Genomic DNA, 56,783 nt, shown 5'->3' with positions numbered 1-56,783 from the left:
CATCAGGGTCTGCAGCTTGCGCGCCACCGCCGGCACGGGATCGAAGAAGGCGCGGGCATCTTCCACCGTCATCTCGAGGATCTCGTGGATGTTCTTGCCCTTGTACTTCACCTCCAGGGTCTCGCGGTTGTAGCGCTTGCCCTTGCAGACGTCGCACGGCACGTAGACGTCCGGCAGGAAGTGCATCTCCACCTTGATGACGCCGTCCCCCTGGCAGGCCTCGCAGCGGCCCCCCTTCACGTTGAAGGAGAAGCGGCCCGGCTGGTAGCCGCGGGAGCGCGCCTCCTGGGTGCCGGAGAGCAGCTCGCGGATCGGGGTGAACAGGCCGGTGTAGGTGGCCGGGTTGGAGCGTGGCGTACGACCGATGGGGCTCTGGTCGATATCCACCACCTTGTCCAGGTGCTCCAGCCCCTCGACGCTGCGATAGGGCGCCGGGGTGGACTCGGTCGCCTTGTTCAGCTCGCGGTGGGCAATGCGGAACAGGGTGTCATTGATCAGGGTCGACTTGCCGGAGCCGGAGACGCCGGTGACGCAGGTCATCACCCCGATGGGCAGGTCCAGGTTGACGTTGCGCAAGTTGTTGCCGCTCGCCCCTTTCAGTTTCAGCCACTTGCCGGTGAGCGGGGTGCGCTCGGCCGGGATGGCGATCTGCTTACGGCCGGAGAGGTAGTCACCGGTCAGCGACTCGGGGTTCGCGATGATCTCCTCCGGCGTGCCCTGGGCGACGATGGCGCCACCGTGCACCCCGGCCCCCGGGCCGATGTCGAGCACGTGGTCGGCGAGGCGAATGGCGTCTTCGTCGTGCTCCACCACGATCACCGTGTTGCCGAGATCCCGCAGGTGAGTCAGGGTCTTGAGCAGCCGCTCGTTGTCCCGCTGGTGCAGGCCGATAGAAGGTTCATCCAGCACATACATGACCCCCACCAGACCGGCGCCGATCTGGCTGGCCAGCCGGATCCGCTGCGCCTCGCCGCCGGAGAGGGTCTCGGCGCTGCGGGACAGGCTCAGGTAGTTGAGACCCACGTTCACCAGGAAGCCGAGGCGCTCGACGATCTCTTTGAGGATCTTCTCGGCGATCTGGGCGCGCTGGCCGGTCAGGTTCATCCCTTCGAAGAAGGCCAGCGCATCGCCGATGGACTGCTCGGCGATGGCCGGCAGGTTGCGGTTGTCCACGAAGACGTGGCGCGCCTCTTCCCGCAGCCGGCTGCCGCCGCAGCTGGTACAGGACTTGTTGGCGATGTACTTGGCCAGCTCTTCGCGCACCGAGTTGGATTCTGTCTCCCGGTAGCGGCGCTCCATGTTGTGGAGGATCCCCTCGAACGGGTGCTTGCGCACCACCACGTCGCCGCGGTCGTTCATGTAGCGGAATTCGATCTCGGTGCGGCCGGAACCCCGCAGGATCACCTCCTGGATCTTGGCCGGCAGATCCTCCCAGGGCGCCTCCAGATCGAACTGGTAGTGTTCGGCCAGGGATTTGAGCATCTGGAAGTAATAGAAGCTGCGCTTGTCCCAGCCGCGGATGGCGCCGCCGGCCAGGCTCTGGCCCGGATCGTGGATCAGCTTGGCAGGGTCGAAGTACTGCTGCACCCCCAGGCCATCGCAGGTGGGGCAGGCGCCGGCCGGGTTGTTGAAGGAGAAGATGCGCGGCTCCAGCTCAGACATGGAGTAGCCGCACTCCGGGCAGGCGAAGTTCGCGGAGAAGGTCATGGGTTCCACACCTTCCTCCCCGTCCATGGGCACCACCAGCACGATGCCGCCGGAGAGGGTCAGGGCCGTCTCGAACGACTCGGCCAGACGCAGGGCCAGATCCTCGCGCACCTTGAAGCGATCCACCACCACCTCGATGGTGTGCTTCTTGTGCAGCTCCAGCGCGGGGGGATCCGAGAGATCGCACACCTCCCCGTCGATACGGGCACGGATGTAGCCCTGGGCGGCCAGGTTCTCCAGCAGCTTGGTGTGCTCCCCCTTGCGGTTGCGCACCACGGGGGCAAGCAACATCAGCTTGGCGCCTTCCGGCTGGGCCAGCACCTGGTCCACCATCTGGCTGATGGTCTGGGCGGCGAGCGGAATGGCGTGGGTCGGACAGCGCGGCTCGCCAACACGGGCGAACAACAGACGCAGGTAGTCGTAAATTTCGGTGATGGTGCCGACGGTAGAGCGCGGGTTGTGGGAGGTGGACTTCTGCTCGATGGAGATGGCCGGAGACAGCCCCTCGATGTGGTCCACGTCCGGCTTCTCCATCAGGGAGAGGAACTGGCGGGCGTAGGCGGAGAGCGACTCCACGTAGCGGCGCTGCCCCTCCGCATAGAGGGTATCGAACGCCAGGGAGGATTTGCCCGAACCGGAGAGGCCGGTGACCACGATCAGCTTGTCACGGGGCAGGATCAGGTTGATGTTCTTGAGGTTGTGGGTGCGGGCACCCCGGATCACGATTTTTTCCATCTTGTTGCGCGCTCGATACGGGAACCAGAGCGGGTCAGTATGGCATAGAGACTACTGGATGAATAGACAGTCTTTCTCGTCCCGCCCCGCCTCTCAGAGATACTCCTTGGCCCAGCTCACCGCCTGCAACCGGTTCTTGACGTTCAGCTTCTTGAACACGTTGTAGAGGTGGGATTTGACGGTGTGCTCGCTCACGAAGAGGTTGTCCGCGATCTCGGTGTTGGAGGCGCCCGTCATCAGATGGCGGACGATCTCCTGCTCGCGGGCCGTCAACAGTGTCTGCTGGCGCAGGGGTTGCCCGTTGCCCTTGCGGTAGTAATCCACCAGGTCGCACAAGAGGTGGCGCGGGATCCAGTACTCCCCCTGCAACACCTTGCGAATGCCGAAGACCAGCCTGTCCAGGCTGTCCTGGCGGAAGAAGAGACCGCTGGTGTGGGGCCACATCAACAGCAGCTCCTTGTCCGTGCTGGTCGGGGCATTGAGCAGCACGGCGCTGGCATCGCCAAAGCGCTGGCAGATGGTCTTGCTCCACAGCTCCTGCTGCGCCGACTTGAGGTAGTCCAGATCGATCAACAGCAGCGGTTGGGTGCCAGTCACGGCGGGATCGGGCAGAGCATCCAGCGCACCCACCAACATGATGGGGAGGTCGAGCTGTTCGCTGAGGTGACGCTGGAAACTGGTGGCTTGTGCGTTATTTTCGGTGATCAGCACTAGGGGATATTCGGGCGTCATCAAGAGAACTTCCTTGCACATTCGGTCGGGGCTTTTCGGCAAGAAGAGTACCAATCCCCCTTCTGGCTGCAGCATTAAAAAAGTATTAGGCGTCGCGGTGGCCCTTTTGAAGCCCGACAATTTTCCAGCCAATACAAATGACTAGCACCCCCCCCCATTTGGGGGGTAGCTAGTGCCTGACTGCACCATAGCAAGCCTTCCCCCTTGATGCAGCACACTCCTGCGTCATCCCCTTGCTGGATTCCCCGGACCTCGGGTAAGTTACTCAGTCTGCGTTGGCGCCCGCAGAGGCAGGAAGGTGTGCGCTCATGCCCGCCAACTGGTACTATGACGGGCAAACGCTGTAGCCGGTTGAATGCCGCTCCTGTCGGCAACCCCGCACAGCCAGGACACTGAATGCAGATGACGCCCATTCGCGGCGCGCATCTCGTTGCAAACAAACGCATTATTGAATGGGCCCAGGCATCTGGCCTGGCCGGTATACATAAGGTGGAAGAGAGATTATGGCCAGTCGAGGCATCAACAAAGTCATTCTGATCGGTAACCTGGGCCAAGACCCGGAAGTGCGCTACATGCCGAGCGGCGGTGCCGTGACTAACATCACCCTGGCCACCTCCGACACCTGGCGCGACAAGCAGACCGGCGAGCAGAAAGAGCGGACCGAGTGGCACCGCGTCGTCTTCATGGGCAAGCTGGCCGAAGTCGCTGGCGAATACCTGAAGAAGGGTTCCCAGGTCTATGTGGAAGGCAAGTTGCAGACCCGCAAGTGGCAGGATCAGAGCGGCCAGGAGCGATACACCACCGAGGTACTGGTAGACAGCTTCACCGGTGTGATGCAGATGCTGGGTGGCCGTCCGCAGGGCGCCGGTCAGGGCATGGGCGGCCAGTCCTCCCAGGGCAACTGGGGCCAGCCGCAACAGGCCGCACCGCAGCAGAACATGCAACGTCCTGCCGCTCCGCAGCAGAACATGCAGCCCCAGGGTGGCTACGGCCGTCCGGCCCAGCAGCCGCAATCCGCACCGCCGGTCTACAACGAACCGCCGATGGATTTCGACGACGATATTCCCTTTTAATGCATATCGGGCCCTGATCATTCAGGGCCTTTTTTTGCCTGTTTCTGACGCACTCATAGCCACGGTCATCATGGTGCTGCGACTATCCGGATCTTACCCTCACGTGTGCATGCGCTTGCGGCTATCATCGAGGCGAGCCGCACCTTCGAGAGCCAGAATGAGTCACCTTAGCCGCCTGTTGTACCTCACTCTGCTGATGTTCACCGTCCCCCTGATGGCACAGCCGCTGCGGGTGGGGGTGAGCTTCGCCATTCCACCCTATGTCATCAGCAAAGAGGACAGAGGCATCGAGCTGGATCTCGTGCGCGAGGCCTTCGCAGACAGCGGCCATGACCTGCAGGTCGTCTATCTCCCCCTGGAGCGAACTTTCCGGATGCTGGAGGAAGGCAAGCTGGACGCCATCATCAGCGTCAAGCCCGGCATGCTGAACAACGCCCACCTCTCCCAGAGGGTGATCACCTTCCACAACCGGGTCTTTACCCTCGATCAGACGGCACTGCACAGCCTGCAGGATCTGCAGACCTTGCGGGTCAGCGCCTTCCAGCGGGCAAAACAGATCCTGGGGGAGGAGTTCGCCGGGATAGTCGGCAGCAATCCCCGTTATGAGGAGGTAGCGAGGCAGGAAGGCCAGGTGCAGAGGTTGCTGCTGGGCCGCGCCGATGCCGTGATCCTGGAGCAGCGGGTCTTCTACTACTACCTGGCCCGGTTGCTCGGGGAGACAGAGAGCGGCGAACGCTACCCCTCGGAGAGCGTCAGGCAACACGACCTCTTCCCTCCTACCCACTACCACTTCGCCTTCAGGGACGTCACACAGCAACAGTGGTTCGACAGGCAGCTCACCCGGATGAAGGCAGACGGACGCTATGAACGCATCTTTGCCCGCTATGGCGCGAGCTCATCGACAGGAAACATAAAAGCCAGCCCATGACGGACTGGCTTGATACTGGCTCCAAAGGAACAACAGTGAGGGGAGCGTTACTTCATCGCGCTGCCATTTTTCAGGTCGGCTTTCTGCCGTTTGGCCTCGCGCTTCTCTTTCAGTGACATCTGCGGTTTTTTCTTGGCATCTTTGCCGTGATGCTGTTCTTTGTTGCTCATCATCAGACTCCAAAAAGGTTACCAGGACAGTTGGAACGAAATTCCAGCATGTCAGCCGAATCGTAAAACCAGTACGCTAGCAGTGACGATCAGTAATCGCACTGACCTCAGCATACCCCCAACCTTCCGTCGGGATCCAGCCTCACAGCGGCAAGGCCAGGCAGGGCCTCCAATAGGCACACTTCAGGGATCAGCAGCCACACATGAGACAAGGAAGGCACTTTTCACATCGGACAGTCGATGAGACGAGTTCCCCTGATGGATGTGTGTTAGGGTGGCCATTCACCTGCCGCAGGATAGCGCCATGAAGAAGCTGGAAATGAAAGATCTGACCGAGACCGAGAAGGCCGAGATCGCCCTCCTGGTGCAGAAGGCCCAGGCCAACGCCGATCACACCCTGACCAACGGGGAGCGCAACAAGATCCGGGAGGCCGGGCGACTGAAGATTGCCGCGGATCGCGCCAAGGCAGCAAAGGATGCCTCAGCACTGGCACGGGAAAAGGCCAAGGAGCGTGCCAGGGAGCAGGTGTTGCCAGACACCTTCAACTGGGCAGACTCAGTCAGCAACAAATTCCGTGGCAGACGATAATGTCAGCATGAAAGCTTGAGGATGAAAACACCATATAAAACATTCATTTCGGTGTTTACCTCCACTCACCCCAACAGGACAGACAAATCGTCCATTTACATTACAAAAACAAGCATAACCAGCCGGAGTGGCCAGTACAGAGAAAACAGAATACCAAGATAAAGATTGCCATGACGGAGTGTGCGTGTTCTAATCGTTTTCGATGGTTCGGTAGTTCAGACCTGATTATGTTAGGCAGTCATCTTAAAGCAGTGATTTGTGCATAGAGTTGTCCCGGATAATTCTTGCCAGATAATTTCCCTCTTTAGTGCTCCCCATACGTATTGCTGACGAAAAATCATGGATTGCCACCCCGAGTGGCGTTTCAATATCACTATTGTAAGGAAATTATCATGTCCAAAATGACTGGTACCGTAAAATTCTTCAACGCCGAGAAAGGCTTCGGTTTCATCTCCCCGGCTGACGGCAGCAAAGACGTGTTCGTTCACTTCTCCGCCATCCAGTCCAACGGTTTCAAAACCCTGGAAGAAGGTCAGCGCGTTGAGTTCACCATCGAGCAAGGCCAGAAAGGCCCGGCTGCTGCGAACGTCGTTCCGCAGTAATTCAAGCCGGAGCACCTTCCCCTCTACGGGCAAGGGCCTCTGCAAGAATTGAAAAAACCCGCTTCGGCGGGTTTTTTGTTGGCTTTTTTCCGGCTGGCCGGCTGGTTGCCCTGCTGCCATCTCGCCACGGGCAACAAAAAGGGCACCCTGGTGGTGCCCCATTTCCTGGTCAGGTTCCTTACAGGGGCAGGCTGATCCTCGCCTCCAGCCCCCCCTCTTGGCGATTGTGCAGGCTGAGCTCCCCGCCGTGCTGATGCACCAGAGTACGGGCGATGGCGAGCCCCAGCCCCACGCTGCCAGACTCGGTGTTGCGGGCCTCGTCGAGGCGCACGAAGGGCTTGAACACCTCCTCCAGCTGGTTCTCGGCGATCCCCGGCCCCTGATCACAGACCAGGATCAGCAATTCGGATTCGGTACGCAGCAGCGACACCTCGGCCCCCCCCGCGTACTTGATGGCGTTGCCGATGAGGTTTTGCAGCACCCGGCGCAGGGTATTGGCCCGACAGGCATACACCTGCTTGCCCTCGGCCAGGCAGGTAACCGGCTGCCCCATGTCGGCGTAGTCGTCGCACAGGCTCTCCAGCAGGCTGACCAGATCCAGCTCCCGGGTCGCCTCCTGCTGCCCCTCCTCCCGCGCAAAGCTCAGGGTCGCCGCCAGCATCTGCTCCATCTGCAGCAGGGTCTGCTGGAATCGCTCCTTGTCCTCCCCGTCCGCCAGAAACTCGCTGCGCAGCCGCAGGCTGGTGATGGGGGTGCGCAGGTCATGGGAGATGGCGGCCAGCATCCGGGTTCTGTCCTGCACGAAGCGATCGAGGCGGGTATGCATGCGGTTGAAGGCCTGAATGGATTCGCGGATCTCGATGGGCCCCTCTTCCCGCAGGGGTTCTATGTCCTCACCACGCCCCAGCCTGTCCGCGTTGGCGGCCAGCTGCTTGAGAGGCAGGGTCGCACGGCGGAACAGCCAGATCATCAGACCGATGACCAGACTCGCCACCAGCAACAGGTTGAGGGTGGTCTGCCAGGACCAGCTCGCCGTCTCCTTGTCCACCAGGGAGCTGAACTGCAGCCAGCCACCGTTGGGCAGCTCGATGGAGCCGTAGAGTCGCATGTCCTGGGGCGGCGGCATGCCGTTTCGCTCCTTCATCATGCGGTTGTGATGCTGCCAGGCCCGGCTGCGCTGGACGTCCTGCTTCAACTCGGCGCTGATCTCCACCGCCAGGGAGGAAGGGTAGCCGAGCTTGGCCCGCACCAGCTTCTCGTAGCGGGGGCTGCGGTTGTCTGGCAGCAGCGGCTCGTCGGAGAGGCGCAACAGCAAAGTCTCGCTGCGGCTCGCCTTGAGGATCTCGTGATAGAGGGAGGGGGGCGAGAGGGAGAGCAGGCGCACCACAGAGATGATGCGCTGCATGGCGTTGCGGCTGTTGACGTAGCCAAGCGCCTCCTCCCTGTCCGAGCGGTAGATCTGGATGCTGAGCAACTGGATCAGCACCAGCCCCGCCAGGGCCACCAGCACGATCTGGCCGGTCAGCCCCTTGGGCAGCAGCCTGGCGAAGACGCGCTTGATCATAGCGCGCTCACTCCTGGGTCACGTCGGCGGCGAACAGGTAACCGCCGCCCCAGATGGTCTTGATGAGCTCGGGATTCTTGGGATCCCGCTCCAGCTTGCGCCGCAGGCGGCTCACCAGGGTGTCGATGGCACGATCGAAGGCCACGGCCTCCCGGCCCCGGGCCAGATCCAGCAGCTGATCCCGGCTCAGCACCCGTTGCGGGCGCTCCAGAAAGACCTTGAGCAGATCGAACTCGGCGGTGGAGAGGCTCATCCCCACCCCTTCCTCGTCCACCAGCTCGCGGCGATTGATGTCGAGCAGCCAGCGGTCGAAGCGCAGATCCCGGGTCAGTGTCTCGGGGACGGGCAGGCTCTCCGCCTGGGTGCGGCGCATCACCGCCTTGATGCGGGCCAGCAGCTCCCGGGGATTGAAGGGCTTGGAGAGGTAGTCGTCTGCCCCCATCTCCAGACCGATGATGCGATCCGTCTCCTCCCCCATGGCGGTGAGCATGATGATGGGCAGGCGAGACTTGACCCTGAGCTCGCGGCACAGGGTAAGACCATCCTCTCCCGGCATCATCAGATCCAGCACCAGCAGATCGAACTCCCGCTCGTCCAGCAGCCGCTTCATCTCCTTGCCATCACGGGCACAACTGACGCGCATGCCGTGCTGTTCCAGAAAGCGCTTGAGCAGATCGCGGATCTCGCTGTGGTCGTCGACCACCAGAATATGAGGGCTGCCTTGGTTCATCACTGTCTCTCCCGTTATCGAGCTGGGGCGATTATACGAAAATCAACCGGGCGGGTTGTGTCAAAGTGTGCCAGAGCGGCAAGATGCCACACTCTGCTACAAAATAGTCCTGTACTGGCAAAGTTCAGACACTTCCACGGTGTTTACTGAGTACCAAGGCGAAACAGCCTGTACCCGTATCAATCCGACAGGAGTTACCCATGAAAAAGCTGACCAAGACCCTGCTGACCGCCACCCTGATCCTCGGCCTGCCGCTTGGCGCCTACGCCGCCAGCGAGGCTGTCTCCACCGCGCAACCGACCCAGGCCATGGCCACCAACTGCTCCATGGACGGTACCGGCATGATGGGCGGCAAGCACCATGGCAGCCGTCACGACAAGATGGCCCGCATGCAGAACATGACCCCGGAGCAGATCCAGGCCCACCTGCAGCAGCGCTACGACAAGATTGAAGATCCGGCCAAGAAGGCCGAGTTCGTGAAGAACCTCTCCCAGCGCGCCGACGGCATGATCAAGCACGCGGAAGTGATGAAGCAGTTCGCCGAAGCGAACCAGTAATTCGAAAGCAGCAAAAAGGGGCCCGCAGGCCCCTTTCTTTATACACGTCGTTCAGACTCAGGCCTTGGTCTTGTCGGCCAGGTTCAGGGTCTTCACTGTCTCCCCTTCGAACTTGATCACCACGTTCTTCTGGGCCACTTCGGACTCCTTCAGCAGGGAGGCGGTGGTCTCGGCCAGCAGCGGAGAGGCCTTGTTCAGGGCGCTCAGGTCGTAGGTCCACACTTCCAGACCTTCTTCGGTCAGGGTGCTGGCCGGCTCGCCCAGCTTCTCCTTGATGGCCTGCTTGTTGGAGCCGCCTTCCTTGATGTCCAGGGCCGTTTTGATCGCCTCGTTGGAGGCGGTGTCCATGGCGCTGCCCGCCATCTCCTTGGCGGTGCTGGTGACGCTGCTGGTCACGGTGTCAGTCAGGGCATCCATCAGGCCGGCGTGGGCAACCAGGGGCAGGGTAGTCAGGGCAATCAGAAGGCACTTCTTCATGAAGATACATCTCGCAGGAATGAAAAGAGCGCGCATGAAACCAGCGGGATGAAATGGCGTCAAGAAAATCCCAAGATCAAGTCGTATCCGGGGGGGTAAACCTGTCCATCGCCTCCGACCAGTGACGCCGGCCTAGCCGCAGAGCTGATCCTTGCCCGCCAGCTTGGCCCGATAGAGGGCCCGGTCCACCCTCGCCATCAGATGATTCAGGGGCTCGTCAGGGTCGGACTCCACCAGTCCGAAGCTCAGGGTGATGGGCTCCACCCCCTGGACCCTGGCGTAGCCCAGTCGCTGTCGCAACTTTTCGGCGACCTTGTGGGCCTCCCCCAGGCGCGTATTGGGCAGCACCAGCATAAACTCGTCCCCGCCCCAGCGGGCCAGCAGATCGATCTCGCGGATGCAGTCCCGGGTCAGGCGCACTATGTCGATCAGGGTCTGGTCGCCGACCCCGTGACCATAGCGATCGTTGATCTGCTTGAAGTCGTCCACGTCCATGGCGATCACGGCGAAGGGCTCCTTGAAGCGCCTGGCGCGCTCATACTCCAGCCTGACGCCGTGCTCCAGCCGATAGCGGCTGGCCGCCCCGGTCAGAGAGTCCGTCTCCGCCAGGCGGCGGTTTTCTTCTACCTGGTGTTGCAGCTCCAGATTGAGCCGCTCCAGCTCGGCGGTGCGCTCCGCCACCAGCTGTTCCAGGGAACGGTTTTGCAGCTCCAGCCGCAGGTAGAGCTCCCGCTGGGCGTGGATGTCCCGGTGCGCCCCTATCATCCTGGCCACGGAACCGTCCGGATTGCGCGCTATGATGCGCCCACAATCCTCAATCCAGATGTAGTCGCCGTTGCGGCAGCGGCAACGGTACTCCACCCGGTAATCAAGCTCGCTTCCGTTCAGATAGGCGTCGAAGCGCGCCATGACCCGCGCCAGATCGTCCGGGTGGATCACGTTCTCCCAGGTCAGGACGGAGTTGTCGAGGGAATGCGGCTCATACCCCAGCATCTGGTACCAGCCGGGATTGCGATAGACGTAGCCGGTGTTGGCATTCCAGTCCCAGATACCATCGCTGACGACCTGCAGAATGCCGTGCACCACGGCCTCGTTGAGATCCGGGATCACGAGCGTGTCATTGTCTTGCAGCATGGGAACCATCCTTGTTCTGCTACGTGGCCACCACGGGTGGGCGGCCCGGTTCCGAATAGTGAATCACGGTAAAAAAGGCAACCTGCCGGCCGGGATCCGTGGTGGCGGTGGAGCCCCTGTGCCCCGCTTATGACAGGGTTATCGGCCCGCCACCATTTGTCTGAATAACAGTAGCAGTCACCCTGCCTCAGGTCTTGGAGGGGAGTCACGCTCCTGCCGCATTTCCTTGCGACCCGGCTTGCACCAATCGGGTGCACACCTTTGGCGCAGCCCTGCCCACATTGGGCACGCCGCTGGCAGCCGCCATGCGGGAATTAATCAAACAATTGAATAATAAGATAAAAATTCTTGGCCCAATATTTGCCACTACCAATACGTGAGTGAACCACCATGGATTGGGGACATTGCATGAAATTGATTACCGCCATCATCAAACCGTTCAAGCTCGACGACGTGCGCGAAGCCATCGCCAATCTCGGCGTCGAGGGGCTGACGGTCTCCGAGGTCAAGGGGTTTGGCCGCCAGAAGGGGCACACCGAACTCTATCGGGGCGCCGAATACCAGGTGGATTTTCTGCCGAAGGTGAAGCTGGAGATCGGCACCCTGGCCGACAACGTCGAGCCGATCATCGAAGCCATCAGCAAGGCCGCCTACACCGGCAAGATAGGTGACGGCAAGATCTTCGTCTACGACCTGCAGGCCGCCGTGCGCATCCGCACCGGCGAGACCGACGCAGACGCCCTTTGATACGACTGGAACTGAGGAATACGACATGGAAGAGTTGATCAAATCCGTTAGCGAGCTGCGCTATGCACTCGACACCTTCTACCTGCTGATCTCCGGCGTGCTGGTCATGTGGATGGCCGCCGGGTTCGCCATGCTGGAGGCCGGCCTGGTCCGCGCCAAGAACACCACCGAGATCCTGACCAAGAACATCCTGCTCTATGCCATCGCCTGCATCATGTTCCTGCTGGTTGGTTACAACATCATGTACGTGGACAACACCGCCGGTGGCTGGCTGCCGAGCTTCGGCAGCCTGATGGGCAGCCAGGCGGACGACGCGGGCCACTCCCTGCACTCCGACTTCTTCTTCCAGGTGGTCTTCGTGGCGACCGCCACCTCCATCATCTCCGGGGCGGTGGCCGAGCGCATGAAGCTCTGGTCCTTCCTGCTGTTCTGCGTGGTGATGACCGGCTTCATCTACCCCATGGAAGGCTTCTGGACCTGGGGCGGCGGCTTCCTGAAAGAGGCGGGCTTCTCCGACTTCGCGGGCTCCGGCATCGTGCACATGGCGGGCGCCGCCGCTGCCCTCGCCGCCGTGCTGCTGCTCGGCCCCCGTCGTGGCAAATATGGCAAGCAGGGCGAGATCTACCCCATCCCCGGCTCCAACCTGCCGCTGGCGACCCTGGGCACCCTGATCCTGTGGATGGGCTGGTTCGGCTTCAACGGCGGCTCCCAGCTCGCGCTCTCCAGCGCCGCTGACGCCACCGCCATCGGCACCGTCTTCGTCAACACCAACGCCGCCGCGGCCGCCGGTGTGGTCGGCGCCCTGCTGGTCAGCAAGCTCACCTGGGGCAAGGCGGATCTCACCATGATCCTCAACGGCGCCCTCGGCGGCCTGGTCGCCATTACCGCCGACCCGGCCTCCCCCAGCCCGCTGTTCGCCAGCCTGATCGGCGCCCTCGCCGGTGCCCTGGTGGTCTACGCCATCGTCGCCTTCGATCGCATGAAGATCGATGATCCGGTCGGTGCCATCTCGGTACACGGGGTGTGCGGCCTGTTCGGCCTGATGGTGGTGCCCTTCTCCAACGAAAGCACCACCTTCGGTGCCCAGCTGCTGGGTGCCGCCGTCATCTTCGGCTGGGTCTTTGTCGCCGCCCTGGTCGTCTGGAGCCTGCTCAAGGCCACCATGGGCCTGCGCGTCAGCGAAGAGGAAGAGCTGATGGGCGTGGACATGCACGAGTGCGGCATCGATGCCTACCCCGAGTTTGTCAGCGTCAAATCCAGCCTCTGACGAGAGGCGTTGAAGGCGGGGCCGAAGGGAAACCTTCGGCCCCGTTTTTTTTGGGCCCTTCAGGCCAGGGGAAATGACGCTGGCGGGCACACCTTGCCGGGGCCAGAGGCACTGGGTGGGATGCCATCGCCCTGTCCGGATCGTCTGGCCTGTCAGGAAAACACGGCAATACGCCGATGAGCCTATTTCCGCCTGAATGCGGAGGTGAATAAGGCCCACCGCGATAATAGGCGATGCCGCTATTTTTCGGGTAATAAGCAGAGTGGTAAAACAGGGGGCGTTAATAATGGCTGCACCCACAAAACTATAAAGAGCGCCTCAATACCTTATTTTATTGCTGGCATGGTCTTGCCGCCGGTCGTCTTCATGGCTGACGCCCATGTCGTTTTTCAACCAGCCGGAGATATCCTCCAGATTGCACTCCCGGGCCAGCCTGGCCTTGCCGGTGAATATATTCATGATCGATTCGATCAGATTGCTTCCTGCCGTTTCCATGATAACCTCGCCTTGATTTCGCCGTTTGATATGGCGTCGAGTGTTATTAATCCGGGCCAGGAAGGCCAACGATGAAAGCTAACCAGACACATAAGCGCAAGTTATACATCGCCCAGATCGGCGCCCTGCACACCTTCGAGGCGGCGGCCCGCCACGGCAGCTACTCCCGCGCCGCCGAGGAGCTCTTCATCACCCAGGCGGCGGTCAGCCAGCAGATCCGGGGGCTGGAGCAGAGTCTGGGGGTCAAGCTGTTTGTCCGCGAGGGGCGCAACATGCGCCTGACCGAGCGGGGCACACGCCTGCTCCCCTGGGTCAGCCAGGGCATGGCGGCGTTCGAACAGGGCATGGCCGCCCTCGAGTGCGAACCCCTGGCAGGGGTGCTGAACGTCACCGTCAACCCCTCCTTCGCCAGCCGCTGGCTGATGCCGAGGCTCTGGCGCTTCGTCGAGCGCCACCCCGAGGTCGAGGTGCGCCTCAACGCCAACCCCCAGGTGCAGCCCATAGGCCGGGGCGGCATGGATCTGGCGATCCGCTACTGCAACCGGGTCGACCCCGAGATGAGCTCCTGCCTGCTGATCCGGGAGTGCGTCTTTCCGGTCTGCTCGCCGGCCCTGGCCGAGCGGCTGCAGCGCATCGAGGATCTCTACGATACCGTCATCGTCTCCGGGCCCGACTACGCCGGAGTCTCGTGGGAGAAGTGGCTGCAGGAGTCGGGCTATCGGCTCGACCTGAGCCGGATCAAGCGCTTCGAGGTCAACAACAACAGCCTGGCGATCGACATGGTGCTCTCCGGTAAGGGGGTGGCCCTGAGCCGCAACGTGCTGGCGGGGGATCTGATCGCCAGCGGCCTGCTGACCCGCCTCTTCACCAGGAGCTATCACCCCGACAACGACTACCACCTGATCTGGGATCCCGACTCCCCCAGACTGGCCCGGATCCGCTGCTTTATCGACTGGCTCAAGGAGGAGGTCGCCCAGGGCCCCGGCTGCCAGCCGGATATACAGGCCGAACCATAAGTCTGAGGCGGTTGGGGAGTGTGGATATCAGACACTCGCATCTCTGGCTTGCCGAAATCCCGGCCAGGGGAGACTCCAATTAGGTGATCGTCGGATTACGCGACCGTCCGATTACGCTTCGCTAATCGAACCTACATATCCCCAATAAACCAATCATCCGAATCAGATCAAAGGAGGCCAAAACTCCCTTCTCCCGATTATTAAAAAAGGAGGAGAAGGGCTGGGGATGAGGGGAAGGAAAAAGAGATCACACGGAAGACATTGGGCTTATCTACCTTCACAACCTATTCGACATCATCCGTAATTGAGGCGACGACCCCATTTAAAGATGGCTCGATTTTTATCCAATCAATACCCATGCTGAGAATTTTTCTCCTGAGAGGAAGTCTTTCCGAATCTGGCAAAATGAATAACCTTGGTTTTAAGCTAAGATTTTTTAAACTCTCAATTGCCATGGGGTGTTCATTAATTTTTCCAATAATACTCTGATCAAGAGATTTCAGACCATCCGTTGGCACAAATATATGATTAGTAAACGAACCAGACTGCGCAAGTATATTCATATTGTCTACCTTTGGTACATGTATCACTTTAATCGCATTGATTAACTTTGCTAAGTCCAACAAGAGCTGAGGGATAATCCATATTGAGATGGATTTACTCTTTACTCTCTTGGTTGCAAAAAAAACGGCAACTAAAGGATTTGTTGTCCAATCAAGTAGGCGTGTAGGCACTCCATAATGTTGAGCTAACGCCAACAACCGATATGATTCATCTCTTGGCCAGCACATATTAAAAAAATTTTTATCAATCATCGGATTTAAAATGCGTTCAGAGTGCGCAATGCAAGCCTCCAAGACATCCCTTTCAACATGTAACCCGAGTCTGTCTGCACCAATAACAAACTTTGAAAATTTATCCACCTCATTAAAGTGAGCCTGCCCAGTACTGATAAAGTCATGATGACTACAACTAACTTGGCTCCGTCTATTTTTCGAATTCATTTCTCTGACAGAGCTAGGCTCAAGCTTCCACCTGCTATCTGCATGCCCTCTGAAAATAAACTTATGATGATACTGAAAATATTCACTTTTTATCAATGGAGATCGATGCCCCAAGGCATCCAGTAAATCATCTGCATTCTTAAAGCGATACTCGATATAAGATTCATGTTCCCTGGGATAAGAACCAAAAATCTCTCCATTATATATTGGTTGCCCCTCATGAAGTCCACTGAAGAGATCTAGTCCTGTTCTTACATCCATTTTCATATAACTACCACCGTAGAATAATATTATTAGGGGTGTAGGAAAAATCAGTAAATCATATTAAAACGGCGGCAACTCCCTTTACCGCCGCCATCAATCACTCCCCCAACCTCTGTGCCAATCCAGAATAACGCTCGGTCTTTTTCCTGACCGCCTGTGCCAGCAGGGCGCGATCACCGTAGAGATCGAGGCGGGCCTTGGCGCGGGTGATGCCGGTGTAGACCAGCTCACGGGTCAGCAATGGGCTGGGGCTGTCGGGCAGTACCAGCACGGTATGGGCAAACTCCGAGCCCTGGGATTTGTGGATGGTCATGGCATAGACGGTTTCGTGGGGCGGCAGCCGGCTGGGCAAGAGGGCCCGCAGGGTGCCGTCCGGCTGCTCGAACCAGACCTTGAGCCGCCCGCTTTCATCGGGCAGGCAGAGCCCCATATCGCCGTTGTAGAGGCCGACCCCGTGATCGTTGCGCACCACCATCACCGGGCGACCGGCATACCAGTCACCATCGCGGGCAATCAGCCCCGCCCGTGACAGGGCCAGTTCGAGCCGCTCGTTGAGCCCCTCGACCCCGAACGGGCCGTCGCGCAGGGCGCAGAGGATCTGGAAGCCGTTGAATGCCTTGAATACAGCGGCGGGCTCCTCCCCCGCGCGGGCCGCCTTCAGATAGCTGCCGTAACCGGCCACCCCCTGGGCAATCAACTCGTCATAGGCCTCCCCCGCCCAGGGGTGCAGGCTGATATCCGTAAAACCCGCGCCCCAGACAGCCTCCACCGCCGCCGCATCGCCGCCGTTGCAGGCGCGCGCCAGCTGGCCGATGCCCGAATGCTGATCGAAGCGCCAGCTCTTGGAGAGCAAACAGAGGCTGTCGCGCACCGGGGCCCCTGCGGGCGAGCCCTGCAAGCGGTAGCCGGTCTGGCGGGAGAGCCACTCTGCCTGCGCCGGGCTGATGCCCTGCGAGGTAAAGCTGCAGATATCGCCGAGCACGGCCCCCGCCTCCACCGAGGCGAGCTGATCCTTGTCGCCGAGCAGGATGAGGCGAGCGTGGCTTGGCAGGGCGTCCAGCAGGCGCGCCATCATGGGCAAATCGACCATGGAGGCCTCATCCACCACCAGCAGGTCGAGGTGCAGCGGGTTGCCTTTGTGGTGGCGGAACTGGCTGCGCCCCGGGATCACCCCGAGCAGCCGGTGCAGGGTGCCCGCCTCGGTGGGGATGGCCTCGACCCACTCGGGGGGCAAGTCCAGCGCCTGCAGGGCAGCGCCGATACTCTCGGTCAGACGCGCCGCCGCCTTGCCCGTGGGGGCCACCAGCCGGATCGCCGGGGCCTTGCCCCCTTGCAGGCCGGTCTCCACCAGAATGGCGAGCAGCTTGGCGACCGTGGTGGTCTTGCCGGTGCCGGGGCCGCCGGAAATGACCGCAAAGGGGCGCGCCGCCGCCGTGGCCGCCGCCAGCTTCTGGCCGTTGCAGCAGAGCGCCTCGGGCACCAGTGCATCCAGTTTGCTCAGGTCGTTTGCAGCCTGGGCGCTGGCCAGCAGGGCCTCGATGGCGGGCCACTCCACTTCGCTTGGGAACACCAGATCCAGGTACTTCTCGATAAAGTGGCGGGCCGAGAAATCCGGGGCGAGGCGGGCCTTGAGCAGGGCCCCGAACACCAGGCCGTAGTCGCGGGCAAAGAGGCGCGACAGGGCCGGGGCAATCTCCGGCCATTCGGCGCGCTCGCTCAAGGCACGAAGATGGCGGGCCACCCCCAGTTCAAAATCGTGATAGCGGGTGAGGTAGAGGCGGCCGTGCCAGAGCCGCAACGGCCAGCGCGGGGCTTCCCCTTCATCCTGTTCGCCGCCAACCAGGGGGCTTGCCGCAAACAGGGCGGGCCAGCTCGCCAGATCCGCCAGATCGGCCAGCAGATCCCGGCCCTGATCCGGATCCAGCCCGAACGGGCGCAAGGATCCGGCCGTCAACATTTCAAGCGGCAGGCAGACATGGCCACGCCCCAGCTCGAAGCAGGCGAGCGCCGCCCCCAGCACCAGCTCGGGGCCGCCGCCAAGGTCTGCCACCAGCTTGGCAAATTGCAGATCCAGCTGGCGGATACGCCCCGCCAGCGCCAGGGCCTTGAGCCGTTCGATCATGACTACGCTCTTCATGCTTCTACCCCGTTATCCGAAACTTGTACGAGGGCGGGCGTAGCCCCCTCGCTAAACAGCCGATCCAGCCCCAGCACCAGTTCGCGGCTGGGGCGAGTATGGAAAATGCCCCCCTGTGGCATGCCGCGCAGGAACAGATAGAAGACGCCGCCAAAGTGCTGGTCGAAGTCGTAGCCTGGCAGGCGCAGGGCGAGCAGCCGGTGCAGCGCCAGGGAGTAGAGCTGGTATTGCAGGTCGTAGCGATGCTCCACCATGGCCTGCTCCAGCGCCGATCGGCTGTAGTCGGCCGGGCTCATGCCGAGGTGGTTGGATTTGTAGTCGAGCAGATACCAGCGCCCCTGCCACTCGAACACCAGGTCGATAAAGCCCTTGAGCATCCCCTGCACGGTGGCGAAGCTGAGCGGCTTGTTGCCCCGCGACAGCGGGTCGTGCTGCTGGCAGAGCGCGGTCAGCGCCTGTGCCGTCACCCGCCCCATGGGCAGGAAGAACTCCAGTTCCACCTGCTTGCGCTCGGGGGCCAGATCCCGCAGCCGTAACGGCTCGCCAAAGCCCGTTTCAAGCGGCGTATCCAGCACTGCCTCCACCTGCTGTTGCAGCACTTGGGCCCAGCTCTCGTCGAAGCCATCCTGCGACAGCAGGGTGGCGATATGCTGTGCCAGCGGCTCGCCGCCCGCGCTTTGAAAGTCGATGGTCTCGAACAGGCTGTGCAGCAAAGTGCCGGGGCGCGCCCCCTTCGGGAAGGTGAAGATGGAGGGCTGGGGCACCTGCACTGGCTCTTCGGCAGCCAGCGCGGCCGCCTCGGTGACCACCTCGTCATCGAAGCCGGGGTTGGCCAGCACCCCCTTGCTGTGACCGTGGCCCTGGGCCGCGAGCCCGGAGTAGGAGCTGATCCACCAGTCCCGCTCAAGGGTGCCGCCAAAGCGGCGCACCTGCGGCTCACCCAGTTGATCCTCTTCTGCCGGAAGCGGGGCCGGGCGGGTGAGCGAGGGCTCACCGACGGCCACTCCGGGCAGATCTTCAGCAAGCGCACTGAGGGCGGTGGCCAGGGTTGCGGCGTCCCCCTCCTCCCCCTTTTGCAACAGGTAGCCGATGGCGGTCTGGTGCAGGTCGGTCTTCTCCGACTTGCCGTTGCCGGAGCGCACCGGCGCCAGCCCCAGCCAGGTGGCGTAGACGCCCCGGGTCAGCGCCACGTAGAGCAGCCGCAGATCCTCGGCGAGGCGCTCCTTGTCGGCCTCCGCCAGAGACTCCTCGGCACCGGTAAGATCGAGGATGGTGCGATTGCCCGCCTCATCGGCCTCGTGATAGAGGGGGGTATCGGCGCTGCGGTGGCTGCAGATAAAGGGGAGGAACACCAGCGGGTACTCCAGCCCCTTGGATTTGTGGATGGTGACGATCTGCACCAGCTTGCGCTCGGACTCCAGGCGAAGTATCTGCTCCGCATCCTGGCCGCTCTGGCGGTTTACCGCCTCCCCCAGCCAGCGCAGCAGGGCGTATTCGCCGTCCAGCTCGCTGCTCACCTGCTGCAAGAGCTCCCCCAGATGGAGGAAGTTGGTCAGCCGCCGCTCCCCGTAGGGGCTCGCCAAAAGCGATGCGGCGAGATTGCGCCGGTGCAGCAGGGCGCGCAGCATGGCCAGCACGCCGCGCTTGTGCCAGACCTTGCGGTACTCCATAAACTCCTGCACCGCGCTCTCCCACACCCGCTCGTCGGAGGCAAGCTCGTCGAGGGCCTTGGCGTCGAGATCGAACAGGCCGGTGGCAAGCGCCGCTCGCAGGCTCCTCTCCTCGCTCGGGTTCTGGCAGGCGTGCAGAATGAGCAGGATCTCCCGCGCCTCCACCTGTTCCAGCACGCTCTCGCGATTCGACAGATACACCGAGGCGATGGCGAGCCGTGCCAGCTCCTGCTGCACCAGCTTGCCCTCGGCGCCGGTGCGCACCAGCACGGCGATATCGCCGGCTTTGACCGGCTCACTGCCGATCAGCGCCTTGCCCTCCCGGGCCAGGGTCAGCAGGCGGTGGATCTCCGCCGCCGTGGCGCGGGCCATCTTGCTCTGGTAGTCCCCCCGGTTGAAGGTGGGCTGGCCGGTGAGTTGCCAGCAGTGCAGCACGGGGGCGGTTTCGCCGTCGAGGCGCAGCGCCTTGCTCTTGCCCTGCGCCGCCACCGGCAGGAAGGGGATATCCGCCTCGTAGATAAAGGGATCCTTGGCTCGCTCGAACAGGCCGTTGACCGCCGCCACCAGGGCGCCGCTGGAGCGCCAGTTGCGCCCCAGGGTGTAGTGGGCGCTCACATTTCGCCGCGCCTGAATGTAGGTGAAGATGTCGGCGCCGCGAAAGCCGTAGATGGCCTGCTTGGGGTCACCGATCATCAGCAGCGCCGTGTCTTTATGGCCGCCATAGAGCCGATGGAAGATACGGTATTGCTGGGGGTCGGTATCCTGGAATTCATCGATCATGGCGACCCGGTAGGTGGCGCGAATGCGCTCGCAGAGCCGCTCGCCAAGGCTGGAACCCAGCGCACCGTCGAGGTCTTTGAGCAGATCGTCGAACGAGAGCTGATGGGCCTGACGCTTGCTGGCCTGCATCCGGCTGCGCACCACCACGGCGGCCCGCTGCAGGATAAGGTCGCGGATGCCGGGGCGGCTCGCCAGCAGCGCGTCGATCTCGCTGAACAGCGGCAGGGTAGGCACCACCCCCCCCTTCTTGAGGTTTTCCTCCAGCACCGTCTGGCCGAAACGCTCCAGCTCCTTGGGAATGGCGTAGCCGCTCGCCTCGTCCTGCGCCCAGGCGGCTATCTTGGCGAGCCACCCCTCGTAGTTCTTGCCGGTGTAGCGGCTGATATGGCCGTCGGTCTGGCGGCGGATCTCGTCCACCTGCGCCAGCCAGGCCGCTTTCACCGCCTCGATACGGGCCATGGCCGCCTGATGGCGGGCGGCCAGGGTCTCGTCCCCCGCCGGTGGGCGCATCTCCAGCTCGCTGTTGTCGAGCCAGCCGTTCATCTCCCGCAACAGGGCGGCGGGGCTTGGCCAGAGCGCGCGCACGGCGCTCGCCAGGGTTTTATCCACCGGATAGAACTCGGCGCGCCAGTAGTCGCTCACCGCCTGCAACCTGAGCTGGCTGTCGTCGGTGAGAAATTCGGTTTCGAAGAGGGCGCCCGACTCGAAGGCGTTCTGTTTCAGCATCCGCTGGCAGAAGCCGTGGATGGTGAAAACCGCCGCCTCGTCCATCTGCCGTTCGGCGGCCAGCAGGCGGCGGGCCGCCAGTTCGTGATCCTCCACCTCGGCTAGCAGCTGGGCCAGCAGGGCATCGCCGCTTTGCCCGCGCATAAAGGCGAGGCGCGCCTCGTGGATGCGGCCGCGGATCCGCCCACGCAGCTCGGCGGTGGCCGCCTCGGTAAAGGTCACCACCAGGATCTCCGTCACCGACAGGGGCCGCTCGTGAGCGCTAGGCTGACCGGCGTCTTCCCCCTCTTCAATGAGCGGACCGTGGCCCAGCAAGAGGCGCAGATAGAGGCCGGCGATGGTGTAGGTCTTGCCGGTGCCGGCAGAGGCCTCGATCAGCCGCTCGCCATGGAGGGGAAAACGCAGGGTATTGAGCGGGTTAGCCATGATTACATCATCTCCATGGTGGTCAGCAGCGGGGTCAGGTGTTCCCGGGCCAGCGCCTGCAGCTGGGCCAGCACCTCGTCATCGAGTTCCGGGAAGCAGCGGGCGACATAGACGTCCTGCCCCTCCCCCGTCACCATGTAGCCGCCGTTGAAACGGGCGAGGGCCGCCTTGTCGGCCGCCTCCGGTTTCTCCGGATCCTTCTCGATCTCCTTGATCCACTCCCAGGCGGTGCTGGGGAAAAACGGCAGCGGCCGCTTCATCCCCTGGGTCCAGAGGGCGACCAGGGCCGCCAGTCTGGGGCGGGCTTCGTCGGCAGGGAGCCTGGGCAGTCGCAGACTCTGCTTGGCGTCGAACAGCAGGGTGTCGCCGGGGGCGTCGCTCAAGGAGAGGCAGAGGTGCTGGATCCAGCCCAGCAGCAGATCCTTGCCGTTGAAGCTGCCGGGTTTGATCACCAGCAAGCGCCCCTGCTGGGTGTCGATCCACCCCTGCAGCTGGCCCTGGGTCAGGGAGATATCGATCTCCACCGCCTGTTTGTCCGCCTCATTGGCCGCCACCCAGGGGCGCAGGCGCGCCGCCAGCTTGCCCATCTCGGCATCCAGATCGTCCAGCAGCAGGCTGCCGAACCAGCCCTGGGGCAGCAGGCCGGAGAGCTGCAGGCGCTGGCGACGCGTGCTCACGCTATCGCTTCGCTCCGGGCTCTCCCCCTCTGCCAGATGGGCATCGAGCAGCAGCGCCTTGAGCTGGTAGTGCTGCAGGCCGTCCAGCTCGAACGGCTCGCTGTCCTCGATCTCGGCTTCGTCCAGCTCGAACCACACCTTGAGGCGGCGGTTGAGGAAATACTTGGCGGGCTGGCGATAGAAGCGCAGCAGCTCCGCCAGCTCCAGCCCCTGCTCTTTCCCCCATTCGGGGGGCAGCGGCAGCTCGCCGCTCTGGAAGTTGGCGGCCCCGCGCTGCGGGCTCAGGGCCGGCAGCCAGTCGGCGGCATAGGTGAAGAGGCCGGAATCCGCCTCTGGATAGAAGTAGCTGCGGCTGTAGGGGGTGAGCGGGTGTTCGACGATCAGGTGTTCGAGCAGCCGCTTGCCTGACGTCTCGTCGTCGAGCGCCTCATCCCCCGCCAGCACGAAGCCCTGACGCACATAGTCGATAAGCTCGGCCAGCAGCACGGAGGGCACCTTCTCGCTGTTGTCCTGGGCGCTGAAACCCTGATAGCTGATATAGAGCCCCTGCTGGGCGCTCAGGAGCGCCTCGAGGAAGAGGTAGCGGTCGTCATCGCGACGGGAGCGATCCCCGCGCCGGCCGGCCACCGCCATCAGGTCGAACCCCATGGGCGGCAGGGTGCGCGGGTAGACGCCGTCGTTCATGCCGAGCAGGCAGACCTGCCGGAAGGGGATGGAGCGCATCGGCATCAGGGTGCAGAAGTTGACCTGACCGGCGAGGAAGCGCTGGCTGGAGCGGGACTCCCCCAGCACGCTGCCGAGGTAATCCTGCAACAGATCCGCGCTGATGGCCTGCTCGAAGCGGGCTTCGCCGAGCTGGGCGAGCCACTCCGCCAGCTGGCTGCGAATAAGCTGCAGCTGGCGCTCTTCATCCTCGTCGGCCAGATAGAAGCGCTCCAGCAGTTCGTTGAGGCAGGCGATCCACTCGGGCAGCGGCTGCGCCTGTTGCAGACGGGGCAAAAATTCCGCCAGGGAGTCGACGAACCAGGCGAGCTTGCCGAGGGCCAGCCCCTGCTGCCCCTCGATATCGGCGTAGGGCAAAATGCCGGCCACCGGTTCGCCATCCCCCATGGCAAAGCCGAGCAGCATGCGGCGCAGGCCGAACAGCCAGCTGTTGCCAGAGAGGCGCGGCAGATCGAAGCGCTCCGGGTAGCCGTCATCCAGCCCCCAGCGGATGCCGGTTTCCTGCACCCAGCGCCGCAGCTGGTTGAATTCGTCGTCATCGAGCTCGAAGCGGCGCAGCACGGCGGGCACTTCGAGGATGGCGAGCAGCTCGCCGGCCCCCAGCCGGGCGTTGGGGAGTCTGAGCAGGGCGAGGAAGCTCTGCAGCAGCGGGCTCTCCTGGCTCGCCGCCCGATCGGACACCGCGAAGGGGATCTGGCCCCGCGCGCCAAACACCGCCTGGATATAGGGGCCGTAGCTGTTCACATCCGGCATCATCACCACCACGTCTTTCGGGGTGAGGGAGGGATCCTGCTCGAACAGCGCCAGCAGCCGGTCGTGCAGCACCTCAAGCTCGCGCATCGGGCCGTGGCAGGCATGGATCTGCAGGGATCCATCGCTCGCGTCGATCGGGCTCTTGTGCTGACTGCTATCCAGCTCGAATGTGCCTGCCCCTCGCTCGGCCAGCTCCAGCACATCCTTCTGGATGGCGCGCAGCAACCTGGCCTGGCCCTGTTCATCCTGATCGTCAATATCGACGAAGGCCTCAATTTGCGGCACCTCCAGCTCCATCAGCTGGTGCAGGTAGTCGCGCCCCAGCTTGCCCATGGAGGCAAGCAGCGGGTTGGCGGGGCCCTGCAGGGTGTCGAGATCGGTGCCGGGTTTGAGCTTGTTTTCGAGGCGCGCCAGGGTCTTGCGATCGAGCAAGTCCCCCCAGTAGTAGCGGCAGGGGTTGGTGACGAAGAGATGCACCTCCACCTCATCCCGGCTGCCGAGGGCCAGCAGCGCCTCCACGTAGCGCGGTGGCAGCGCCGAGATGCCGAACACGAAGACCCGTTGGGGCAGTTTGCCCGGCAGATCCGGGGTGCGCTCCAGCTCGTGGATAAACTCCTCGTAGAGGTTGGCGCGGTGGTAGCCGCTGGGAGCGAGCGCCAGAGTGCGGGCCACCAGCTCACGCCACAGCTCCGGCTGCCAATCCTGACCGCTCACCCCGGCCAGCTCCTGGCTCAATCCCTCTCCCTGTTCCCAGCGAGCGATCCAGTCCGGCCGGTAAACCAGATACTGGTCGAACAGATCCGCCACCTTCTGGCAGAGCTGCCAGAGGCGTACCTGCTCGGGATCCTGCAATGACTCCGCGTCATCCCCACTCCCCAGATAGGCAGCCAGCGGTGCAAAAGCGGGACGGTCGAGCAGGGCGGGCAAGATGGTCATCAGCTGCCAGCTCATGGACCCCTTGTTGTAGGGGCTCTGGCGTGGCACGTCCGCCAGCACCCGGGTGAACATCTCCCAGATAAAGCTCGCGGGCAGGGGAAAGTCGATATTGGCGGCGATGCCGAAGGCCCTGGCCAGCTCCAGCTTGAGCCACTGGGCCATGCCGGGACTCTGCACCAGGATCTGTTCCCGTTCGAAGGGGTGAGAGAGGGGCGCCTGCCGGATGCGGCTCACCAGCAGCTCTTTGAGCAGATCCAGCTGATTGGAGTGGTAGAGGGTGAACATGAGCAACTCCCGCCGATGCAAAGGGGTGAGCGCGGGAAAATTCCAGGGATTCCCGCCACTTCAACAAGAATCGGGATTGTCGGGGATCGGGGGGGAAGATGCAAAAGGCACTTGTTGCCGCCGATCACGTCGTCATCACGAAGGGCAAGGAGGCGCAGGTGGCGGGCATAAAAAAGCCGGTGCTGTTGCACCGGCCAAAAGGCGTTGGAAAACTTGAAACTGCGGGGTTTACCAGTTCTTGCCGAGGCGGGCATCCAGGCTGAAGGCGCCGGCACCAGCTGCCGCCAGGGCCAGGAAACCACCGGCCACGGAGACGTTCTTCATGAACATCAGCATCTGCATCTGTTCGGCCGGCTGATAGTGGAAGATGAAGGCCGCCATCAGGGTGAAACCGGCCATCAGCACGGAGAGGTTGCGGGTAAACAGGCCCAGCATGATGGCGAGGCCACCACCCAGCTCCAGCAGGATCACCAGCGGCAGGATGAAACCGGGCACGCCCATGGCTTCCATATAGCCCTGGGTGCCGGCGTAACCGCCGATCTTGCCCCAGCCCGCCACCACAAACATCAGTGCCAGCAGTACGCGACCCACCAGCAGTGCCACATCTTTCATCTTGTCCATCGTTCGATTCCTTTGCTTACCATCATGGTATTTACAGTGTAAGAGCTAATTGTTAACTCATTAATTTTGCCAAGAATTATCTATCAAGGCAGATCAAACAGCAGGGCTTCACTCCCCCTGGAGGCCGTGAGCACCCAGGTCGGCTCGTCGCGGCTGAGCAGCCCGTCGCCGGGTCGGGCAGCCAGACCGTTGCCAGTCAGCTCCCCTGAAATCATATGCAGGTAACCATGACGTCCTTGCAATGCCCATTCGAGGGATTCCCCCTCGGGGAGCTGCAAGCGCCAGACGCGAGCCTGCTGGCGGATCCTGAAGGATCCTTCCTCGCCATCCGGTGACGCCACCAGCGTCATACCGGGTCTGGTCTCAATCTTCTTCTGTTGATATCCGGGTGTGGTGCCGTGTTCATTCGGCTCGATCCAGATCTGCAACAGGGAGAGCGGCTCGGTCTGCGAGGGGTTGTACTCGCTGTGCCGGATGCCGGACCCTGCGCTCATCAGCTGGAAATCCCCCGCCGGGATCTGCTCGGCATGGCCGAGGCTGTCCCTGTGCTCTATGGTGCCGCTCAGCACGCAGGTGAGGATCTCCATGTTGGCGTGAGGATGGGTCGCGAATCCGCCACCCGGCGCCACCAGATCCTGATTGATGACCCGCAGGGCAGAGTGTCCCATCCACTCCGGGTCATAGTAGTGACCGAAGGAGAAGCTGTGACGGGCGTCCAGCCAGCCGAAGTTGGCCTTGCCCCGTGCTTCTGCGGCTCTCAGTTTCATCATGGTGTTCTCCTCACTGACCAAAGTGGTTCATTAACGCTGGCGACCGTCACCCAGGCCGAAGGGGATGCGGTAGCTGCTGCTTTCGTTGCCCAGGCTCACGGTCAGGTTGCCCTGGGTGCGGCTCGGGATCTTCACCTGCTGGGTGCCCATCAGGTTGGCATGGACAGAAGCCAGCAGATCACCGGACTCGTCGCGCACCTCCAGCATGGGGTTGGCCTTGCCGTCCATCGCAGCGGCGGCGTTCCAGTTGACGAACAGCACGCCCGGCGCGGCGCTGAAGTCGGCCGGTAAGGAAGCCTGGGCTACACCTGCGGTCATCAGGCCTGCAACGGCCAGCATCTTGATTACGTTTTTCATGTTCATTCACTCTCTTGGTTTTTATGTCATTGCCAAGGCCCTGCGGGCCAGAATCAATGCATCCATGCAAGAGATCATTCAAATACTATGTTGTTCTTTTGCTGACATCAGACATCGTGTTTGGGGATGTCTCAGCCCGGAACTACCTTTTATTTGGTCGCTTGGCCTTCCTGCCTAAGCGTTGATTGAATATTAAAGTGACTTCCCCTAAGTTGTTAGCGAGATAATCTGGTAAACATATTCAAAAAAATTGAAGGTTTGATATGGCCAAGGAATCAAACAAGGAGCGGGCGCTGACCCTGGAGGCGATCCGGGTGCTGGATGCCATCGATCGCCGGGGCAGCTTCGCGGCGGCGGCCGACGAGCTGGGCAAGGTGCCCTCGGCACTGAGCTACACGGTGCAGAAGCTGGAAGACGAGCTGGACGCCATGCTGTTCGACCGCAGCGGCCACAGGACCAAGTTCACCCCGGCGGGCCGCATGCTGCTGGAGCGGGGCCGGGTACTGCTGGAGGCGGCCGAACATCTGGTGGGCGAGACCCGGGCCCTCTCCCGGGGCTGGGAGACCGACATCACCATCGCCGTCGATGCCCTGGTCCCGCTGCAGGCGCTCTACCCGCTGGTGGAGCGGCTGGCCGAGCTGACCGATACCCGGCTGCGGCTGCGGGCCGAGGTGCTGGCGGGCAGCTGGGAGTGTCTGGAAGATGGCCGGGCCGATCTGCTCATCTCCTCCCTCAACCCCGACATCATGATGACAGGCGTCAAGCATCAGGTGCTGCAGGAGGAGGTGATGCTCTATGTCGCCCACCCGGATCACCCCCTGCACCAGGAGCCCGAGCCCCTGGCGGACGAGACCCTGCGCCGCTACCGGGCCATCGCGGTGGCCGACACGGCGCTGCGCAAGCCGGTGCTCACCTATCGCCTGCTCGACAAGCAGCCGCGCCTGACCGTCAGCACCATGGGGGAGAAGCGCGATGCCCTGCTGGCGGGGATCGGGGTCGGCACCATGCCGCTGAGCTGGATTGAAGAAGACATCGAGGCGGGACGACTCAAGGTGATCAGCCCCGAGTATCGCCACCAGATCCAGGTCGCGCTGGCCTGGCGGCGCGACACCATGGGCAAGGCCAAGAGCTGGCTGGTACGGGAGATCCCCAAGCTGTTTCCCTGCAAGGGGGAATAAATGGCTGTCGCGTGGGGACGGTGGCGCAGGAAGTACCGAAACTGAGCCCTTGTCTTGACGACGGGCTCAGATTCTAGGAAAAGAAAAAAAGCGGACCTCTTGCGAGTTCCGCTCAATGCCAGGAAAGAATAAAACCTTTCGGTTAAAAAACCCTTAAATTGGAAGCAAACAATCGTTTTCTCAACCAGGAAGGTATTGAATCCGATTCGTGTTGAATTATGTGCTTTGTAATATGCATCACCAGCAAAATGTTGAAAGGTTGAAGGATATGCACCACCAGGTGTCACTTTCTGCCACCTTGCACCATAACTGGTCAGGCCATTTCAGCCATCATCACCGGGTTATTCTCCTCTGGTTTTTCTAGGTATCAAAAATTGAGCCCGATACCGACAAACAACGCATTTTCTGACACGACTAAAAATGCAGATAAAGGAATAGTTGCATGACCTACAGCCAGACCCTGGCCAACCACATTCTCGACACCCTGAAGAAGACCCTGACCGACAAGGGGATCCGCTATCAGACCCTGGCGGAGGCCATGGGTGTGTCCATCGCCACCGTGAAGCGGATGATGAACAAGCCCTCCCTGCCGTTCGACACCCTGCTGGAGATCTGTCACCTGGTGGGACTCTCGTTCGAGGAGCTGCTGGATCGCACCCAGGACGCCCAGAGCCGGCGCGCCGTCTTCACCCAGGAGCAGGACGAGGCGTTTCACAAGGAGCCGGGGCTCTATGCCTTCCTCGCCAACATCTTCTGGCGCGACAAGACCCTGATCGATCTCAAGCGGGAGTACGGCCTGACCGATGCCTCCTGCTATATCTACCTGCGCAAACTGGAGAAGCTCGGCATCCTGCAGCTCGGCATCGACAACAGCTACCACTTCCTCATCAGCGAGCGGATCAGCTTCGAGCAGCACAGCCGCTTCGCCCGCCAGCAAGCGCGCCAGGCGATGTCGGTGCTGGGGGACTATCTGGTGGAGAACATGCACAGGCCCAACAACTACATGGCGCTGTGCCAGCTCCACCTGGACGAAACCGAGGCCATGGCCCTCATCGATCGCATGAAGGAGTACTGGCATCAGGAGCTCAAGCTCAACCGCCCCGCCATCGGCCAGCGGGAAGGGAGCAAGACCTACACCATGTCCCTGCAGCTGGCAGACTGCGGCTACCAGAGCTTCGACGATCTGATCCCCAATATCGACAACTGATCCCGGCGGATCCTGCGGGATCCGCGCCTCTTTCCCCCCGGATTGCCCGCCAGTTCAGGCGATCCCCAGGACCTGCTGAATCCCCGCGCTGCCCGCCCCGTTCACCCACTCACCGTTCATCCACAACCAGGCTCTGCGATGGTTTCTCGAAGGCGGTCGGCAAAGCGCGGGTATCGAGATGAATGCGGATGGCATCCGGACGCCAGTGCTCGATGTCGCAATCCACCAGCCCTCCCCGTTCGTCGTAGTTGATCCGCACCAGCCGCAGCACGGCACTTCCCTGTGCCAGATTGAGGGCGCGGGCTATTTCTCCCCGGGCCGCCGAGGGGGTGATCTCCAGACTCGAGCTGCCCTGGCCTATGCCATAGCGCTCCCGATAGAGCTCGGTGAGGGAACTGGCCAGGGGGGCATTCGCAATGTCGGGGAAGCGGCTGGCCAACAGGTGGTGGCTGACGTGCAGGACGGGACGGCCATCGATAAGGCGCAGGCGGCGGATCTCATAGAGCGGGGTGAAGGGGGCCAGCCCCATGCGATGACACAGGTCACTGCTGGCAAGCTGACCTCCGTGGGCCAGCACCCGGGTCTCGGCGACGCGCTGCTGCTCGCCGATCCACTGGTGAAAGTGGGTGTGGATGGCGGGATCGTAGGTGAGGCGAGGAGGCGCCACGAACCAGCCGCGCCGCTCGGCCCGGTAGATAAGGCCGTCCGCCTCCAGGCTCGAGAGCGCCTCCTTGATGGTGATGCGGGTGGTGGCGAAGCGCTCGCTCAGGGCCCGCTCGGCGGGCAGCTGCTGCCCGGCCGCCAACTGGCCGCTGCCGATGTAGCGCCGCAGGATCCGGCAGATCCGCTCGCACTTGGAGGGGCCACGGCCGTCGGCCATGCCCGGTTCGTTCAATTCCGGCTCTGTCACGCGCTTGTCCCTGTCGTCTGTTCCGTGGTGGCACGGCTGGAGTAGACCAGTGCCCCTTGGCCCCGAGTTGTACTCCGGCCGGATGACAGGGACGTGACAGGGCGATTGTCATCAAATTGCCATCAAAGCGCCCCGTCACCGTCATATTCGCGCTCTAGCATCCCTCTCGAACCTTAACTGACCTAGTCCAGAGGGATGGGATGATGAGAAGCGTGATCGCAAGTGCACTGGCCCTGGTGGCCATCAGCCAACCACTTTTTGCAGCCGAAAATATCGCGGATCTGGAGAAGGCCGCTCGCGGCGAAGGCCAGCTCAGCAGCGTCGGCATGCCCGATAGCTGGGCCAACTGGAAGGATACCTGGCAGCAGCTCGGCAGCATCTACGGCATCAAGCACCAGGATACCGACATGAGCTCGGCTCAGGAGATCGCCAAGTTCGCCGCCGAGAAGGGCAACGCCACCGCCGACATCGGTGACGTGGGCGGCGCCTTCGGCCCGGTCGCGGTCCAGCAGGGCGTCACCCAGCCCTACAAGCCCTCCACCTGGGCCGACATTCCGAACTGGGCCAAGGACGCGGACGGTCACTGGATGCTGGCCTATACCGGCACCATCGCCTTCCTGATCAACAAGGATCTGGTCAAGGCTGCCCCCACCAGCTGGCAATCCCTGCTGGGCGGCGACTACAAGGTGACCCTGGGTGACGTGGGTGTCGCCTCCCAGGCCAACAACGGCGTGCTGGCGGCGGCCTATGCCACCGGCGGCAGCGAGAAGAACCTCAAGCCCGCGCTGGAGCTGTTCGGCAAGCTAGCCCAGCAGGGCCGTCTGTCGCTGAACGACCCCACCATCGCCAACATCGAGAAGGGCGAGGTGGAAGTGGGGGTACTGTGGGACTTCAACGCGCTGAACTACCGCGACCAGATCGACCCCAAGAAATTTGATGTGGTGATCCCGAGCGACGGTTCCGTCATCGCCGGCTACACCACCATCATCAACAAGTGGGCCAAAAACCCCAACGCCGCCAAGCTGGCGCGGGAATACATCCTCTCCGACGCCGGCCAGATCAACCTGGCGCGCGGCTACGCCCGCCCCATCCGCAGCAACGTGACCCTGCCGGATGACGTCAAGGCCAAGCTGCTGCCGGCCGAGCAGTACGCCAATGCCAAGCCGGTGCAGGATCACGCCGCCTGGGAGCAGAGCTCCAAGGCCCTGCCGCGCCAGTGGCAGGAAACCGTCATGATCAACATGCAGTAAGGAGCGGCCAGTGCAACACAAGGTGATAGTGGTACTTGTGGATGGCCTCTCTGCCGAGGTAGCCCATTGCATGGGCTACCTCGCGGGCATGGTGGAGGCGGGACAGGGATTGCAGGCCACCCTGAGCTGCGCCCTGCCCTCCCTCTCCCGGCCCCTCTACGAGTGCATCCTGACCGGAACGACGCCGGTGGAGAGCGGCATCACCCACAACGGGGTGAGCCGTCTCAGTCGGCAGGAGTCCATCTTCCATCTGGCCCGGGCGGGCGGCAAACGCACCGCGGCGGCGGCCTATCACTGGGTGAGCGAGCTCTACAACCAGAGCCCCTGGCAAGCGGCCCGCGATCGCTTCACCCATGACGAGCGACTGCCCATCCAGCACGGCTGCTTCTACTGGGATGACGGCTACCCCGACAGCCACCTGCTGATGGATGGCGAGTGGCTGCGCAGCCAGTACGACCCCGATTTTCTCCTGATCCACCCGATGGGGGTGGATGACGCGGGCCACAGGTTCGGCCTCGACTCCCGCCAGTACCGCAATCAGGCGCGCCGCATGGATAGCCTGCTGGCCGACCTGCTGCCCCAGTGGCTGGCACAGGGTTATCAGGTGGTGATCACCTCGGATCACGGCATGAACAACGACCTTAGCCACGGCGGCACCCTGACCGAGGAGCGCCGGGTGCCGCTCTGGCTGTTTGGCGATGCGTTCGTGGCCCAGTGGCCGGCCGGTCCCGCCATGCAGCAGACCCAGCTCTGCGCCCTGATGGCCGACCTGCTGGGAGTTTCCCACGACAAGCCGGGCGGCCCGCCGCTGCTCAAGGCCGGCAACCTGCCGGAGGTACACTGATGATGCCCGCCACCACCGAGATCCTCGCGGATCAACCGGCCGTCACCCGGCGCCGGGCTCGCCGTCACTGGCTGCCCGCCCTGGTGCTGCTGCCGTTCGTTCTCCTGATGATCCTGTTCCAGCTCGCCCCCATGGTGTGGGTGCTGGTGGGCAGTTTTCAGACCCCGGATGGCTGGGGCCTCGACCATTACCGGGAGATTTTTAGCTCCCCCTTCTACCTGCAATCGTTCGGCAACTCCTTGCGCATCGCCGGTATCGCCAGCCTGGCGGGGCTTGCCATCGGCACCCTCGGGGCGGCCGCGCTGCGCCACAGCGGCGAACGGGTGAAACGGCTGCTGCTGGCCTTTGTCACCATGACCGGCAACTTCAGCGGGGTGCCGCTCGCCTTCGCCTTCATCATCATTCTCGGCATCAATGGCGCCGTGACCCTGCTGCTCAAATCCTCGGGCCTCATCGACGGCTTCAACCTCTACTCCGGCACCGGTCTCATCCTCATCTACACCTACTTCCAGATCCCGCTCGCCCTGCTGCTGCTCTACCCGGCGTTCGATGCGCTGCAGGATGAGTGGCCCCAGGCAGCCGCGTTGCTGGGGGCGAGCAAGGGGCAGTATGTGTGGCACGTGGCGCTGCCGGTGCTCACCCCCGCCCTGCTCGGCACCCTGATCATCCTGTTCGCCAACGCGGTGGGGGCCTATGCCTCCGCCTATGCCCTCACCACCGGCAACTTCAACCTGGTGACCATCCGGGTGGCGAGCCTGGTCTCCGGCGACATCTTCCTCGAGCCCAACATGGCGGCGGCGCTGGCGGTGATCCTGATGGTGCTGCTGGGAGTGGTGACAGCCGCCAACCAGTGGCTGCTGAAAAAGAGCTACGTGAACAAGGGGCAATCCCATGCATGAGTTGAAACCTGGCTGGCCGCGCTGGGTGCTGGGGGCCCTGGTGGCCACCCTGCTGTTGCCGCTGCTGGCCACCTTTCTCTACTCCATCTCCACCCGCTGGGGGGCCACCCTGCTGCCTGACGGCTTTACCCTCGACTGGTATCTCCAGCTCTGGGGCGACCCGCGCTTTCTCGCGGCGTTTGGCCGAAGCCTCCTGGTCTGCTTCGCCACCCTGCTGCTGGGGACCCTGGTGCTGGTGCCCACCGTGCTGGTGGTGGCCTACTACTTCCCAAAGCTGGATCCCTGGATGAACCTCTTGATCCTGCTCCCCTTCGCGGTGCCGCCTGTGGTCTCCTCGGTGGGGCTGCTGCAGATCTACGCCGATGGCGTCCTGCCCATTATCGGCACGCCGTGGATCCTGATCGGTACCTGGTTCACCGTGGTGCTCCCCTTCATGTACCGGGCGCTGGCCAACAGCCTGCAGGGGGTGCCGCTGAAAGATCTGATGGATGCCGCCCACCTGCTCGGCGCCAGCAGCGGCCGCGCCTTCCTGCTGGTGGTGATCCCCTGCCTGCGCAAGGGGCTGCTGGCGGCGCTGTTTTTGTCGCTCTCCTTCCTGCTCGGGGAGTTCGTGTTCGCCAACATGCTGGTGGGCACCCGTTACGAGACCCTGCAGGTCTACCTCTACAACATGCGTTCGACCTCGGGCCACTTCACCAGCGCACTGGTGATGAGCTACTTCCTGCTGACCCTGCTGCTCACCTGGGCGGCGAACAGATTTCATCGGTGAATCAAGATGTTCCATCTAGAAGTGAATCAACTGCACAAATCCTACGGTGACACCAAGGTGTTCGAGGGGATCGAATTCGGCATCCGCAAGGGGGAGCTGGTGACCCTGCTCGGCCCCTCCGGCTGCGGCAAGTCTACCCTGCTGCGGGCGCTGGCCGGGCTCACCCCGGTGGATGGCGGTCAGGTGCGGGTGGCCGGTGAGGAGATCACCTGGCAGGCACCCCAGAAGCGGGGCATCGGCATGGTGTTCCAGAGCTATGCGTTGTTTCCCAACATGACGGTGCGGGACAACGTCGCCTTCGGCCTCAAGATGAAGCCCCAGCCGGGGCGGGATCTGGCGGCCAGCGTGCAGGAGGCGCTGGCGCTGGTGGAGCTGACCGGCTTCGAGCGCCGCTATCCGGCCGAGCTCTCCGGTGGCCAGCGCCAGCGGGTGGCCCTGGCCCGGGCCCTGGTGGTACAACCACGGATCCTGCTGCTGGACGAGCCGCTCTCGGCGCTGGATGCCCGCATCCGCCGCAGCCTGCGCCAGCAGATCCGCGGGATCCAGCAGCGCCTCGAGCTCACCACCATCTTCGTCACCCACGATCAGGAGGAGGCGCTCACCCTGTCGGACCGGATCTTCCTGATGAACAAGGGATCCATCGTCCAGAGCGGCACACCGGAGGAGATCTACACCCGCCCCGCCGATGCCTTCGTGGCGGGCTTTATCGGCCACTACAACCTGCTGAGCGCCGAGCAGGGCAAGTCCCTGTTCGGCCCCCGTTCTCGCCACAAGCTGGCCCTGCGGCCCGAGTCCATCGCCCTGCTGCCGGCCGGCACCCGGTGCGAGGATCCCTGCCTGCCCGGCGTCATCGCCCACCAGCAGTTGCTCGGCAACGTCATCCGCTACCAGGTGACCTGCGAGGCGGGGATGCTCACGGTGGACTGCCTCAACCGCTCGGCCCGGGATCTGCTGCCGGTGGGCACTGCCGTGACCCTGGCGGTGGCCCGGGATCAACTCTGTGAGGTAGCATAACGCCATGAATCCCATTCTTTTTTCGACCGGCATGCCGAGGCAGGCCATCACCGCAAGGAGCCCCCATGACGCTGGCACTGTTTGATCTGGACGAGACCCTGATAGCGGGAGATTCCGCCAGCCTCTGGCTGGAGTACATGGTGGCCCAGGGGCTGGCCCCGGTGGACATGGTGGCAGAGGAGCAGGCCATGATGTCCCTCTACCATCAGGGCAAGATGGACATGCACCAGTACATGGCCTTCACCCTGCAGCCCCTGGCGGGCAAGACACGCCAGTGGCTCGACTCGCTCTGCCACCACTTCGCCGAGCAGGTGCTGCGCGATCGGCTCTACCCCGAGGGGCTGGCGCGCATCGAGTGGCACAGGGAGCAGGGACACACCCTGGTGCTCATCTCCGCCTCGGGGGAACATCTGGTGTCCCCCATGGCCCGGATGTTGGGAATGGATCACTGCGTCGCCATCCTGCTGGACGAGGAAGAGGGGCGGCTGACCGGCCAGACCCGCGGCACCCTGAGCTTCCGGGAGGGCAAGGTGGCTCGCGTCAACCAGCTGTTTGCGGACCTGGCCAACCCCTGGCAGGAGAGTTTCGGCTACAGCGACTCCCACAACGATCTGCCCCTGCTGCGGGCGGTGTCTCACCCCCATGCGGTCAACCCGGCCCCCGCCCTGCGCCAGTGTGCCTCGGAGCTCGGCTGGCCCCTGCTCCACTGGTCGACAGAAGCCTGAGCCCGGAATGCAGAAGAGGCCCTCAGGCCTCTTCCTTGCGCAACCCCCTGTCATCCGGGGGCGAACCCTCCTGGCCTGCCGGAATGCTTGCCCCGACATAGATGCGGTTCTTGCCATCCCGCTTGGCGCGGTAGACCTCGGCATCGACGCTGGCGAGCAGCGCCTTGGCATCGAGACCGGGGGCACTCGCCACCAGGCCACCGCTGAAGGTGATCCCGAGCCCGGGTTCGCGCCAGTCCAGTGCCGCCACCCCCTTACGAAACTGCTCCAGCAGCATCTGGCAGAAGTGCACGTCCGGGTTGGCAAACAGCACCACCAGCTCCTCGCCGCCATAGCGGCAGACCCAGCCATGGTCCCCCAGCAGCCGGGTACCAAAACTCGCTACCCGCTTGAGCACCACATCCCCGGTCTGGTGACCATAGGTGTCGTTGACCCCCTTGAAGTCATCGAGATCGATCATGGCCAGGCAGAAGACGTGTTGTTCCAGCAGTAGCCGGTTCAGGCGCTCGTCGAAGAAACGGCGGTTGTAGAGGCCGGTCAGCTTGTCCAGATTCGCCTGCTGGCGCGCCTCGTGGTAATCCTTGCTCACCTCGGCCAGCTCGGCATAGACGTGTCTTAGCTCGCGCATCCCCCCGTGGGGAGCCTCCTCGGGCCTTGTCCTGCTGGCGCGGATCATGGTGGAGATCTCGTCCAGCATGCGCCTGAAATAGCGGGACCAGAACAGCGCCAGCACCACATAGAGCACGCTGGCCAGCACGATGACCCCCAGCACGTTGAGCAAGGCACTCTTCACCACCGCCTGGATGCTGGAGGCAGGCAACACGCTGATCAGCACCCAGTTGCGCTCCGGCAGCCGGCTGTAGGCCACAAACTGCTGCGAGCTCTGATCCAGGAAGAGCCCATCCTCCTGGCTGAAGCGGGAGAGCCAATCCGGGTGGGTCATGGACTTGAGCAGGTGGGACGGGTCGGGATGGGCCAGCACCTTGCCGGACTGATTGACGATCATCTGGTAGCCGCGGCTCCCCTGCCGGTTCAACTGGGCCGAGAAGGGGGCCAGGATGGCATCGACCGCGAGGACCCCGCGTACCTTGCCCTCCTTGTCGGTCAGGGCGCGCGCCAGGGCGATCACCAGATTGCCGTTGGTGTAGTCGTAATAGGGCTCGGTCCAGACTATTTTGCCCACGTGCTGGCTAGCCAGCTGATACCAGGGACGCACTCTGGGATCGAAGTTGGCATCCGCCTGCCACTCGGGGTAGATCAGCATCTGACGCTCGGCGGTGCCGACATAGATGTAGACCAGGTCGGCCATGACGCCCTTGTAGAGCCGCCACTCCTTCAGATAGGTCTCGGTGTTCTTCAGGTGGGGACCGCTGATGTCCTCCACCTTCATCTGGTCGTAGATGAGGGTGAACTGGCGCTCCATCTCGTGCAGATAGGGCTCGATGAAGACGTGGCGCAACTGGTGGTTGGTGGCGAGCAGGCGCTGTTGCAGCTCCTTCTGCAGGCTGCGCTCCATGTGCAGGTAATAGATGGCGCCCAGCATCAGCACGGGGATGAAGAGCACCAACAGGCCCAGACGCATACGGGCGACCAGGGACCAGGTCTTTCTGGAAACTGCCTGTTTCGCCAACCCTGACTCCCCTATACCCTGACGTCGTGTAGTGTCAGAATATCAGCCCCGCCTGATGGCGTCCAAAGGGAAGCGTGCCATGTGGCCAACGAGAAGGAACTGGCTTGGATGTTGAACCCGGACCTGCTGACCGCGCTCCATTACTGCGCCGTGATCACCCTGACCGGTGCCATCACTTCGCAATACTTCCTGTTCCGGCGCGGCATGTCCATCGACCAGGTGCGCAAGCTGCTGCTGGCGGACAGCCTGGCCGCGCTGGCCTTGCTGCTCATCTTCATCACCGGCGTGCTGCTGGTGCTCGCCCACCCGCAGCCTCCCTCCACCCTGTTCGCCAATCCCGGCTACCGCACCAAGCTGCTGCTCTTCTTCACCATGGCCATCAGCTTCGGCTACCCCAGCCGGCTGTTCCATCGCTGGCGCCGCTCCCTGCGCCAGGGACGAGCCCCCATCGTCTCTACCCAGCAGCAGCTCTGGGTGATCTGGATCCTGAGGGGCAACCTGCTGATGCTCGCCCTGCTGCCTCTGCTCGCCAAACTGGCCGGCCGCTGAGCCAGCCTCCCTGGCCATGCCCGTGCCGATGCAAATCGCTGGCGACAAACGCCCCCGCACACGGGTATCGTACTGACGGGGCCAGAGTGCCCGCGACTGTTTCTCAGGGATGATTTCGTATGCGTTCAAACATGATGTTACTGATGGCCGCCGCCATCTGGGGGCTGGGCTTCGTCGCCCAGCGTCTGGGGATGGATCACATGGGGCCCTTCACCTTCAACGGCCTGCGCTTTCTGCTCGGCGCCTTCTCCCTGCTGCCCCTGCTGTGGTGGCTCAAGTCACGCCAGCCCAGGCAGCCAGCCGGGCAACCGTCAGGGGATAGACGCCAGCTGCTGATCGGGGGCCTGCTGGCCGGGGGAGTGCTCTTCTCCGCCGCCTCCCTGCAACAGGTGGGGCTGCTCTACACCACGGCCGCCAAGGCGGGCTTCATCACCGGCCTCTACATCATTCTGGTGCCCGTCATCGGCCTGGCCCTGCGCCACAAGACGGGAGCCAACACCTGGATCGGCGCCCTCATCGCCATGGCCGGGCTCTACTACCTCAGCGTCACCGAGGAGTTCACCATCGGCTACGGCGATCTGCTGCAGGTGGTGGGCGCCCTGTTCTGGGCCGTGCATCTGCTGGTGCTGGATCACTACTCCAACCGGGTCGCCCCCATTCGCCTCGCCGGGGTACAGTTCGTGGTGTGCGGCCTGCTCAGCCTGATCACGGCGTTCGCCATCGAGACCCCGACCCTCTCCGGTGCCGTCGCCGGCTGGCAGGCGCTGCTCTACGCGGGCCTGGTCTCCGTCGGCATCGGCTACACCCTGCAGGTGGTCGGTCAGCGGGGCGCCCATCCGGCCCATGCCGCCATCATCCTCAGCCTGGAAACGGTGTTCGCCGCCATCGGCGGTGTCCTGCTGCTGGGGGAACATCTGGACGAGCGGGCCATCGTCGGTTGCGCCCTGATGCTGGCGGGCATGCTCATCTCCCAGATCCGCCTGCGCTGGTGGTGGAAATCCCGCCGGGACAAGGTGCCCAGCCAGTGAATGCAAAGAGGAGCCGATATGGCTCCTCTTTCGTCTTTACGAACCCCGGTATGCGTCGCCACTCAGCCTTGCACGCTGGAGCAGAAGCTCACGTCGTCCCGTAGCGGATCGTTGCTCACGCTGTGGTAGAGCTCGAAGCAGGGGCCGTCGCCAAAGGCCAGCCCGGCAGAGACGATGTCGCCGATGTGCTCCTGCCAGCGCGGCCCGTACTGGCTGCGATCCGTGATGAGGTAGCGGGACTGGGCGTAGCGCCCGGCGGGAATGCCCTGGGTCTCCACCTCCCCCGTTCCCTGAGTGCCTGCCGGCACCGTGATGCCGATATCGGTGCGGCACTGGGCCGGTGGCGTCACCTCGGGGTTGTCGTGGTAGATGAAGATCCACTCCCCGTCCGCCAGGCCGCGGGTGGCCGCCCACTGGTGCAGCCGGCCACAGACCGCGTCATACCCCTCCCCGTAAGGTCCCGTCACCCGGATGTAGGCCAGGGTACGCGCGTCCATTTCAACCGTCTTCATGATGTTGCTCCTTGCTGATGAGTGGCCTTCAGCATAGGGGTCCGGCTCGAAGCGCGCGTGTCCCTCCTTGCGCTCCAGGTGTCCATTCTTGCTCTCCTGGCGGCGAAACGCCCCCGGGGTGCAGCCATAGTGGCGACGAAACGCCTTGGCGAAGGCCTGGGAGCTGCCGAGCCCCGCCCCCAGGGCGATGGCGGTGATGCTGGCGTCGGTATAGCGCAGCTGCCAGGCGGCTCGCTGCATGCGCAGGCGGCGGCACATCTCGCCAGGGGCCTCGCCGGTGACGGCGGTGAAGACCCGGTGGAAGTGGTAGAGGGAGAGACAGGCTCGCGCGGCCAGCGCCTCGATGGAGAGGTCCGGATCCTGCTCCAGCGCCCGCACCACCGGCAGCAGGCGGCGACGATAATCGATCATGGGCGCAGCCTGGCCATGTAGAGGGTGTCCATCAGCTGGCCGTGGCGCATGCCGTATTCCCGAGCGATCCCCTCCTGCACGAACCCAGCCTTGCGATAGAGGGCCTGAGCCGCCTCGTTGTCACTCCAGACGGTGAGCTCGAGGCGGGTCAACCCGAGCCAGTTATCCGCCAGATCGATGGCGGCCGCCATCAGGGCACTGCCCACGCCACGCCCGGCCCAGTCGTCGCGCACCGCCATGCCGAGGCCCGCCACGTGGCGCCGGCGCGGGTTGGGCTCTTGCCACAGGGTCAGATTACCCACCACCAGGCCATCGGACTCGGCCACCAGCACGGTGACGCCGTCTCGCGGTTCGAGCCGCTGCTGCCAGTGATGCAGCGAGGCGAAGGGGAGTTGCAGGGTGCCGGCCTGGGCCTGGGGCATGGCGTAAAGATCGCGCAGGGCGGGGGCATCCTCGGGACCGGCGCGGCGAACAATAATGGACATGAGACCTCCTTGGCTATGACCCATCTTGCCGCAAAATCTGCTCCCGTCGCCATACCCATCAGCGAAACCAATCAAAGGGTTAGGAACACTCCATTGGAGCCGGACGCGCCACTCCCCTAGTCTGACCGCACGCCAACAAGGAGATCCACCATGACCGACAAGACCCTGCACAGCGCCAACGGCGCCCCCGTCGTCGACAACAACAACAGCCTCACCGCCGGCCCGCGCGGCCCCGTCCTGCTGCAGGATGTCTGGTTGCTGGAGAAACTCGCCCACTTCGATCGCGAGCGCATCCCGGAGCGGGTGGTGCACGCCAAGGGCTCGGGCGCCTACGGCACCTTCACCGTGACCCACGACATCAGCCAGTTCAGCAAGGCCGACCTGTTCAACGCCGTCGGCAAGCAGACGCCGGTGTTCCTGCGTTTCTCCACCGTAGCCGGCGAGAAGGGGGCCGCCGATGCCGAGCGTGACGTGCGCGGCTTCGCCCTCAAGTTCTACACCGAGCAGGGCAACTGGGATCTGGTGGGCAACAACACCCCTGTCTTCTTCATCCGCGATCCGCTGAAATTCCCCGACTTCATCCACACCCAGAAGCGGGATCCGCGCACCAACCTGCGCAGCGCCACCGCCGCCTGGGACTTCTGGTCCCGCCACCCGGAATCCCTGCACCAGGTCACCATGCTGTTCAGCGACCGCGGCATCCCCAGGAGCCTGCGCGAGATGAACGGCTACGGCAGCCACACCTTCAGCTTCATCAACGACGCCAACGAGCGCTTCTGGGTCAAGTTCCACTTCAAGACCGAGCAGGGCCACAGCTTCTTCACCGATGAGGAGGCCGCCACCGCCGTCGGCCAGGATAGAGAGACCAGCCAGGCCGACCTCTACAACGCCATCGAGCGCGGCGACTTCCCGCGCTGGAAGGTCTATGTGCAGGTGATGCCGGAGGCCGAGGCCCACACCAGCAAGGTGCACCCGTTCGACCTCACCAAGGTGTGGCCCCACGGCGACTACCCGCTGATCCCGGTCGGCGTGCTGGAGCTCAACCAGAACCCGGACAACTACTTCGCCCACGTGGAGCAGGCCGCCTTCACCCCGGCCAACGTGGTGCCCGGCATCGGCTTCTCGCCGGATCGCATGCTGCAAGGGCGGCTGTTCTCCTACGGCGATACCCAGCGCTACCGCCTCGGGGTCAACCACGGCCTGCTGCCGGTCAACGCCCCGCGCTGCCCGTTCCACACCGCGCACCGCGATGGCGCCATGCGCAGCGATGGCAACGGCGGCACCAGCCCCAACTACCAGCCGAACCGTTTCGGCACCCAGACCCCGAGCGGTCAGCACGAACCGGCCCTGAGCCTGGAAGGTGCGGCGCTGCACTACGACTTCCGCGACTACGACGCTGACTACTACAGCCAGCCGGGGGCGCTGTTCCGCCTGATGGACGAGGGGCAACGCGCACGCCTTGCCTCCAACCTGGCCCGCTCCCTGGTCAACGTGCAGGACGACGCCATCGTCGCGGCCCAGCTCAGCCACTTCGAGCAGGCCGACCCCGAGTACGCCCGGCGAGTCGAGCTGGCCCTGGCCGCCTTGCAGCGCTGATGCCTGCCCGGCAGACAAAAAACAAACGGGGGCCATGGGCCCCCGTTGTCATCGTGCTGCACGGAAAACAAACACGGAGCCAATGGCTCCGTGTTTCAATGCGTTATCAATCCCTGACGGAACGCGCCTCGCGCGCCTCGCGCTCCCTTGCCAACAGGCGTTTGTACCACCAGCTGCTGCGACGACGTTGTGCATTGGAAGAGCGACGAGCCATTGCCTAGATCCCAGTCAAGAGAAGAAAGAGCCGCATTATGCGATAGAGATCACGCCCGTGTCTGTAGCTGGATCAAGAAAAGGCTCACTGGCCGACGCGGATCGTCGTCTTGTTGCTCGACTCCTGCCCGGGGGGTTGCAGCACGGCGGGTTCGCGCCAGGCCAGGGGGCCATTGCTCTCCAGCGCGTTCTGCGGGCCGCACTCCAGCCAGAGATCCCCCTGCTGGATCCGGGCGCCGAGGGAGTATTTCTGATCCTGATACCAGCAGACTCGCTCCGGCAGCGATCCCAGGGGCAGCACCAGATCCGCCCCCACCGAGTGGCGGGACTGTGCCTGTACCCTGGCCGGATCCGCCAGGGCGCCGGTCGCCCCCACCAGGACAAGCAGAGAGAAGACGAATTTAATCATGACAAGCGACCCGTGATGAGAAGAACCCTATCCATAGAGGCGACCACTGTCGTCGCCCACTTGACCAAAAAATGACAGCTCATCTGGCATTCCGGGGGCAATATGGTAGCCTGCCTGCGCCCGCTGGCTACACCCATGGAGCTGGCGAACCAGTTCAGGTGATGTTGTCGGAATGGGACAACACATTACCTTATTAATCAAATAATTACTTGGATATGTTGTCGATGCGTATCATGCCGTTGCTCAAGGCCGCCTGCCTGAGCCTGATGTTGTCCGCCTGCGTTGCCCCCCTGCTGATGATGAGCCCCACCAGCCAGCTGATGTGGGCCCTGCTCAAGCCGCTGGTGGGTTTCGATCCGAACGAAACCAGCCTGTTCGAGCAGCCGATGATCAAGGACAGAATGACCGCCATGCTGGGGCCCAACTACGACACCACCATGCAGCTGCTCAAGACCGCCAACGAGCTGCAGCAGGAGGGACCGCTGTTCTACGTGGTCTCCCGCTACGCTCCCATTCCCGACGTGGCCAAGCAGGCCGGCATGGTGTGGAACGCCGACACCAACCAGCTCGCCGTCATGCTGCAAAAAGGGGACGGGGCGACCCAGGTGTTCGGTGAGAACCTGATGGCGAGCACCCCGGTCTGGCCCAGCACCATGCAGGATTGGCAATCCCAGACCAACCCCACCGCCACTGCCCTCAGCGGGGTCGGGCAAGCCATGACCGGATCCGGCACCTCATTGCTGGGCGGCATGATGGGCAGCCTGCAGCAGAGCGCGAGCAAGACCCTGGCCGACTCCACCAGCAAGATGATCGGCGGCGCCGCCACCTCGGCACAGCAACAGGCCCAGAAGGCCGTCACCGACAGCGCCCAGCAGGCGGTCAGCAGCGTCGCCACCTCGGCGCAGCAGCAGGCCCAGAAGACCGTCACCGACAGCGCCCAGCAGGCGGTCAGCAGCGTCGCCACCTCGGCGCAGCAACAGGCCGAGAAGGCCGTGACCAGCAGCGCCCAGCAGGTGGTCAGCAGCGCCGCCACCTCGGCGCAGCAACAAGCCCAGAAGGCCGTCACCGGCAGCGCCCAGCAGGTGGTCAGCAGCGCCACCGCGACACAGCAACAGGCCCAGAAGGCCGTCACCGGCAGCGCCCAGCAGGCGGTGAGCAGCGCCGCCACCGCAGCGCAGCAGCAGACCCAGAAGGCCGTCACCGGCAGTGTCCAGCAGGCGATCAGCAGCGCCACCGCGACAGAGCAACAGGCCGGGAAGGCTGTGGCCGCCGCCGCCCAGCAGGCAGTCAGCGGCGCCACCAAGACGCAGCAACAGCTCAAGAAGGCGGAGGAAGAGGCTGACACCCTGAGCGATCAGGCCAGGGCCGATGCCGAAGCCGAACTGGAAAAGCTGCTCAACTGAACGAGGGCGAGCGACGCCACCACGCAAACAGGCCACCCCGGGGTGGCCTGTCGTCTATCTGCGAAGGGGCAAAAACCTTAGAAGTGGCGGTCCTGCTCGGTGGGCTTGGCCACCTTGTCCTCGCTGTGCTCGATGGCGGTACGGATAAGGTCGACACCCGCCCGGATGATGAGCACCCCCATGTTGACCAGCTTGACGCAGACCCACATGAAGGTGATGAGCAGGATAAGCTTGAGCACCGTCTGGAATGCCTCCAGGAAGTTTTGCTCCAGCTGGGCGGTGAGGCCGTTGGCACTGCTCATCAGCCAGTTGTAGACCTCGCGCACGAAGGGTATGCGGCTCGGCATCTCCAGCACGTCCAGCGCTGCAGGCAGCGCCTGGAAGATGACGATGCTGCCAAACAGTATCAGGATGACGCCGATGGCGATCCCCAGGAAGAAACCGAACTGTCGCATGAAGGGCCTCAAGATGTGGTGATTGAAAGGAACAACAACCGCCAATACTAGGGACTGCCCGGGCAGACGGCAATCTTTGTGCCCCAGATTGCGCCAACCCCTTCCTGCATGAGGCCCTTCATCGGGAAGTCATTGCCCAGATATCTGATTTCTGTGACCCTTGTCCCCACTCCTCTCCCATGGACCCATCATGACCCGATCCGCCTTGCTCCTGATCCTGCTGTTTGGCGCGCTCTGTGTCCCCCTGCGCGCCGCCGAGCCGCCCCCTTCGGCGGCCGCCTGCGTGGTACGCCACCAGCAGTCGCTGCTGCTGGTGCAGGACAGTCTCTCCTCCCGCTACAGCCTGAGCGGGGGCTACATAGATGCGGGGGAAACCCCGGCCCAGGCGGCCCTGCGGGAGCTGTTCGAGGAGACGGGATTGCGGGGGCGCGTCACCGGCGAGCTGGGGCGCTGGCAGCGGGCGCAGGTGTTCGCCTGCCAGACCCTCTCCCCCATCCAGGCACAGGCCGGGACGGGGTTCGTCTCCCTGCTCCAGGCACCGAACCTCGGCGGCGAGATCCAGAACGCCAGGCTGATGGAGGCGGACAGGCTGCCCCATGACGAACGTCGTTTCCCGGCGCAACTCGACTGGCTGGCACCGAAGCTGGCCGGAGTGCCCGAGAGCCCGGTGCAGTGGATGGCGGACTTCAGCAACGGCGCCAGCGCCCTGCACCGCGCCGAGCTGCCGCTGATCCAGCGCCTGCAAGCCTGGCTGGGGGCGGACGCAAACTGGCTCCTGGTTGGCAATCTGCTGGGCTCCGCCCCCTTCCAGCTGGCGCTGCTGCCCTTCCTGATCCCCTTGCTGGGCTGGCAGGGGCTGCGCCGACTGCTGTTTGCCATAGTACTGCTCACCCTGCTGGTGCACCTGTTCAAGGCCGGCCTCGGCTGGCCAAGGCCCTTCCACCTGCAACCCGAGCTGGCCCGCCAGAGTGCCCAGGGGTTTGGCATGCCCAGCGGGCACACCGCCTCGACCCTGCTGTTCTGGGGACTGCTGCTGACCACCCTGACCTCCCTCAAGACCTGGCAGGGCGCCGCACTGGCCCTGTTGCTGGCCATGCTGGCTGGCCTGGCCCGGGTCTGGCTCGGGGTGCACTTCCTCTCGGACGTCCTGGCAGGCCTGGGGCTTGGCACCCTGCTGCTGGCGCTGCGCGCCCCCCTCACCACGCTGGCGGGGCAACACCTCTCCTGGTGGGGCCTGCTGCTGATCTGCACCCTGGCGGGCTGGCTGACCCAGTCCACCGCCCTGGCCGGGCTTGCCATGTTCACCCTGGGGCTTGCATCGGGTAATCTGCTACAACTCGAACGGCACCCGGTTCCCGCCATCCGCACCACCCTGCTGGCACTGGGGGGCGGGCTGCTCATCGGGGGAGGCCTGCTGCTGGTGCCCCTGCTCACCAGCAGCTCCCTGCTGATCCTGGCCGGGAGAGGGTTACTCTATGGCTGCCTGGGGTTCTGGCTGAGTGCTGGGCTCTGGTGGCTGCTGTCCATCGCCCATACCGGCTCCTCCCGGAGCCCCACCCCCACAAAGGGAACGTCATGAATATGAAGAAAGTGGATTTGGCCAAGATCACCCTGGGCTTGCTGTTCCTCAGCCTGCTCATCATCTCGTGTTTCATGGTGCTGCGCCCCTTCCTGCCCGCCCTGGTGTGGGCCACCATGATCACCATCGCCACCTGGCCGCTGATGCAGATGGCCCAGCGCCTGCTCTGGGGCAAGCGCGCCCTGGCGGCCCTGCTGATGAGCGGCATCCTGCTGCTGATGTTCGTCATCCCGCTCTTCATGACGCTGGCCAACGTGGCAGAGAAGGCTCCCATGCTGATCGAATTCGGCACCGAGCTGAGCCACTCCCCGCCCCCCGAGCTGCTCTGGTTGCAGCAGGTCCCCCTGGTCGGCACCAAGCTGTATGAGTTCTGGCAACAGATCCTGGCGAGCGGCGGCCAGGTGCTGTTCGCCAAGCTGGCCCCCTACTTCGGCCAGACCGCCCGCTGGCTGGCGGCCCAGGCGGGCAACCTCGGCCTGCTGTTCGTCCACTTCCTGCTGACCGTGGCCATCTGCGGCCTGCTCTACCATTCGGGTGAAAAGGCTGCGGATGGCATCCGCCGCTTCGCCCATCGCCTGGCTGGCCAGCGCGGCGACAATGCCGTGGTGCTCGCCTCCCAGGCCATCCGCGCCGTCGCCATGGGGGTGGTGGTGACCGCCCTGGTGCAATCCTCGGTTGCCGGACTCGGCCTGCTGATTGCCGGCATTCCCTACACCATGATCCTGGTGGTACTGATGTTCCTGCTCATCGTCGCCCAGATCGGCCCCTTCCCGGTGCTGCTGACCAGCATCGGCTACCTCTACTGGAGCGGGGACACCACCTGGGGCACCTTCCTGCTGGTCTGGTCCGTGCTGGCGGGCACCATGGACAACTTCCTGCGCCCCTTCCTCATCAAGCGCGGGGCCGATCTGCCCCTCATCCTCATCCTGGTGGGCGTCATCGGCGGCCTGCTGGCCCTCGGCATCATCGGCCTCTTCATCGGCCCCGTGGTGCTGGCAGTGGGCTACACCCTGCTGGATGCCTGGATCAAGGAGGAAGAGACCTCTCCAACCATCGCCGCCCCTGTCCCGCCCAAGGCGGACTGACCCCTCATCCAGGACGCCGCCGAGGGGCGGCGTCCCTGCCCTCTTCCCGCATCCGGCCGCGCCAGAACCAAAGTTCGAAGCAGTGCGCCAAAATACGAACCAGGGTTCGAATCCTCCCCCCGCCTCCCCTGTCCTCTCCCCGGGTCGCCCGCCACAATGCAGGCTCCATTCAAGAGGAGAACAAGATGAGCACATTGAGAGCAAGACGCGCCCTGATCACCGGTGGTGCCAGCGGCATCGGGCTGGCCATTGCCGAGGCTCTGGCCAGCCAGGGAGTGGAACTGATCCTGGCTTCCCGTCGCCAGGGCTTGCTGGAGCAGGAGGCAGCCAGACTGGAGGCGCGATACGGGGTGAGAGTCATGGTGCTCGCGCTGGATGTGTGCGACGGCGCGCAGGTTCGGGACGGATACGCCCAGATCCGGGAGCGACTCGGCCCCGTCGATCTGCTCATCAACAACAGCGGGGTCGGCAGCGACCACCTGGTACAGGATCTGCCGGAGTCGGAATGGGACAGGGTGATGGACACCTGCGCCAAGGGCACCTTCCTGATGACCCGGGCCTGCCTGCCGGACATGCTGGCCAACCGCCACGGCACCATCATCAACATCGCCTCCCAGGCCGCCAGACACGGTTATGCCAGGGCCAGTGTCTACTGCGCCGCCAAGTTTGCCGTGCTGGGGTTCGCCAGGGCACTGCGGGAAGAGGTGCAGCACCAGGGCATCCGGGTCCACACCCTCTGCCCGGGCCTGGTTCAGGTACCGCCCCCGGCCTGTCCCGACGAGCGCAAGCCTGGCTGGCTGCAGGTGGAGGATCTGGCCGAGGCCGTGCTCTACACCCTGCGCCAGGGGGCCCATGTCCAGCTCGACGAGATCGGCATGACGGGGATCTGACGAGATATGCCAAGAGTGGGGAAGCGACACTCTGAGATGGGTCACTGAATCGGGCCGGCAAGGGTGCTTAAATGACCCCTTTCCCCTTGCCGGACAGCCCAGTGACCATGTCATCCTCCCCCCTTCCCCTCTCGTCCTGGCCGGAACACCTGCAGACCTCCTGGCTGCGCTGCGCCCACCAGACCAGCGCCACCCTCTGGCATCCGCCGCACTGTGCCAGGGGGCAGACCCTGCAGAGCCTGCGCCAGCGCAAGCGGGACCTGCTCACCACGGGCGAGATGGCCCTGGAGGATCTCTACGAATTCATGGAAGGACGCCCCTGCGCCCTGCTGCTGACCGACGAGAGCGGCTGCCTGCTGGCCCGCACCGGCCACGGTGAGACGCTGAAGGCGCTCGATGCCCTCGGCTTTGGCCCCGGTGCCTTCTTCAGCGAGGGGCGCATCGGTACCAACGCCATCAACCTGGCGGCGCTGGAGGGGCTCCCCCTCTGCGTCAGCGGTCCCCAGCACTTCAACCAGACCCTGCACCCCTGGCACTGCTGCGCCAGCCCGGTCTACAACTGCGATGGTCGCCAGGTGGCCGTGGTGGCCCTGCTCTGCCGGGTGGAAGAGGCGGCGGCGGGGGATCTGGCGCTCACCGTCAGCGCCGGTCGCGAGCTGGCCCACCTGCTGCAGATGGAGCGCCTGATGCAGGAGTCCCAGCACCACCTGAGCGAGCTCTACGCCCTGCTGGACGGCATGGATGACGGCGTGCTGGCCTGGGATCCCCAGGGCAGGCTGCGCTACCTCAACGGGCTCGCGGCCAGGCGGTTGCGCCTCGATCCGGATGTCTGTCTCGGCCAGCCCCTCGATCACCACCTGCTGCTGCCCCGGCGACTGCGGCTCGCCATCGAGGCCATGACCCCCCTGAGCCACGTGGAGGTGACCCTGGAGAGAACGGGGGAGCAGGCGGGCGAGTTCATCGATGCACTGGTGAGCCTCAAGCCGCTGCCCGGACCGGACGGGGTCGGCTTCATCGCCCTGCTTCACCCCACCGACAGGCTGCGCGCCATCCATCGCCTGCGCCAGACGGTACCCGAGCTCTCGGCCCTGGTGGGAGAGTCGAGCGCCATGCGCAAGCTGCTGCGCCATGCCCGCCAGGCGGCCCGGGGGCAGGGCCCCATCCTGCTGCGGGGAGAGGAGGAGGTGGGCAAGGCCCAGCTCGCGGAGGCCATCCACTTCGGTAGCGAGCGGGCCGCCGGCCCCCTCGTTACCCTGAACTGCCAGGCGTTGCCAGACGAGCGGATGGCACTGGAGCTGATGGGCTCCGACGAAGTCGGGCAGGAGCGGGCCGGCAAGTTCGAACTGGCCCACGGCGGCACGCTGGTGCTGGAGCAGGTGGAGTGTCTGCCCATGCCCATGCAGGCGGCCCTGCTGCAACTGCTCAAGACGGGCCGCATCCAGCGCTTCGACTCGGCCCGCATCCTGCCGCTCAAGGTGAGGATCATCGCGACCAGCAGCGCGCCGCTGGAGCAAAGGGTGCAGGAGGGGCACTTCGGTCGTCAGCTGCTCTATGCGCTGCAGGGGGGCGAGCTGTGGCTGCCGAGCCTGAGGGAGCGCGCCGCCGACCTGCCCGGCCTCATCGCCCAGCAACTGGTGGCCCAGGGGCGCGAGCCGGGACGCCGCTTCAGCCCGGCGGCCCTCGATTGCCTGCTGGCCTACCCCTGGCCCGGCAACCTGGGGGAGCTGCGCAGCGCCATCGAGTACGCCCTGCTCCACAGCGGTGACGAGGCTATCTCGCCACAGGCGCTGCCGGCGGCCATCTGCCACGGCCATCCCCCCGTGTCGACGGATGCCATGGGGCAGCCTCTGCTCTCCCTGGCAGAGCTGGAGCGTCAGGCCATCTTGCGCTGCGCCCACGCCAGCAAGGGGCAGGTCAGCCTGATGGCGCGCCAGCTCGGGATCAGCCGCACCACACTGTGGCGACGCCTGAAACGGCTCGACATGGATCTGGCCGACTACCAGAGCTGAGGCATGCAGACCCAGAAAACACAACGGGCCCCGTCATGACGGAGCCCGTTGTGTTGAGTCAGCCACTCAGTCGCCGAAGCGCGCCTCGGCCAGTTCTTTAAAGCTGGTCAGGGCAGCCTCGGCATCCTCCCCCCTGGCCAGCAGGATCAAGCGATCACCCTGACGCACGTCCAGCATGGTGAGCCGGGTCAGGCTGCGGGGATTAGCCTCTTTCTCCCCCTTTTGCAATTTCAACTCGGCGGTGAAGGGCTTGAGGGCGGCCACCAGGCGGGCGGCGGGGCGCACGTGCAGACCGTGGGGGTTCTCCACCACCACCTCGCAGCGCTGCCAGCCATCGTCAGGAGTGGAAGCAACCTCGACGGCCTCAGGTTCGGTTTTGCCCGGCAGCATCGCCTGTTTCGGGCCCAGGGCGCCGAGGGCCTCGGTGGCTACCTCATCCAGCGTCAGACCAGAACCGGCCGCCACCACGGCGGCCAGGGTGCCCTCCACCAACGGGGCCGGGCAGAGCCGCACCCGGGCACTTAGCTCGGGGGGCAGCAGTTCGAGGGCGGTCTCGGCGCTTAGGAGAGCACTACCCAAGTCCATCAGCACCAGCACGCCGCTGCCGTCATCCGCCTCTTCAATCGCACTCATCACGGCGATGGCGTCGGTGCCGATGGGATGGTCGGGGTCATCGACTCCGGCCGCCAGCAGCAGTCTTGCCGGGCTGCCCAGCTGGTCGGCCAGGGCTTTCAAGCCGGCCGCAAGATGGGCGCTGTGAGAGACCACTACGATTCCGATCATGTTTACAACCTCGCTCTGTCACGCAGGGCGGTCAGCAGCAGCAGGGTCGAGGTGGCCCCGGCATCCTGATGGCCAATGCTGCGCTCGCCAAGATAGCTGGCGCGCCCCTTGCGGGCCTGCATCTGGATGGTGGCCTCGGTGCCGGCTGCGGCGGCCGCGACCGCCTTGTCGAGCGCCTCGGGCAGCGGCAAGCCTTGCTGCTCCGCCTGCTGCAGGGCAGCCAGGGCGGGCCACCAGGCGTCGCACATGGTCTTGTCACCTGGCTCGGCGCGGCCGCGGGAGACGATCCCCTCCACCCCGTCGCTCAACATCTTGCAAAGCTGGCTCAGGTTCAGGCTCTGGCAGGCATCGCTGCTGGCCGCGGCACGGATAAAGAAGGTGCCGTAGAGGGGGCCGCTGGCGCCCCCCACGGAGGAGAGCAGGGTCATGCCGGTGGTTTTCAGCACCTGGCCGATGTCCTTGTCCGCCACAGCTGGCAGCTTTTCGGCCACCTTGGCAAAGCCGCGCTGCATGTTGAGGCCGTGATCCCCATCGCCGATGTCGGTATCAAGCGCGGTCAGGTAGTCACGCTGATCGGTGAAGATGTGCTCGCAGTCGAGCAGCCAGTTGACGATTTGATGCTTGCTTAACATGGACATTCCTTAGCAGCCGCGACGCAGGGCGGGGGTGTTAACGGGGGCATCCCACAGGGTCATCAGCTCATCATCCACCTTGAGCAGGGTGATGGAGATGCCGGTCATGTCGAGAGAGGTGCAGTAGGGACCGATCAGGTTGCGCACCAGATGAATGCCCGCCTCTTCACACAGGGCGGCGAGCCGGCCATAGACGCCGTAGAGCTCGGAGATGGGGGTTCCCCCCAGGCTGTTGACCAGCGCGATGACCCGGTCGCCCTTGTTGAGCGGCTCGATAAAGGTGTGCTCCTCCTGCCAGCTGCCACTGGCGCGATCCCAGTGACGCAGGGTGCGGCCATAGGGGCGGTTGTCGGTCAGCTCCTTGAACATGTCATCCACCAGGCCGTTGAGGTCGGTGAAGGGGCGGCGCTCGATGCCTGGCTCGCCATGGATGCCGACCCCGAATTCCACTTCGTTGTCTGCCAGGGTGAAGGAGGGTTTGCCGGCGGCCGGCACTGTGCAGGCATGCATGGCCACCCCAATGGTGCGGCTCTGATTGTTGACGCGGCGAGCCAGTGCCTCGCAGCGCGCCAGGTCATAGCCCGCCTCGGCGGCGGCACCTACCAGTTTTTCACACAGCACTGTGGTGGCGACGCCGCGGCGGCCCGCGGTGTAGAGACTGTCTTTGACCGCCACGTCGTCATCGATGAGGGCGAAGCCCACCTTGACCCCGTCACCGTGCAGCAGTTCGACAGCGGTCTCGAAGTTGAGCACATCGCCGGTGTAGTTCTTCACTAGAAACAACACGCCGGCGCCACCGTCGACCGCCTGGCCGCACTCGTACATCTGATCCGGGGTGGGAGAGGTAAAGATCTCGCCGGGACAGGCTCCATCCAGCATGCCCTTGCCCACCAGACCGCCGTGCATCGGCTCGTGGCCGCTGCCACCGCCGGAGACCAGCGCCACCTTGCCCGCCACGGGGGCATCGGCGCGGGTGATGTAGTGGGGTTCGATACGTACCTTGAGCTCGGGGTGGGCAGCCGCCATCCCCATCAGTTGTTCACGGACCACGGCATCGACGGCATTGATCAGTTTCTTCATGGCTCACTCCTTGACTTGCCACCACACGGGCTGGCAGATGGTTGATGGGGCCAGTCTAGCGGCAGAAGAGGAGATAAAAATGACAGGCGCTTTGGTTCGAATTTGAAACGAAAAAGCGGGGCGGCACGTTTCAATCTGAAACGATAAGCGTGGCAACGAGGCAGAACTGTTAGCCACCTCACACCCATGAAAAAGGGCCCCCACAGGAGCCCTCTTCGAAAACCGGGGGTATTAGATGGCCCAGCCACCGGCGTAGAAGATCACCAGAGCCACGGCGATGATGACGGTGCCGATGTTGAGCTTTTTCCACTCGGCGGCAAACAGGCGGCCGATCACCAGTGCTACGAAGCCCAGCATGATGCCGGTGACGATGTTGCAGGTCAGCACGATGAAGACGGCGCACAGCATGCCGGAGAGGGCATCTACCGAGTCGTTGAAATCCAGCTTGGTGACGTTGCCCAGCATCAGCAGACCCACGTACATCAGGGCCGGTGCGGTGGCGTAGGCCGGTACCAGATAGCTCAGCGGGGAGAGGAAGATCATCAACAGGAACAGCACGCCGACCAGAGTCGCGGTCAGACCGGTCTTGCCACCGGCGGCAGTCCCTGCAGCGGATTCGATGTAGACGGCAGCCGGTGCACCACCAACGGCGCCTGCCACCATGCTGCTGACGGAGTCGGCAGTCAGGGCCTTGCCGCCGCTGATGATGTGGCCGCGCTCGTTGATGAGACCGGCCTGGCCAGCCACAGCACGGATGGTGCCGGTGGCGTCAAACACGGCGGTCATCACCAGTGCCAGCACGGTCGGAATGACAACTGGGTTGAGAGCGCCCAGCACATCCATGCTGCCCACCAGGGAACCCTTCTCACCGGTCAGGCTCGGCATGGCGAAGAAGCCCTGCCAGGTCACTTTCGGGTCGAAGATGAGGCCCAGCACGGAGATGGCGATGATCACCATCAGGATACCGCCCGGTACCTTGCGACGCTCCAGACCGAAGATGGCGGCCAGACCCAGCACCGTCATGACGACGGGGAAGGCGGTCACTTCACCAAGTTGTACCGGCAGACCGGCTCCTTCGTTCTTAATCACCATGCCGACGCCGTTGGTGGCGATCAGCAGCAGGAACAGGCCGATACCGATGCCGGTGCCGTGGGCGATGCCGGAGGGGAGGTTATCCAGGATCCACTGGCGCACGCCGGTGACGCTGATCAGGGTGAACAGCACCCCCATCAGGAAGATGGCGCCCAGCGCCACCGGGATGCTCAGCCCCTGCCCCAGTACCAGGCTGAAGGCGGTGAAGGCGGTCAGGGAGATGGCGCAACCGATGGCCATCGGCAGCTTGGCCCACAGACCCATCAACAGGGAGCCGAAGGCGGCGATCAGACAGGTGGCCACAAAGACAGGCCCCTGCTCAAAGCCGGCGGCCCCCAGCATGTTCGGCACCACTATGATGCTGTAGACCATAGCCAGGAAGGTGGTCAGCCCCGCGACCAGTTCCTGGCGCACGGTACTGCCACGCTGGGTGATGGAAAAATAGGAGTCCAGAAATCCGCCGTTGCCGGTACGGGCCGTCATTTCTTGCGTTGCCATAACTCATCCTGAAAGTGTGAAGGAAATCGTTTGCGTAATGGCGCGCAAAATAGCAAGAATTTGGCGAAATTACAGCGGATCAGCCACCTTTTTCCCGAACTTTTCCATTTGCAGCCTCAATGGAGACCACAACTTGTGTGCCGAGGTCTCACCATCAGCCTCTACACTCTTAACTAATCACCCGCCCATCCACCGGAGAGCAGCCCATGCACACAGGCAATCTGTTTGGCAAGACCCCCTCCCCCCTGCCCAATGAAGTGTTCACGGACCTGGTCAGCACCAACCACTTTCGCATCGAACGCATCCTCTCTCTGGGGCATCAGACCCCTTCTGGGGAGTGGTTCGATCAGGATGAACACGAATGGGTACTGCTGGTACAGGGGGAGGCCATCCTGGTCTTCATCACACCGGATACCGGGGAACAGGAGCGTGCACATCTGGGGCCAGGGGACTACATCAATATCCCCGCCCACCTTCAGCACAGGGTGGAGTGGACCCATCCTACCGAAGCCACCGTCTGGCTCTGCATCTACTACTAGCGGGGCACTCCCAGTCGGGAAGGAGCAGGACATGGAATCGAAAAGAAAAGAAAAAAGCCCAGTCTTTCGACTGGGCTTCTTGTTTGTAACAGAACTGCCGGGGAGCCGGGCGCTTCGCGATTAAAAATATCAGATAGTAAAAAGGCCTTCCCGTCAGGGAAGGCCTTTCAATTTAGTGGCGGAGCGGACGGGACTCGAACCCGCGACCCCCGGCGTGACAGGCCGGTATTCTAACCGACTGAACTACCGCTCCGCATTCGGTTAGCTTGCGCTAAATCTTTTGCCGCTTCTTCTGAGGTGTCATCCTCGCAGCCAGTAACGTGATTTTGCACATCACTGTTTAATTGGGTGCCTGGCAGTGTCCTACTCTCGCATGGCGAATGCCACACTACCATCGGCGCTACAGCGTTTCACTTCTGAGTTCGGCATGGGGTCAGGTGGTTCCACTGCGCTATTGCCGCCAGGCAAATTCTTCAATCTGAGAAAGCTGATGTAAGTAGTTTCGTATTCGTTACAAGGCTCGAAACACTTCTTGGGTGTTGTATGGTTAAGCCTCACGGGTAATTAGTATGGGTTAGCTCAACACGTCGCCGCGCTTACACACCCCACCTATCAACGTTGTGGTCTCCAACGGCCCTTTAGGACCCTCAAGGGGTCAGGGATGACTCATCTCAGGGCTCGCTTCCCGCTTAGATGCTTTCAGCGGTTATCGATTCCGAACTTAGCTACCGGGCAGTGCCACTGGCGTGACAACCCGAACACCAGAGGTTCGTTCACTCCGGTCCTCTCGTACTAGGAGCAACTCCCTTCAATCATCCAACGCCCACGGCAGATAGGGACCGAACTGTCTCACGACGTTCTGAACCCAGCTCGCGTACCACTTTAAATGGCGAACAGCCATACCCTTGGGACCGACTTCAGCCCCAGGATGTGATGAGCCGACATCGAGGTGCCAAACACCGCCGTCGATATGAACTCTTGGGCGGTATCAGCCTGTTATCCCCGGAGTACCTTTTATCCGTTGAGCGATGGCCCTTCCATTCAGAACCACCGGATCACTATGACCTACTTTCGTACCTGCTCGACCTGTCCGTCTCGCAGTTAAGCTGGCTTATGCCATTGCACTAACCTCCTGATGTCCGACCAGGATTAGCCAACCTTCGTGCTCCTCCGTTACTCTTTGGGAGGAGACCGCCCCAGTCAAACTACCCACCAGGCACTGTCCGCGAGCCCGATTCAGGGCCCTGCGTTAGAACATCAAACATACAAGGGTGGTATTTCAAGGACGGCTCCAGCGCAACTGGCGTCACGCCTTCAAAGCCTCCCACCTATCCTACACATGTAGGTTCAATGTTCAGTGCCAAGCTGTAGTAAAGGTTCACGGGGTCTTTCCGTCTAGCCGCGGGTACACCGCATCTTCACGGCGAATTCGATTTCACTGAGTCTCGGGTGGAGACAGCATGGCCATGGTTACACCATTCGTGCAGGTCGGAACTTACCCGACAAGGAATTTCGCTACCTTAGGACCGTTATAGTTACGGCCGCCGTTTACCGGGGCTTCGATCAAGAGCTTCGCTTGCGCTAACCCCATCAATTAACCTTCCGGCACCGGGCAGGTGTCACACCCTATACGTCCACTTTCGTGTTTGCAGAGTGCTGTGTTTTTGATAAACAGTCCCAGCCATCTGGTCACTGCGACTCCCGTCAGCTCCATCCGCAAGGGACTTCACCAACAAGAGCGTACCTTCTCCCGAAGTTACGGTACTATTTTGCCTAGTTCCTTCACCCGAGTTCTCTCAAGCGCCTTGGTATTCTCTACCCGACCACCTGTGTCGGTTTGGGGTACGATGACTTGTAATCTGAAGCTTAGAGGCTTTTCCTGGAAGCAGGGCATCAATGGCTTCCACACCGTAGTGTGTTCGTCTCGTGTCTCAGTGTTGTGTCTCCGGATTTGCCTAGAAACACCACCTACGCACTTTCACCAGGACAACCGTCGCCTGGCCCACCTAGCCTTCTCCGTCCCCCCATCGCAATTACAAGTCGTGCAGGAATATTAACCTGCTTCCCATCGACTACGCCTTTCGGCCTCGCCTTAGGGGTCGACTCACCCTGCCCCGATTAACGTTGGACAGGAACCCTTGGTCTTCCGGCGAGGAGGCTTTTCACCCCCTTTATCGTTACTTACGTCAGCATTCGCACTTCTGATATCTCCAGCATACCTCTCGATACACCTTCGCAGACTTACAGAACGCTCCCCTACCACTCACGCTTAGCGTGAATCCGCGGCTTCGGTGCCTGGTTTGAGCCCCGTTACATCTTCCGCGCAGGCCGACTCGACTAGTGAGCTATTACGCTTTCTTTAAATGATGGCTGCTTCTAAGCCAACATCCTAGCTGTCTGAGCCTTCCCACATCGTTTCCCACTTAACCAGAACTTTGGGACCTTAGCCGGCGGTCT

The 56,783-nt window shown here is 63.2% G+C and carries 50 protein-coding genes, 1 tRNA gene and 2 rRNA genes (2 of these 53 cut by a window edge); 25 read left to right on the top strand and 28 right to left on the bottom strand.

Going from position 1 to position 56,783, the window contains the following annotated elements; translation table 11 throughout:
* A protein-coding gene (uvrA, locus tag I6L45_RS08120) for an excinuclease ABC subunit UvrA (protein ID WP_216983917.1) crosses the window boundary here: on the bottom strand, positions 1–2,442 show its 5' portion. 387 nt of this gene lie to the left of the window's left edge; the window shows 2,442 of its 2,829 coding nt (coding positions 1–2,442); the start codon lies at positions 2,440–2,442; its stop codon lies beyond the left edge, outside the window.
* A 93-nt stretch (positions 2,443–2,535) separates the two neighbouring features.
* The gene (locus tag I6L45_RS08115) at positions 2,536–3,174 is read right to left on the bottom strand and encodes a LuxR C-terminal-related transcriptional regulator (protein WP_081843839.1); all 639 of its coding nucleotides are present in this window, start codon (positions 3,172–3,174) and stop codon (positions 2,536–2,538) included.
* A gap of 503 nt (positions 3,175–3,677) precedes the next feature.
* Between I6L45_RS08115 and I6L45_RS08110 the strand changes: the two genes are divergently transcribed.
* Together I6L45_RS08110 and I6L45_RS08105 are read left to right on the top strand one after the other, a co-directional pair.
* Positions 3,678–4,247: a single-stranded DNA-binding protein gene (locus I6L45_RS08110; RefSeq protein WP_043808882.1), complete on the top strand. Its 570-nt coding sequence runs from the start codon at positions 3,678–3,680 to the stop codon at positions 4,245–4,247.
* 157 nt (positions 4,248–4,404) lie between these two features.
* The gene (locus I6L45_RS08105; protein WP_216983916.1) at positions 4,405–5,175 is read left to right on the top strand and encodes an ABC transporter substrate-binding protein; all 771 of its coding nucleotides are present in this window, start codon (positions 4,405–4,407) and stop codon (positions 5,173–5,175) included.
* Positions 5,176–5,222: 47 nt separating this feature from the next.
* On the opposite strand, the gene I6L45_RS20130 is transcribed toward I6L45_RS08105, so the two are convergent.
* Positions 5,223–5,345, bottom strand: a complete 123-nt coding sequence (locus I6L45_RS20130; protein ID WP_081843838.1) for a hypothetical protein — start codon at positions 5,343–5,345, stop codon at positions 5,223–5,225.
* A 304-nt stretch (positions 5,346–5,649) separates the two neighbouring features.
* On the opposite strand from I6L45_RS20130, the gene yjbD reads away from it, so the two are divergent.
* Together yjbD and I6L45_RS08095 are read left to right on the top strand one after the other, a co-directional pair.
* Positions 5,650–5,934, top strand: a complete 285-nt coding sequence (gene yjbD, locus I6L45_RS08100; protein ID WP_043762593.1) for a DUF3811 domain-containing protein — start codon at positions 5,650–5,652, stop codon at positions 5,932–5,934.
* Positions 5,935–6,326: 392 nt separating this feature from the next.
* Entirely contained in the window at positions 6,327–6,536 is a 210-nt protein-coding gene (locus I6L45_RS08095) for a cold shock domain-containing protein (protein ID WP_010675897.1), read from the top strand.
* Positions 6,537–6,714: 178 nt separating this feature from the next.
* Here I6L45_RS08095 and I6L45_RS08090 read toward each other — a convergent pair whose 3' ends face one another.
* Positions 6,715–8,100, bottom strand: coding sequence for an ATP-binding protein (locus tag I6L45_RS08090; RefSeq protein ID WP_216983915.1), 1,386 nt, complete (start codon positions 8,098–8,100; stop codon positions 6,715–6,717).
* 7 nt (positions 8,101–8,107) lie between these two features.
* On the bottom strand, positions 8,108–8,830 hold the full coding sequence (locus tag I6L45_RS08085) for a response regulator (protein WP_043762590.1): 723 nt from the start codon (positions 8,828–8,830) through the stop codon (positions 8,108–8,110).
* 200 nt (positions 8,831–9,030) lie between these two features.
* Between I6L45_RS08085 and I6L45_RS08080 the strand changes: the two genes are divergently transcribed.
* Positions 9,031–9,387, top strand: coding sequence for a hypothetical protein (locus I6L45_RS08080; protein ID WP_216983914.1), 357 nt, complete (start codon positions 9,031–9,033; stop codon positions 9,385–9,387).
* A 57-nt stretch (positions 9,388–9,444) separates the two neighbouring features.
* Here I6L45_RS08080 and I6L45_RS08075 read toward each other — a convergent pair whose 3' ends face one another.
* Entirely contained in the window at positions 9,445–9,864 is a 420-nt protein-coding gene (locus I6L45_RS08075) for a hypothetical protein (RefSeq protein ID WP_216983913.1), read from the bottom strand.
* Between the two features lie 132 nt (positions 9,865–9,996).
* A complete protein-coding gene (locus tag I6L45_RS08070) occupies positions 9,997–10,998 on the bottom strand; it encodes a sensor domain-containing diguanylate cyclase (protein WP_216983912.1) in 1,002 nt (333 codons plus the stop codon).
* 408 nt (positions 10,999–11,406) lie between these two features.
* On the opposite strand from I6L45_RS08070, the gene glnK reads away from it, so the two are divergent.
* A complete protein-coding gene (glnK, locus tag I6L45_RS08065; protein WP_134697147.1) occupies positions 11,407–11,745 on the top strand; it encodes a P-II family nitrogen regulator in 339 nt (112 codons plus the stop codon).
* A 25-nt stretch (positions 11,746–11,770) separates the two neighbouring features.
* Entirely contained in the window at positions 11,771–13,012 is a 1,242-nt protein-coding gene (locus I6L45_RS08060) for an ammonium transporter (RefSeq protein WP_043762584.1), read from the top strand.
* Between the two features lie 318 nt (positions 13,013–13,330).
* On the opposite strand, the gene I6L45_RS08055 is transcribed toward I6L45_RS08060, so the two are convergent.
* Positions 13,331–13,507, bottom strand: coding sequence for a hypothetical protein (locus I6L45_RS08055; protein WP_216983911.1), 177 nt, complete (start codon positions 13,505–13,507; stop codon positions 13,331–13,333).
* A 71-nt stretch (positions 13,508–13,578) separates the two neighbouring features.
* On the opposite strand from I6L45_RS08055, the gene I6L45_RS08050 reads away from it, so the two are divergent.
* Entirely contained in the window at positions 13,579–14,523 is a 945-nt protein-coding gene (locus I6L45_RS08050; RefSeq protein ID WP_216983910.1) for a LysR substrate-binding domain-containing protein, read from the top strand.
* A 284-nt stretch (positions 14,524–14,807) separates the two neighbouring features.
* Here I6L45_RS08050 and I6L45_RS08045 read toward each other — a convergent pair whose 3' ends face one another.
* From I6L45_RS08045 to I6L45_RS08015, 7 genes are all read right to left on the bottom strand, one after another.
* Positions 14,808–15,794 carry an FRG domain-containing protein gene (locus tag I6L45_RS08045; RefSeq protein WP_216983909.1) on the bottom strand — a complete coding sequence of 329 codons (987 nt, stop codon included), beginning with the start codon at positions 15,792–15,794 and terminating at the stop codon, positions 14,808–14,810.
* 94 nt (positions 15,795–15,888) lie between these two features.
* On the bottom strand, positions 15,889–17,928 hold the full coding sequence (gene recD, locus I6L45_RS08040; protein ID WP_216983908.1) for an exodeoxyribonuclease V subunit alpha: 2,040 nt from the start codon (positions 17,926–17,928) through the stop codon (positions 15,889–15,891).
* Complete coding sequence (recB, locus tag I6L45_RS08035) at positions 17,925–21,530, bottom strand: exodeoxyribonuclease V subunit beta (protein ID WP_216983907.1); 3,606 nt, start codon at positions 21,528–21,530, stop codon at positions 17,925–17,927. Before recB ends, recD begins: the two co-directional genes overlap by 4 nt.
* 2 nt (positions 21,531–21,532) lie before the next feature.
* Complete coding sequence (recC, locus tag I6L45_RS08030) at positions 21,533–24,904, bottom strand: exodeoxyribonuclease V subunit gamma (protein ID WP_216983906.1); 3,372 nt, start codon at positions 24,902–24,904, stop codon at positions 21,533–21,535.
* Between the two features lie 228 nt (positions 24,905–25,132).
* Complete coding sequence (locus I6L45_RS08025; protein WP_216983905.1) at positions 25,133–25,525, bottom strand: DoxX family protein; 393 nt, start codon at positions 25,523–25,525, stop codon at positions 25,133–25,135.
* Positions 25,526–25,608: 83 nt separating this feature from the next.
* Positions 25,609–26,295: a pirin family protein gene (locus tag I6L45_RS08020; protein WP_216983904.1), complete on the bottom strand. Its 687-nt coding sequence runs from the start codon at positions 26,293–26,295 to the stop codon at positions 25,609–25,611.
* A gap of 30 nt (positions 26,296–26,325) precedes the next feature.
* On the bottom strand, positions 26,326–26,658 hold the full coding sequence (locus I6L45_RS08015; protein WP_216983903.1) for a hypothetical protein: 333 nt from the start codon (positions 26,656–26,658) through the stop codon (positions 26,326–26,328).
* A 257-nt stretch (positions 26,659–26,915) separates the two neighbouring features.
* Here I6L45_RS08015 and I6L45_RS08010 point away from each other — a divergent pair, with 257 nt between their 5' ends.
* A complete protein-coding gene (locus I6L45_RS08010) occupies positions 26,916–27,830 on the top strand; it encodes a LysR family transcriptional regulator (RefSeq protein ID WP_043762570.1) in 915 nt (304 codons plus the stop codon).
* A 442-nt stretch (positions 27,831–28,272) separates the two neighbouring features.
* Positions 28,273–29,037 (top strand): helix-turn-helix transcriptional regulator, encoded by a 765-nt coding sequence (locus tag I6L45_RS08005; protein WP_216983902.1) that lies wholly within the window; start codon positions 28,273–28,275, stop codon positions 29,035–29,037.
* A 109-nt stretch (positions 29,038–29,146) separates the two neighbouring features.
* Here the strand turns inward: I6L45_RS08005 and I6L45_RS08000 are convergent, their stop codons facing one another.
* Positions 29,147–29,917: a UTRA domain-containing protein gene (locus I6L45_RS08000; RefSeq protein WP_216984190.1), complete on the bottom strand. Its 771-nt coding sequence runs from the start codon at positions 29,915–29,917 to the stop codon at positions 29,147–29,149.
* Positions 29,918–30,150: 233 nt separating this feature from the next.
* Between I6L45_RS08000 and I6L45_RS07995 the strand changes: the two genes are divergently transcribed.
* From I6L45_RS07995 to I6L45_RS07970, 6 genes are all read left to right on the top strand, one after another.
* On the top strand, positions 30,151–31,197 hold the full coding sequence (locus I6L45_RS07995; RefSeq protein WP_210549736.1) for an ABC transporter substrate-binding protein: 1,047 nt from the start codon (positions 30,151–30,153) through the stop codon (positions 31,195–31,197).
* A gap of 10 nt (positions 31,198–31,207) precedes the next feature.
* The gene (locus tag I6L45_RS07990; protein WP_216983901.1) at positions 31,208–32,041 is read left to right on the top strand and encodes an alkaline phosphatase family protein; all 834 of its coding nucleotides are present in this window, start codon (positions 31,208–31,210) and stop codon (positions 32,039–32,041) included.
* Positions 32,041–32,940 (top strand): ABC transporter permease subunit, encoded by a 900-nt coding sequence (locus I6L45_RS07985; RefSeq protein ID WP_216983900.1) that lies wholly within the window; start codon positions 32,041–32,043, stop codon positions 32,938–32,940. Before I6L45_RS07990 ends, I6L45_RS07985 begins: the two co-directional genes overlap by 1 nt.
* The gene (locus I6L45_RS07980) at positions 32,933–33,709 is read left to right on the top strand and encodes an ABC transporter permease (RefSeq protein ID WP_216983899.1); all 777 of its coding nucleotides are present in this window, start codon (positions 32,933–32,935) and stop codon (positions 33,707–33,709) included. Before I6L45_RS07985 ends, I6L45_RS07980 begins: the two co-directional genes overlap by 8 nt.
* 6 nt (positions 33,710–33,715) lie before the next feature.
* Positions 33,716–34,723, top strand: a complete 1,008-nt coding sequence (locus tag I6L45_RS07975) for an ABC transporter ATP-binding protein (protein ID WP_216983898.1) — start codon at positions 33,716–33,718, stop codon at positions 34,721–34,723.
* Between the two features lie 65 nt (positions 34,724–34,788).
* On the top strand, positions 34,789–35,448 hold the full coding sequence (locus I6L45_RS07970; protein ID WP_216983897.1) for an HAD family phosphatase: 660 nt from the start codon (positions 34,789–34,791) through the stop codon (positions 35,446–35,448).
* 22 nt (positions 35,449–35,470) lie between these two features.
* Here the strand turns inward: I6L45_RS07970 and I6L45_RS07965 are convergent, their stop codons facing one another.
* The gene (locus I6L45_RS07965) at positions 35,471–37,078 is read right to left on the bottom strand and encodes a sensor domain-containing diguanylate cyclase (protein ID WP_216983896.1); all 1,608 of its coding nucleotides are present in this window, start codon (positions 37,076–37,078) and stop codon (positions 35,471–35,473) included.
* A 108-nt stretch (positions 37,079–37,186) separates the two neighbouring features.
* Between I6L45_RS07965 and I6L45_RS07960 the strand changes: the two genes are divergently transcribed.
* Together I6L45_RS07960 and I6L45_RS07955 are read left to right on the top strand one after the other, a co-directional pair.
* The gene (locus I6L45_RS07960) at positions 37,187–37,627 is read left to right on the top strand and encodes a DUF2214 family protein (protein WP_210549729.1); all 441 of its coding nucleotides are present in this window, start codon (positions 37,187–37,189) and stop codon (positions 37,625–37,627) included.
* Positions 37,628–37,746: 119 nt separating this feature from the next.
* Positions 37,747–38,655, top strand: a complete 909-nt coding sequence (locus tag I6L45_RS07955; RefSeq protein WP_043762549.1) for a DMT family transporter — start codon at positions 37,747–37,749, stop codon at positions 38,653–38,655.
* A gap of 62 nt (positions 38,656–38,717) precedes the next feature.
* Here I6L45_RS07955 and I6L45_RS07950 read toward each other — a convergent pair whose 3' ends face one another.
* Positions 38,718–39,578 (bottom strand): GyrI-like domain-containing protein, encoded by an 861-nt coding sequence (locus I6L45_RS07950; protein ID WP_043762546.1) that lies wholly within the window; start codon positions 39,576–39,578, stop codon positions 38,718–38,720.
* Positions 39,575–40,063, bottom strand: a complete 489-nt coding sequence (locus tag I6L45_RS07945) for a GNAT family N-acetyltransferase (protein WP_043762543.1) — start codon at positions 40,061–40,063, stop codon at positions 39,575–39,577. The genes I6L45_RS07950 and I6L45_RS07945 overlap by 4 nt, the downstream gene beginning before the upstream one ends.
* Before the next feature lie 150 nt (positions 40,064–40,213).
* Between I6L45_RS07945 and I6L45_RS07940 the strand changes: the two genes are divergently transcribed.
* On the top strand, positions 40,214–41,659 hold the full coding sequence (locus I6L45_RS07940; protein ID WP_216983895.1) for a catalase: 1,446 nt from the start codon (positions 40,214–40,216) through the stop codon (positions 41,657–41,659).
* Between the two features lie 298 nt (positions 41,660–41,957).
* Here I6L45_RS07940 and I6L45_RS07935 read toward each other — a convergent pair whose 3' ends face one another.
* The gene (locus tag I6L45_RS07935) at positions 41,958–42,281 is read right to left on the bottom strand and encodes a YnjH family protein (protein WP_043762540.1); all 324 of its coding nucleotides are present in this window, start codon (positions 42,279–42,281) and stop codon (positions 41,958–41,960) included.
* A gap of 224 nt (positions 42,282–42,505) precedes the next feature.
* Here I6L45_RS07935 and I6L45_RS07930 point away from each other — a divergent pair, with 224 nt between their 5' ends.
* The gene (locus I6L45_RS07930; protein ID WP_216983894.1) at positions 42,506–43,684 is read left to right on the top strand and encodes a hypothetical protein; all 1,179 of its coding nucleotides are present in this window, start codon (positions 42,506–42,508) and stop codon (positions 43,682–43,684) included.
* Positions 43,685–43,761: 77 nt separating this feature from the next.
* Here I6L45_RS07930 and I6L45_RS07925 read toward each other — a convergent pair whose 3' ends face one another.
* On the bottom strand, positions 43,762–44,139 hold the full coding sequence (locus I6L45_RS07925) for a hypothetical protein (protein ID WP_043762537.1): 378 nt from the start codon (positions 44,137–44,139) through the stop codon (positions 43,762–43,764).
* A 190-nt stretch (positions 44,140–44,329) separates the two neighbouring features.
* On the opposite strand from I6L45_RS07925, the gene I6L45_RS07920 reads away from it, so the two are divergent.
* The 4 genes from I6L45_RS07920 (at position 44,330) to dhaR (ending at position 49,702) form a co-directional block, all read left to right on the top strand.
* Positions 44,330–45,718, top strand: a complete 1,389-nt coding sequence (locus I6L45_RS07920) for a phosphatase PAP2 family protein (protein WP_216983893.1) — start codon at positions 44,330–44,332, stop codon at positions 45,716–45,718.
* Complete coding sequence (gene ydiK / locus I6L45_RS07915; RefSeq protein WP_216983892.1) at positions 45,715–46,803, top strand: AI-2E family transporter YdiK; 1,089 nt, start codon at positions 45,715–45,717, stop codon at positions 46,801–46,803. Before I6L45_RS07920 ends, ydiK begins: the two co-directional genes overlap by 4 nt.
* A 185-nt stretch (positions 46,804–46,988) precedes the next feature.
* Positions 46,989–47,693, top strand: coding sequence for an SDR family oxidoreductase (locus I6L45_RS07910; RefSeq protein WP_216983891.1), 705 nt, complete (start codon positions 46,989–46,991; stop codon positions 47,691–47,693).
* 107 nt (positions 47,694–47,800) lie between these two features.
* A complete protein-coding gene (gene dhaR / locus I6L45_RS07905) occupies positions 47,801–49,702 on the top strand; it encodes a dihydroxyacetone kinase operon transcriptional regulator DhaR (RefSeq protein WP_254204389.1) in 1,902 nt (633 codons plus the stop codon).
* A gap of 66 nt (positions 49,703–49,768) precedes the next feature.
* On the opposite strand, the gene dhaM is transcribed toward dhaR, so the two are convergent.
* The 4 genes from dhaM to I6L45_RS07885 all read right to left on the bottom strand — a co-directional run bounded on the left by dhaM (position 49,769) and on the right by I6L45_RS07885 (position 53,787).
* The gene (gene dhaM, locus I6L45_RS07900; protein WP_216983889.1) at positions 49,769–50,485 is read right to left on the bottom strand and encodes a dihydroxyacetone kinase phosphoryl donor subunit DhaM; all 717 of its coding nucleotides are present in this window, start codon (positions 50,483–50,485) and stop codon (positions 49,769–49,771) included.
* 2 nt (positions 50,486–50,487) lie between these two features.
* Positions 50,488–51,117 carry a dihydroxyacetone kinase subunit DhaL gene (dhaL, locus tag I6L45_RS07895; RefSeq protein ID WP_216983888.1) on the bottom strand — a complete coding sequence of 210 codons (630 nt, stop codon included), beginning with the start codon at positions 51,115–51,117 and terminating at the stop codon, positions 50,488–50,490.
* Between the two features lie 9 nt (positions 51,118–51,126).
* Complete coding sequence (gene dhaK, locus I6L45_RS07890) at positions 51,127–52,197, bottom strand: dihydroxyacetone kinase subunit DhaK (protein ID WP_216983887.1); 1,071 nt, start codon at positions 52,195–52,197, stop codon at positions 51,127–51,129.
* Positions 52,198–52,428: 231 nt separating this feature from the next.
* Complete coding sequence (locus I6L45_RS07885; protein WP_043762524.1) at positions 52,429–53,787, bottom strand: NCS2 family permease; 1,359 nt, start codon at positions 53,785–53,787, stop codon at positions 52,429–52,431.
* A 206-nt stretch (positions 53,788–53,993) separates the two neighbouring features.
* Between I6L45_RS07885 and I6L45_RS07880 the strand changes: the two genes are divergently transcribed.
* A complete protein-coding gene (locus I6L45_RS07880; protein WP_216983886.1) occupies positions 53,994–54,326 on the top strand; it encodes a cupin domain-containing protein in 333 nt (110 codons plus the stop codon).
* A gap of 176 nt (positions 54,327–54,502) precedes the next feature.
* On the opposite strand, the gene I6L45_RS07875 is transcribed toward I6L45_RS07880, so the two are convergent.
* From I6L45_RS07875 to I6L45_RS07865, 3 genes are all read right to left on the bottom strand, one after another.
* Positions 54,503–54,579, bottom strand: a tRNA-Asp gene (locus I6L45_RS07875).
* Between the two features lie 97 nt (positions 54,580–54,676).
* Positions 54,677–54,791: ribosomal RNA gene (rrf, locus tag I6L45_RS07870) — 5S ribosomal RNA — on the bottom strand.
* Positions 54,792–54,869: 78 nt separating this feature from the next.
* Positions 54,870–56,783: ribosomal RNA gene (locus I6L45_RS07865) — 23S ribosomal RNA — on the bottom strand; it runs 975 nt beyond the window's last position.

The organism is Aeromonas sp. FDAARGOS 1415, from assembly GCF_019048365.1.
GTDB classification, from domain to species: domain Bacteria; phylum Pseudomonadota; class Gammaproteobacteria; order Enterobacterales; family Aeromonadaceae; genus Aeromonas; species Aeromonas taiwanensis.
Note: the sequence above shows the minus strand (reverse complement) of the source record. Positions and strands in the feature narration are given on the sequence as shown.

Coding starts and splice junctions, on each gene's coding strand:
- I6L45_RS08115 (WP_081843839.1), bottom strand. CDS start 3,174: ATGACGCCCGAATATCCCCTAGTGCTGATCACCGAAAATAACGCACAA.
- I6L45_RS08110 (WP_043808882.1), top strand. CDS start 3,678: ATGGCCAGTCGAGGCATCAACAAAGTCATTCTGATCGGTAACCTGGGC.
- I6L45_RS08105 (WP_216983916.1), top strand. CDS start 4,405: ATGAGTCACCTTAGCCGCCTGTTGTACCTCACTCTGCTGATGTTCACC.
- I6L45_RS20130 (WP_081843838.1), bottom strand. CDS start 5,345: ATGAGCAACAAAGAACAGCATCACGGCAAAGATGCCAAGAAAAAACCG.
- yjbD (WP_043762593.1), top strand. CDS start 5,650: ATGAAGAAGCTGGAAATGAAAGATCTGACCGAGACCGAGAAGGCCGAG.
- I6L45_RS08095 (WP_010675897.1), top strand. CDS start 6,327: ATGTCCAAAATGACTGGTACCGTAAAATTCTTCAACGCCGAGAAAGGC.
- I6L45_RS08090 (WP_216983915.1), bottom strand. CDS start 8,100: ATGATCAAGCGCGTCTTCGCCAGGCTGCTGCCCAAGGGGCTGACCGGC.
- I6L45_RS08085 (WP_043762590.1), bottom strand. CDS start 8,830: ATGAACCAAGGCAGCCCTCATATTCTGGTGGTCGACGACCACAGCGAG.
- I6L45_RS08080 (WP_216983914.1), top strand. CDS start 9,031: ATGAAAAAGCTGACCAAGACCCTGCTGACCGCCACCCTGATCCTCGGC.
- I6L45_RS08075 (WP_216983913.1), bottom strand. CDS start 9,864: ATGAAGAAGTGCCTTCTGATTGCCCTGACTACCCTGCCCCTGGTTGCC.
- I6L45_RS08070 (WP_216983912.1), bottom strand. CDS start 10,998: ATGCTGCAAGACAATGACACGCTCGTGATCCCGGATCTCAACGAGGCC.
- glnK (WP_134697147.1), top strand. CDS start 11,407: ATGAAATTGATTACCGCCATCATCAAACCGTTCAAGCTCGACGACGTG.
- I6L45_RS08060 (WP_043762584.1), top strand. CDS start 11,771: ATGGAAGAGTTGATCAAATCCGTTAGCGAGCTGCGCTATGCACTCGAC.
- I6L45_RS08055 (WP_216983911.1), bottom strand. CDS start 13,507: ATGGAAACGGCAGGAAGCAATCTGATCGAATCGATCATGAATATATTC.
- I6L45_RS08050 (WP_216983910.1), top strand. CDS start 13,579: ATGAAAGCTAACCAGACACATAAGCGCAAGTTATACATCGCCCAGATC.
- I6L45_RS08045 (WP_216983909.1), bottom strand. CDS start 15,794: ATGAAAATGGATGTAAGAACAGGACTAGATCTCTTCAGTGGACTTCAT.
- recD (WP_216983908.1), bottom strand. CDS start 17,928: ATGAAGAGCGTAGTCATGATCGAACGGCTCAAGGCCCTGGCGCTGGCG.
- recB (WP_216983907.1), bottom strand. CDS start 21,530: ATGGCTAACCCGCTCAATACCCTGCGTTTTCCCCTCCATGGCGAGCGG.
- recC (WP_216983906.1), bottom strand. CDS start 24,904: ATGTTCACCCTCTACCACTCCAATCAGCTGGATCTGCTCAAAGAGCTG.
- I6L45_RS08025 (WP_216983905.1), bottom strand. CDS start 25,525: ATGGACAAGATGAAAGATGTGGCACTGCTGGTGGGTCGCGTACTGCTG.
- I6L45_RS08020 (WP_216983904.1), bottom strand. CDS start 26,295: ATGATGAAACTGAGAGCCGCAGAAGCACGGGGCAAGGCCAACTTCGGC.
- I6L45_RS08015 (WP_216983903.1), bottom strand. CDS start 26,658: ATGAACATGAAAAACGTAATCAAGATGCTGGCCGTTGCAGGCCTGATG.
- I6L45_RS08010 (WP_043762570.1), top strand. CDS start 26,916: ATGGCCAAGGAATCAAACAAGGAGCGGGCGCTGACCCTGGAGGCGATC.
- I6L45_RS08005 (WP_216983902.1), top strand. CDS start 28,273: ATGACCTACAGCCAGACCCTGGCCAACCACATTCTCGACACCCTGAAG.
- I6L45_RS08000 (WP_216984190.1), bottom strand. CDS start 29,917: ATGGCCGACGGCCGTGGCCCCTCCAAGTGCGAGCGGATCTGCCGGATC.
- I6L45_RS07995 (WP_210549736.1), top strand. CDS start 30,151: ATGAGAAGCGTGATCGCAAGTGCACTGGCCCTGGTGGCCATCAGCCAA.
- I6L45_RS07985 (WP_216983900.1), top strand. CDS start 32,041: ATGATGCCCGCCACCACCGAGATCCTCGCGGATCAACCGGCCGTCACC.
- I6L45_RS07980 (WP_216983899.1), top strand. CDS start 32,933: ATGCATGAGTTGAAACCTGGCTGGCCGCGCTGGGTGCTGGGGGCCCTG.
- I6L45_RS07975 (WP_216983898.1), top strand. CDS start 33,716: ATGTTCCATCTAGAAGTGAATCAACTGCACAAATCCTACGGTGACACC.
- I6L45_RS07970 (WP_216983897.1), top strand. CDS start 34,789: ATGACGCTGGCACTGTTTGATCTGGACGAGACCCTGATAGCGGGAGAT.
- I6L45_RS07960 (WP_210549729.1), top strand. CDS start 37,187: ATGTTGAACCCGGACCTGCTGACCGCGCTCCATTACTGCGCCGTGATC.
- I6L45_RS07955 (WP_043762549.1), top strand. CDS start 37,747: ATGCGTTCAAACATGATGTTACTGATGGCCGCCGCCATCTGGGGGCTG.
- I6L45_RS07950 (WP_043762546.1), bottom strand. CDS start 39,578: ATGATCGATTATCGTCGCCGCCTGCTGCCGGTGGTGCGGGCGCTGGAG.
- I6L45_RS07945 (WP_043762543.1), bottom strand. CDS start 40,063: ATGTCCATTATTGTTCGCCGCGCCGGTCCCGAGGATGCCCCCGCCCTG.
- I6L45_RS07940 (WP_216983895.1), top strand. CDS start 40,214: ATGACCGACAAGACCCTGCACAGCGCCAACGGCGCCCCCGTCGTCGAC.
- I6L45_RS07935 (WP_043762540.1), bottom strand. CDS start 42,281: ATGATTAAATTCGTCTTCTCTCTGCTTGTCCTGGTGGGGGCGACCGGC.
- I6L45_RS07930 (WP_216983894.1), top strand. CDS start 42,506: ATGCGTATCATGCCGTTGCTCAAGGCCGCCTGCCTGAGCCTGATGTTG.
- I6L45_RS07925 (WP_043762537.1), bottom strand. CDS start 44,139: ATGCGACAGTTCGGTTTCTTCCTGGGGATCGCCATCGGCGTCATCCTG.
- I6L45_RS07920 (WP_216983893.1), top strand. CDS start 44,330: ATGACCCGATCCGCCTTGCTCCTGATCCTGCTGTTTGGCGCGCTCTGT.
- ydiK (WP_216983892.1), top strand. CDS start 45,715: ATGAATATGAAGAAAGTGGATTTGGCCAAGATCACCCTGGGCTTGCTG.
- I6L45_RS07910 (WP_216983891.1), top strand. CDS start 46,989: ATGAGCACATTGAGAGCAAGACGCGCCCTGATCACCGGTGGTGCCAGC.
- dhaR (WP_254204389.1), top strand. CDS start 47,801: ATGTCATCCTCCCCCCTTCCCCTCTCGTCCTGGCCGGAACACCTGCAG.
- dhaM (WP_216983889.1), bottom strand. CDS start 50,485: ATGATCGGAATCGTAGTGGTCTCTCACAGCGCCCATCTTGCGGCCGGC.
- dhaL (WP_216983888.1), bottom strand. CDS start 51,117: ATGTTAAGCAAGCATCAAATCGTCAACTGGCTGCTCGACTGCGAGCAC.
- dhaK (WP_216983887.1), bottom strand. CDS start 52,197: ATGAAGAAACTGATCAATGCCGTCGATGCCGTGGTCCGTGAACAACTG.
- I6L45_RS07885 (WP_043762524.1), bottom strand. CDS start 53,787: ATGGCAACGCAAGAAATGACGGCCCGTACCGGCAACGGCGGATTTCTG.
- I6L45_RS07880 (WP_216983886.1), top strand. CDS start 53,994: ATGCACACAGGCAATCTGTTTGGCAAGACCCCCTCCCCCCTGCCCAAT.